The organism is Pseudoduganella danionis (assembly GCF_009720775.1).
GTDB lineage: Bacteria > Pseudomonadota > Gammaproteobacteria > Burkholderiales > Burkholderiaceae_D > Rugamonas > Rugamonas danionis.
Window position 1 is genome coordinate 1 of sequence record NZ_WNKW01000007.1, and the last position, 57,671, is coordinate 57,671.

At 62.9% G+C, this 57,671-nt stretch carries 28 protein-coding genes (1 of these 28 running past the window's edge); 9 read left to right on the top strand and 19 right to left on the bottom strand.

From position 1 onward, the window contains the following. The 6 genes from GM655_RS22795 to GM655_RS19930 all read left to right on the top strand — a co-directional run. A partial coding sequence (locus tag GM655_RS22795; RefSeq protein ID WP_371866903.1) for a beta strand repeat-containing protein occupies positions 1-3,596 on the top strand: 3,596 nt, incomplete at its 5' end. A gap of 304 nt (positions 3,597-3,900) precedes the next feature. Continuing rightward, positions 3,901-13,134, top strand: a complete 9,234-nt coding sequence (locus GM655_RS19910) for an SPM autocatalytic domain-containing protein (protein WP_155436423.1) — start codon at positions 3,901-3,903, stop codon at positions 13,132-13,134. A gap of 198 nt (positions 13,135-13,332) precedes the next feature. Then, complete coding sequence (locus tag GM655_RS19915) at positions 13,333-15,483, top strand: peptidase domain-containing ABC transporter (RefSeq protein WP_155436424.1); 2,151 nt, start codon at positions 13,333-13,335, stop codon at positions 15,481-15,483. Beyond that, entirely contained in the window at positions 15,456-16,823 is a 1,368-nt protein-coding gene (locus GM655_RS19920; RefSeq protein WP_155436425.1) for an HlyD family type I secretion periplasmic adaptor subunit, read from the top strand. Before GM655_RS19915 ends, GM655_RS19920 begins: the two co-directional genes overlap by 28 nt. Before the next feature lie 11 nt (positions 16,824-16,834). Further along, the gene (locus tag GM655_RS19925; protein WP_371866904.1) at positions 16,835-17,617 is read left to right on the top strand and encodes a glycosyltransferase family 2 protein; all 783 of its coding nucleotides are present in this window, start codon (positions 16,835-16,837) and stop codon (positions 17,615-17,617) included. 34 nt (positions 17,618-17,651) lie between these two features. Further along, positions 17,652-18,701 (top strand): putative sugar O-methyltransferase, encoded by a 1,050-nt coding sequence (locus GM655_RS19930; protein WP_155436427.1) that lies wholly within the window; start codon positions 17,652-17,654, stop codon positions 18,699-18,701. A gap of 78 nt (positions 18,702-18,779) precedes the next feature. On the opposite strand, the gene GM655_RS19935 is transcribed toward GM655_RS19930, so the two are convergent. From GM655_RS19935 to GM655_RS20005, 15 genes are all read right to left on the bottom strand, one after another. Further along, positions 18,780-20,342, bottom strand: a complete 1,563-nt coding sequence (locus GM655_RS19935; RefSeq protein ID WP_229632661.1) for a glycosyltransferase — start codon at positions 20,340-20,342, stop codon at positions 18,780-18,782. Positions 20,343-20,354: 12 nt separating this feature from the next. Beyond that, on the bottom strand, positions 20,355-21,410 hold the full coding sequence (locus GM655_RS19940) for an NAD-dependent epimerase/dehydratase family protein (protein WP_155436428.1): 1,056 nt from the start codon (positions 21,408-21,410) through the stop codon (positions 20,355-20,357). A gap of 2 nt (positions 21,411-21,412) precedes the next feature. Further along, a complete protein-coding gene (dmpG, locus tag GM655_RS19945) occupies positions 21,413-22,423 on the bottom strand; it encodes a 4-hydroxy-2-oxovalerate aldolase (protein ID WP_155436429.1) in 1,011 nt (336 codons plus the stop codon). Next, entirely contained in the window at positions 22,416-23,327 is a 912-nt protein-coding gene (locus GM655_RS19950; protein WP_155436430.1) for an acetaldehyde dehydrogenase (acetylating), read from the bottom strand. The genes dmpG and GM655_RS19950 overlap by 8 nt, the downstream gene beginning before the upstream one ends. Before the next feature lie 21 nt (positions 23,328-23,348). Beyond that, a complete protein-coding gene (locus tag GM655_RS19955; RefSeq protein WP_155436431.1) occupies positions 23,349-24,281 on the bottom strand; it encodes an NAD-dependent epimerase/dehydratase family protein in 933 nt (310 codons plus the stop codon). Position 24,282: 1 nt separating this feature from the next. Continuing rightward, the gene (locus GM655_RS19960; RefSeq protein ID WP_155436432.1) at positions 24,283-26,115 is read right to left on the bottom strand and encodes a thiamine pyrophosphate-binding protein; all 1,833 of its coding nucleotides are present in this window, start codon (positions 26,113-26,115) and stop codon (positions 24,283-24,285) included. Then, the gene (gene rfbH / locus GM655_RS19965) at positions 26,115-27,440 is read right to left on the bottom strand and encodes a lipopolysaccharide biosynthesis protein RfbH (RefSeq protein ID WP_155436433.1); all 1,326 of its coding nucleotides are present in this window, start codon (positions 27,438-27,440) and stop codon (positions 26,115-26,117) included. Before rfbH ends, GM655_RS19960 begins: the two co-directional genes overlap by 1 nt. A gap of 52 nt (positions 27,441-27,492) precedes the next feature. After that, positions 27,493-28,584 carry a CDP-glucose 4,6-dehydratase gene (gene rfbG / locus GM655_RS19970; protein WP_229632664.1) on the bottom strand — a complete coding sequence of 364 codons (1,092 nt, stop codon included), beginning with the start codon at positions 28,582-28,584 and terminating at the stop codon, positions 27,493-27,495. Next, the gene (gene rfbF, locus GM655_RS19975; RefSeq protein ID WP_155436434.1) at positions 28,566-29,339 is read right to left on the bottom strand and encodes a glucose-1-phosphate cytidylyltransferase; all 774 of its coding nucleotides are present in this window, start codon (positions 29,337-29,339) and stop codon (positions 28,566-28,568) included. The genes rfbG and rfbF overlap by 19 nt, the downstream gene beginning before the upstream one ends. A 121-nt stretch (positions 29,340-29,460) precedes the next feature. Further along, complete coding sequence (locus tag GM655_RS19980) at positions 29,461-30,222, bottom strand: acetyltransferase (protein WP_155436435.1); 762 nt, start codon at positions 30,220-30,222, stop codon at positions 29,461-29,463. 15 nt (positions 30,223-30,237) lie between these two features. Further along, positions 30,238-31,359: a DegT/DnrJ/EryC1/StrS family aminotransferase gene (locus GM655_RS19985; RefSeq protein WP_155436436.1), complete on the bottom strand. Its 1,122-nt coding sequence runs from the start codon at positions 31,357-31,359 to the stop codon at positions 30,238-30,240. Next, positions 31,356-31,778, bottom strand: a complete 423-nt coding sequence (locus tag GM655_RS19990) for a sugar 3,4-ketoisomerase (RefSeq protein WP_155436437.1) — start codon at positions 31,776-31,778, stop codon at positions 31,356-31,358. Before GM655_RS19990 ends, GM655_RS19985 begins: the two co-directional genes overlap by 4 nt. Beyond that, positions 31,775-32,671, bottom strand: coding sequence for a glycosyltransferase (locus GM655_RS19995; protein ID WP_155436438.1), 897 nt, complete (start codon positions 32,669-32,671; stop codon positions 31,775-31,777). Before GM655_RS19995 ends, GM655_RS19990 begins: the two co-directional genes overlap by 4 nt. A gap of 18 nt (positions 32,672-32,689) precedes the next feature. Further along, complete coding sequence (locus GM655_RS20000) at positions 32,690-35,884, bottom strand: O-linked N-acetylglucosamine transferase family protein (RefSeq protein ID WP_229632662.1); 3,195 nt, start codon at positions 35,882-35,884, stop codon at positions 32,690-32,692. Between the two features lie 130 nt (positions 35,885-36,014). Next, positions 36,015-45,962: a beta strand repeat-containing protein gene (locus tag GM655_RS20005; protein WP_155436439.1), complete on the bottom strand. Its 9,948-nt coding sequence runs from the start codon at positions 45,960-45,962 to the stop codon at positions 36,015-36,017. Between the two features lie 196 nt (positions 45,963-46,158). Here GM655_RS20005 and nudC point away from each other — a divergent pair, with 196 nt between their 5' ends. The 3 genes from nudC to GM655_RS20020 all read left to right on the top strand — a co-directional run bounded on the left by nudC (position 46,159) and on the right by GM655_RS20020 (position 48,998). Beyond that, entirely contained in the window at positions 46,159-46,977 is an 819-nt protein-coding gene (nudC, locus tag GM655_RS20010) for an NAD(+) diphosphatase (protein ID WP_155436440.1), read from the top strand. An 83-nt stretch (positions 46,978-47,060) separates the two neighbouring features. After that, positions 47,061-47,627, top strand: a complete 567-nt coding sequence (gene folE, locus GM655_RS20015) for a GTP cyclohydrolase I FolE (protein WP_155436441.1) — start codon at positions 47,061-47,063, stop codon at positions 47,625-47,627. A gap of 60 nt (positions 47,628-47,687) precedes the next feature. Further along, positions 47,688-48,998 carry a thioredoxin family protein gene (locus tag GM655_RS20020; RefSeq protein WP_155436442.1) on the top strand — a complete coding sequence of 437 codons (1,311 nt, stop codon included), beginning with the start codon at positions 47,688-47,690 and terminating at the stop codon, positions 48,996-48,998. An 18-nt stretch (positions 48,999-49,016) separates the two neighbouring features. On the opposite strand, the gene GM655_RS20025 is transcribed toward GM655_RS20020, so the two are convergent. From GM655_RS20025 to GM655_RS20040, 4 genes are all read right to left on the bottom strand, one after another. Further along, the gene (locus GM655_RS20025; protein ID WP_155436443.1) at positions 49,017-49,451 is read right to left on the bottom strand and encodes a hypothetical protein; all 435 of its coding nucleotides are present in this window, start codon (positions 49,449-49,451) and stop codon (positions 49,017-49,019) included. 163 nt (positions 49,452-49,614) lie between these two features. After that, the gene (locus GM655_RS20030; RefSeq protein ID WP_155436444.1) at positions 49,615-50,229 is read right to left on the bottom strand and encodes an OmpW/AlkL family protein; all 615 of its coding nucleotides are present in this window, start codon (positions 50,227-50,229) and stop codon (positions 49,615-49,617) included. Between the two features lie 237 nt (positions 50,230-50,466). Then, positions 50,467-51,198 (bottom strand): substrate-binding periplasmic protein, encoded by a 732-nt coding sequence (locus GM655_RS20035; RefSeq protein WP_155436445.1) that lies wholly within the window; start codon positions 51,196-51,198, stop codon positions 50,467-50,469. A gap of 102 nt (positions 51,199-51,300) precedes the next feature. Then, on the bottom strand, positions 51,301-57,671 hold the 3' portion of the coding sequence (locus GM655_RS20040) for a hypothetical protein (RefSeq protein WP_155436446.1). It continues 676 nt past the right edge of the window; 6,371 of the gene's 7,047 nt are visible here — the last part of the coding sequence; the start codon falls outside the window, past its right edge — the gene reads right to left on this strand; it ends in the stop codon at positions 51,301-51,303.

Here is a 57,671-nt window from a genome sequence, read left to right on the forward strand (position 1 = left end):
TGACCCCGGCCAGCATCGCAGCACTGGAAACGGCCGATCTGGCAGAAATCCGCACGGCGGCCATCGCGGCGCTGACGACGGCCCAGGTGGCCGGCATGAGCACCAACCAGATCAACACGCTGAGCACGGCCTTGCTGAGCACGCTGAGCAATGCTGCCGTGGGCGCCTTGACCACGGCCCAGATCGTTGCACTGACCACCGCGCAACTGAGCGCACTGACCACGGGCCAGGTCTCGGCTCTGACGGCCGCCAGCGTCGGCGCGATTGAAGTGGCTGACCTGTCCGGTCTGACCACGGCCAGTGTGGCGCTGTTGCGCAGCGCCCAGTTGTCGGCCCTGAGCACGGATCAACTGGCAGCACTGTCGACCGATCAGGTCACGGCATTGACGGCCGGTGCGGTTGGCGGTCTGAATACGCGCCAGGTACAGGCGCTGACGACGGCCCAGGCCAGCGTACTCAGCACTGCGCAGATCGCCGCCATGAACAGCGTCGCCATCGCTGCGCTGGAAACGGCGGACTTTGCCGCGCTGCGTACGGATGCCTTTGCTGCCTTCAGCGTGAGCCAGGTGAAAGCGCTGAACAGCGCCCAACTGGTAGCGCTGAGCACGGCACAAGCGGCCGCCATGACGACGGCCCAGTTGGCAGCGATAGCCGCCAGTGCGGTGAGTGGTCTGGAAACGGCCGATCTGTCGGCCATCAAGACGGCCACCATCGCCGTGCTGTCGAGCGCCCAGCTAGCCGCCATGAGCACGGCACAGTTGAGTACGCTGGCTACCGCCAGTTTCGGTGCGCTGAGTGCGTCTGCCATAGGCGCGCTGAGTACCGATCAAGTGGTGGCGCTGGGCTCCGACCAGTTCGCCGCAATGAGCACGGCGCAAACCGTGGCGCTTAGCAGCAATGCGCTGGGCGCACTCGAAGTGGCCGATCTGGGCGGTTTGACCACGGCCAATGTGGCGGTATTGCGTAGCGCTCAGCTCACGGGCTTGACTACGGCCCAGATTGCCGCACTGAGCACGGGCCAGACGGCCGCCTTCAGCTCGTCCCAGTTGGCTGCATTGAACAGCAAACAGCTTGCGGCATTGACGACGGCACAAGCTAGCCTGCTGAGTGTCGGCCAGGTGGCTGGTCTGAGCAGCATGGCCATCGCTGCGCTCGAAACGGCCGATGTGGCCGTGCTGGCGACGGCCACGCTGGCCGCCTTCAGTGCCAGCCAGATCAAGGGCCTGACGACGGATCAGATCGTGGCGCTGACCACGACCCAGGCCGGTGCACTGGGCAGCGCCCAGGTGCTGGCGCTGACGCCGGCCAGCATCGGTGCACTCGAAACGGCCGATCTGGCCGAGCTCAAAACGGCAGCGATTGCCGCACTGAGCACGGCCCAGGTGGCAGCGCTCAGCACCAACCAGATTAATACTCTGAGCACGGAACTGTTGAGCATATTGAGCAATGCCAGCATAGGCGCGCTGACCACGGCGCAAGTGGTGGCCCTGACCACGGCGCAGCTCAGCGTGCTGTCGACGGGGCAGGTGGCGGCCTTGACGGCGGCCAGCGTGGGCGCGATCGAAGTGGCCGACCTGTCCGGCCTGACCACGGCCAGTGTGGCCGTGCTGCGCAGCGCCCAGTTGAGCGCACTGAGTACGGCCCAGGTGGCTGCGCTGTCGACCAATCAGACGATGGCACTGACGGCGGCTGCATTTGGCGGGCTGAACTCGAACCAGTTGGCGGCACTGACCACCGACCAGGCCGGTGTACTGAGCACGGCACAGGTGGCTGCACTCAGCAGCAATAATCTGGCGACGCTGGAGACGGCCGACTTCGGCGCCCTGTCCACCAATGCCGTGGCCAGCCTGAGTGTGGCCCAGATCAAGGCCGTGAACACGGCCCAGGTCGTGGCGCTGAGCACGGGTGGCGCGGCCGCACTGGGCAGCGCTCAGGTGGCAGCGCTGAGCACCAACCAGATCACGGCGCTCGAAACTGCTGACCTGGCGGCGATCCGTACGGCGTCGCTGGCGGCACTGAGCAGCGTCCAGGCTGCGGCGCTGAGCACGGCGCAACTGAGTGCACTGCCGACGGCATCGCTGGCTGCCTTGAGTGCCGCAGCGGTTGGCGCGCTGGGCACGGCCGGCATAGTAGCGCTGAGTTCGGAACAATTCAGCAGCATGACGACGGCACAGATCGCGGTGCTCAGCACCAATAGTGTGGCAGCGATCGAGACGGCTGATATCGCCGGTTTGACCACCAGTGCCGTGGCAGCGCTGCGGACGGCCCAGATGGCCGGCCTCAGCACCAGCCAGATCGGCGCCCTGTCGACTGCGCAAATTGCTGCGCTGGCCAATGCTGCGTTCAGCGTGGGCCTGAACAGCGACCAGATCGGCGCGCTGACGACGGCCCAGACGGTGGCCTTGAGCACGGGCCAGGTTGCGGCGCTGTCCAGCCGCAGCATGGCGGCCCTGTCCACGGCCAGCATCGAGGTACTGGGCACGGCCACCGTGGCCCAGTTGACGACCAGCCAGATCAACGCACTGGGTGCTGCCCAGGCGGTGGCCTTGACGACGGCCCAGGTCAGCATCCTGACCACGGCCCAGGCTGCAGGTCTGTCGACCACTGCGCTGGCCGCGATGGAAACGGCGGATCTGATACAACTGAGCACGGCGGCGATTGCCGCGCTCAGCACCAAACAGGTGGCCAGCCTGCGTACGGCGGAAATCACCTCGCTGACTACGGCCCAGATCCATGCCATGACGTCGGCCCAGCTGCATGCTTTGAGCAATGACCAGATTCATGCGCTGACCACGGCCCAGACCGCAGCACTGAACTTCATGACGCCGCTGGTACTGGACTTGAATGGCGACGGCATCCAGACCGTGGCGCTGGCCCAGGGCGTGCAGTTCGATCTGGCGGCCAATGGCCAGACCGTACGCACGGGCTGGATCAGCGGCGGTGATGGCTTGCTGGTGCTCGATCGCAACCAGGATGGCGTGATCAACGATGGCGGCGAACTGTTCGGCACGGGCACCACGCTGGCCAACGGCCAGAAAGCCAGCAATGGTTATGCCGCACTGGCTGAACTCGATAGCAACGGCGATGGCGTGGTCGATAGCAAAGACAAGGCCTACGCAGCGCTGGGCGTGTGGGTCGACAGCAATGGCGATGGCGTGAGCCAGAGTACTGAGCTGAAGTCGCTGGGCGCGCTCGGCATCACCAAGCTGAATCTGGATGTGAGCGTAAATGGCAGCCTCAACAACGGCAACATCGTTGGCCTCAGTTCCAGCTACGAAACGGCCGATGGCGTCAGCCATGCAGCGGCGGACGTGTGGTTTGCCACCGCTAGCCCGGCCAGCTTGAGCAGCAGTGTCAGCGGTGTGGCGCATGCGCTGGCGGAATTTGCCGGTGATCTGGCAGCCGCCCATGCAGGCAAGCTGACCATGCCGGCTGGCCAGCATGAGGTAGGCCAGCAGGTGGCCCAGCTGGCCAGTGCCTTGCAACACTATAGTGAAAAACCGCTGGGTGGCGCAGGCCAGGCTTCCAGCGACAGTGATACCCGCTGGAAAACGGCACCGGCCCACCATGGTGTGCTGGCCCTGCCGAACAAATAAGTGGTATGGGCAGCAGGCTAGAGCCATGGCTCTGGCCTGCCGCTGGTTTGCAGCGTAGTAGAGTAATAGTTACAAATGGAGCTCACTGAAAGTTGCCGCGAGTAAACCGCGGACGGCACTAAAGTTGGCTCAGTTATTGACGTTAAGAACTAAAATACTGCCCCTTTTCAAGCGATTGAATCCGGCTTTTCAGCAATAAAATCAGTTTTAATACCCAATTTGACGTTGGAGCCCCGGGCAAAAGTCCCCGCCGGCTCCAATATTTGTCTCGATAGAATTGTGCAGTGCCCCTAGGAGAATGGAAATGAGCATCGTCCCAAGCATGAGTACCGACCAGATCGCTGAGCTGGCCACCCAAACAATTGCTGCGCTCGCGACCTCGGAACTGGTAATTCTCAGTTCGGCTCAAACACGGGCGCTGACCACCGATCAGATCGGCGCCCTGACTACTAGCCAGATCAGCGCGTTGACCACGCGCCAACTGACAGTAGGCCTGACGACTGACCAGGTGGTGGCACTGTCCTCGACCCAGGTGGGGGTACTCAATTCTGCCCAGTTCAATGCGCTAGCGACGGCATCCGTTGCGGCGCTCGAAGCGGGCGACTTCGCCGTGCTACGCAGTGCGACCATTGCCGGCATGGCGACTGCGCAAATGCTGGCACTGACCAGTGACCAGGTGATGGCGCTGACCACGACCCAGGCCGCGGCACTGACTTCAGCCCAGATGTCGGGCTTGACGACGGCCAATCTGGCGGCCATGGAAAGCCAGGATGTGGGCGCGCTGAAAACCGCGTTTATTGCCGGCCTGAGCACGGCGCAGATGGCGGCCCTGACTACTGACCAGATCGGTGCACTGAGCACGGGCCAGGTCGCGGCACTGAGCACGTCCGACCTCGCGAACGGCCTGAGCACCAATCAAGTGGTCGCGCTGAGCTCGAGCCAACTGGCCACGCTGAGCACCACCCAGTTCAATGCGCTGGGCACGAGCGCGATTGCCGCCATCGAGACGGCCGACCTGATCGCGCTGAAGACCACGATTATTGCCAACCTGCGCACGGCGCAGCTAGTGGCCCTGAGCACCGACCAATTCTCCAATCTGACTTCGAGCCAGATCGCCGCGCTGACCACCAGCAGCGTGCAGGCGCTGACCTCGGACCAGGTGGTAAGCCTGAACTCGACCCAAGTGGGCAATCTGAGTGCTACCCAGGTGGCGGCACTGAGCACGCTGAACCTTGCTGCCATCGAAACTGCGGATATCTCCTCGCTGAAATCGGCGGCGATTGCCGCGCTGACCACAGCCCAGGCCAAAGCCCTGACCACCGACCAGATCGCCGCCATGACTACTCAACAGATCGCTTCGCTCAATAGTGCTCAGGTAGCGGCCATGACCACCGCAGAAATTGCCGCCATCGAAGCGGCTGATTTCAGCTACCTGAAAACCAGCGCGATCGCCAATCTGAGCACGGCCCAGAGTGCCGCCCTGACCACCGATCAGGTAGCGCAGATGAGCACCAGCCAGATCACGGCGCTGACCACGGCCAATCTGGCTGCTGGCCTGACCACGGAACAGGTGGTGGCACTGTCGTCGAGTCAACTGGGCGCACTCAATACCGCCCAGTTCGCTGCCATCTCGACCGCCAATGTGGCGGCTATCGAAGTGGTCGATATCGCCGGTCTGAAAACGGTGAATATCGCTAACCTGAAAACTTCGCAGCTGGCTGCGCTGACCACCGACCAACTGGCCGCTCTGAGCACGGGCCAGATCAGTGCCATCACCACGGCCACCATGCAAGCCCTGACTTCGGACCAGGCCGTTGCCCTGACTTCGACCCAGATCGCTGCCCTGAGCGCCGGCCAGGTCAGCGCTCTGAGTACGCTCGACATCGCTTCCATCGTGGCTGCCAACATCGGCAGCCTGAAGACCGCCGCCATTGCCGCGCTCAGCACGGCCCAGACCAAGGCCCTGACCACCGACCAGGTGGTAGCTTTGAGCTCGCTGCAAGTGGGCGCGCTGACCAGCAGCCAGATCGGCGCGCTGGGCACGGCGGCCATCGCGGCCATCGAAACCAATGACATCGGCGCACTGAAGACCGTGGCCATCGCCAACCTGACCACGGCCCAGAGCGCAGCGCTGACCACCGACCAGTTCACCCAGATGGGCACGGCCCAGTTCGCGGCCATGACCACGGCCAATCTGGCGGCCGGCCTGACCACCGACCAGGTGGTGGCCATGAATTCGGCCCAGTTCGGTGCGCTCAATTCGGCCCAGTTCGGCGCGCTGTCGACGGCCGATATCGCCGCGATAGAAACGGCGGACGTTGCCACGTTGAAAACCTCCACCATCGCTGTGCTGGCCAGTAAGCAGTTGGCGGCGCTGACCACGGACCAGTTGTCCAGCCTGAATAGCGCGCAGATTGCTGCGATCACCACCGCCAATATGCAGGCGTTGACGTCGGATCAGGCCGTAGCGCTGACCTCGAGCCAGATCGCCGCACTCAGCGCGGCCCAGGTTGCGGCACTCAGCACGCTCGATATCGCGTCCATCGTAGCGGCCAACATCGGCTCGATGAAGACGGCCGCGATTGCCGGCCTCAGCACGAGCCAGATCAAGGCGCTGACCACCGACCAGATCGTTGCACTGAGCTCGCTGCAAATCGGCGCGCTGACCAGCAGCCAGATCGGCACGCTGGGCACGGCCGCGATTGCCGCGATCGAAACCAATGATATCGCTGCACTCAAAACCGTCGCGATCGCCAACCTGACGACGGCCCAGAGCGCGGCGCTGACCACGGATCAGTTCACGCAGATGAGCACGGCGCAGTTTGCCGCGATGACGACGGCCAATCTGGCCGCCGGCCTGACCACCGACCAGATCGTGGCGATGAATTCGGCCCAGTTCGGCGCCTTCAATTCGACCCAGTTTGGCGCGCTGTCGACGGCCGATATTGCTGCGATTGAAACGGCCGACATCGTCGGTCTCAAAACGGCCACCATCGCCAGCCTGACCACCAAGCAACTGGCAGCCCTGACCACGGATCAGTTCAGCAACCTGAGCAGTGGCCAGATTGCCGCGATTACCACGGCCAATATGCAGGCACTGACCTCGGATCAGGCCGTTGCGCTGACCTCGAGCCAGGTCGCCGCACTGAGCGCCGCCCAGGTCGCGGCGCTGAGCACGCTCGACATCGCATCGATTGATGCGGGCGACGTCGGCTCGATCAAGTCGGCCGCGATTGCCGGCCTCAGCACCAGCCAGGTCAAGGCACTGACCACCGATCAGGTGGTGGCCTTGAATTCGCAGCAGATTGGTGCGCTGACCAGCAGCCAGATCACGGCACTGGGCACGGCCGCGATTGCCGCCATCGAGACCAATGATATCGGCGCGCTGAAAACCGCTGCGATCGCCAACCTCAGTACGGCCCAGAGCGCTGCGCTGACGACCGACCAGATCACCCAGATCACGACGGCGCAGTTCGCGGCCATGACGACGGCCAATCTGGCAGCCGGTCTGAGCACGGATCAAGTCGTGGCCATGAATTCGGCCCAGTTCGGTGCGCTCAACTCGGCCCAGTTCGGCGCCCTGAGCACCAGCGATATCGCTGCCATCGAAACGGCCGACATCATCGGTCTGAAAACGGCCACCATCGCCACCCTGACCACCAAGCAACTGGCCGCGCTGACCACGGATCAGTTCAGCAGCCTGAGCAGCGCGCAGATCAGCGCGATCACCACCGCCAATATGCAGGCGCTGACGTCGGATCAGGCCGTAGCGCTGACCTCGACCCAGATCGCTGCACTCAGCGCGGCCCAGGTGTCGGCACTGAGCACGCTCGATATCGCGTCCATCGTAGCGGCCAACATCGGCTCGATGAAGACGGCCGCGATTGCCGGCCTCAGCACCAGCCAGATCAAGGCGCTGACCACCGACCAGATCGTTGCACTGAGCTCGCTGCAAATCGGCGCGCTGACCAGCAGCCAGATCGGCACGCTGGGCACGGCCGCGATTGCCGCGATCGAAACCAATGACATCGCTGCACTCAAAACCGTCGCGATCGCCAACCTGACGACGGCCCAGAGCGCGGCGCTGACCACGGATCAGTTCACGCAGATGAGCACGGCGCAGTTTGCCGCGATGACGACGGCCAATCTGGCTGCCGGCCTGACCACCGACCAGATCGTGGCGATGAATTCGGCCCAGTTCGGCGCCTTCAATTCGACCCAGTTCGGCGCGCTGTCGACGGCCGATATTGCTGCGATTGAAACGGCCGACATCGTCGGTCTCAAAACGGCCACCATCGCCGCGCTGACCACCAAGCAACTGGCAGCCTTGACCACGGACCAGTTCAGCAACCTGAGCAGCGCCCAGATTGCCGCGATTACCACGGCCAATATACAGGCACTGACCTCGGATCAGGCCGTTGCGCTGACCTCGAGCCAGGTCGCCGCACTGAGCGCCGCCCAGGTCGCGGCACTGAGCACGCTCGACATCGCATCGATTGATGCGGGCGACGTCGGCTCGATCAAGTCGGCCGCGATTGCCGGCCTCAGCACCAGCCAGGTCAAGGCACTGACCACCGATCAGGTGGTGGCCTTGAATTCGCAGCAAATCGGCGCGCTGACCAGCAGCCAGATCACGGCACTGGGCACGGCCGCGATTGCTGCCATCGAGACCAACGATATTGCCGCGCTGAAAACCGCTGCGATCGCCAATCTGAGCACGGCCCAGACGGCAGCACTGACGACTGACCAGTTCACCCAGATGAGCACGGCGCAGTTCGCTGCGATGACGACGGCCAATCTGGCGGCCGGTCTGAGCACGGATCAAGTCGTGGCCATGAATTCGGCCCAGTTCGGTGCGCTCAACTCGGCCCAGTTCGGCGCCCTGAGCACCAGCGATATCGCTGCCATCGAAACGGCCGACATCATCGGTCTGAAAACGGCCACCATCGCCACCCTGACCACCAAGCAACTGGCCGCGCTGACCACGGATCAGTTCAGCAGCCTGAGCAGCGCTCAGATCAGCGCGATCACCACCGCCAATATGCAGGCGCTGACGTCGGATCAGGCCGTAGCGCTGACCTCGACCCAGATCGCCGCACTCAGCGCGGCCCAGGTGTCGGCACTGAGCACACTCGATATCGCGTCCATCGTAGCGGCCAACATCGGCTCGATGAAGACGGCCGCGATTGCCGGCCTCAGCACCAGCCAGATCAAGGCGCTGACCACCGACCAGATCGTTGCGCTGAGCTCGCTGCAAATCGGCGCGCTGACCAGCAGCCAGATCGGCACGCTGGGCACGGCCGCGATTGCCGCGATCGAAACCAATGACATCGCTGCACTCAAAACCGTCGCGATCGCCAACCTGACGACGGCCCAGAGCGCGGCGCTGACCACGGATCAGTTCACGCAGATGACGACGGCGCAGTTTGCCGCGATGACGACGGCCAATCTGGCCGCCGGCCTGACCACCGACCAGATCGTGGCCATGAACTCGGCCCAGTTTGGCGCCTTTAGCTCGGTCCAGTTCGGCGCGCTGTCGACCACCGATATCGCTGCCATCGAAACGGCTGATATCGTCGGTCTCAAAACGGCCACCATCGCCAGCCTGACCACCAAGCAACTGGCGGCACTGACCACGGATCAGTTGTCCAATCTGAGCAGTGGCCAGATTGCTGCGATTACCACGGCGAATATGCAAGCGCTGACCTCGGATCAGGCCGTTGCCCTGACCTCGAGCCAGATCGCTGCACTGAGCGCCAACCAGGTCGCGGCACTGAGCACGCTGGACATCGCGTCTATCGATGCGGGCGACATCGGCTCGATCAAGACCGCTGCCATTGCTGCACTCAGCAGCAGCCAGGTGAAAGCCTTGACCACCGATCAGGTTGTGGCGCTGAGCTCGCTGCAAGTGGGCGCGCTGACCAGCAGCCAGATCACGGCACTGGGCACGGCTGCGATTGCCGCCATCGAGACCAACGATATTGCCGCGCTGAAAACCGCTGCGATCGCCAATCTGAGCACGGCCCAGACGGCAGCACTGACCACCGACCAGTTCACTCAGATGAGCACGGCGCAGTTCGCTGCGATGACCACCGCCAATCTGGCGGCCGGTCTGAGCACGGCGCAAGTGGTCGCGATGAATTCGGCCCAGTTCGGTGCGCTCAACTCGGCCCAGTTCGGCGCGCTGACCACCAGCGATATCGCCGCGATCGAAACGGCTGACATCGTCGGTCTGAAAACGGCCGCCATCGCCACGCTGACCAGCAAACAGCTGGCCGCGCTGACGACTGACCAGTTCAGCAGCCTGAGCAGCGCACAGATCAGTGCGATCACCACGGCCAATATGCAGGCGCTGACTTCGGATCAGGCCGTAGCGCTGACCTCGACCCAGATTGCCGCACTGAGCGCCGCCCAGGTCTCGGCACTGAGCACGCTGGATATCGCGTCCATCGTGGCGGCCAACATCGGTTCGATGAAGACGGCCGCGATTGCCGGCCTCAGCACGAGCCAGATCAAGGCGCTGACCACGGATCAGGTGGTGGCCTTCAGCTCGCTGCAGATCGGCGCGCTGACCAGCAGCCAGATCGGCACGCTGGGTACGGCTGCCATTGCGGCGATCGAGACCAACGATATTGCTGCCCTGAAAACGGCTGCCATCGCTGCCTTGACCACGGCCCAGAGCGCTGCGCTGACCACGGATCAGTTCACCCAGATGAGCACGGCGCAGTTCTCGGCCATGACCACCGCCAATCTGGCGGCCGGCCTGACCACCGACCAAGTGGTGGCCATGTCGTCGAGCCAGTTCGGTGCGCTGAACTCGGCCCAGTTCGCTGCGCTGACCACCAGCGATATCGCCGCCATCGAAACGGCGGATATCGTCGGCCTGAAAACCGCCATCATCTCGGCCCTGAGCACCAAGCAACTGGCCGCGCTGACGACGGATCAGCTGAGCAGCCTGAATACGGCCCAGATCGCCGCCATCACCACGGCCAATGTGCAGGTGCTGACCTCGGATCAAGCCGTAGCGCTGAGCTCCAGCCAGGTGGCTGCACTGAGCGCCGCCCAGGTTGCCGCACTGAGCACGCTGGACATCGCATCCATCGTGGCCGCGAATATGGCTGCCATGAAGACGGCTGCCATTGCCGGCCTGAGCACGAGCCAGGTCAAAGCCTTGACCACCGACCAGATCGTCGCGCTGACTTCGGTGCAGATCGGTGCGCTGACCAGCACCCAGGTCGGTACGCTGAGCACGGGGGCCATCGCCGCGATCGAGACCAACGATATTGCTGCCCTGAAAACGGCTGCCATCGCTGGCCTGACCACCGCGCAAAGCTCGGTGCTGAGCACGGATCAGATCACCCAGATGACGACGGCGCAGTTTGCCGCCATGACCACGGCCAACCTGGCTGCCGGTCTGACCACCGACCAGGTGGTGGCGATGAACTCGGCCCAGTTCGGTGCACTCAATTCGGCCCAGTTCGGCGTGCTGACCACGGCCGACATCGCCGCGATTGAAACGGCTGATGTGGTGGGTCTGAAAACGGCTACCATCGCTGCGCTGAGCACCAAGCAACTGGCCGCGCTGACCACCGACCAACTGGCCAGCCTGACCAGTGGCCAGATCAGTGCGATCACCACGGCCAGCATCCAGGCCCTGACCACGGATCAGATGGTGGCCATGAGCTCCAGCCAGGTGGGTACGCTGAGCTCGGCACAACTGGCGGCCTTGAGCACCCAGGCGATAGCCGCCATCGACGTGGCCGATGTCAGCGCCATCAAGACGGCTGCGATCGGTGCACTCAACACGGCGCAGACCAATGCCTTGACCACCGACCAGATCGCAGCACTGAGCTCGCTCCAGATCGGCGCGCTGACCAGCACCCAGGTGGGTGCGCTGGGTACGGCGGCAACGGTGGCGATCGAGACCAACGATATCGGCGCGCTGAAAACTGCGGCCATCGCTAATCTGCGTACGGCGCAGGTGGCAGCGCTCACGACGGACCAGATCGGCAGCCTGAATACGGCCCAGATCACCGCGCTGAGCACGGCCAACCTGGCTGCCGGCCTGACCACGGACCAGGTGGTGGCAATGAACACCAGCCAGCTCGCTGCGCTGAGCACCAGCCAAGTGTTCGCCATGACCACCAGTGCCATCGCCGCGATCGAAACCAACGATATCGGCGCGCTGAAAACGGCGATCATCAACAATCTGCGCACTGCCCAGGTGGCTGCGCTGACGACGGATCAGATCACCGCGCTGTCCAGCGCCCAGATTTCGGCGCTGAGCACGGCCAGCCTGCAGGCAGCACTGAGCACCAGCCAGGCGGCTGCGCTGACCACGCTGCAAGCTTCGGTACTGAGCTCGGCCCAACTGAGCGCCTTCAGCACCGGCGCGATTGCCGCACTCAGCACGTCCGACCTGACGGTACTGAAAACGGCGGCGCTGGCGGCGCTGGCGACGGCTCAGGTCGCGGCGCTGACGACGGACCAGATCGTGGCCATGTCGAGCGTGCAGGTAGGCGTGCTGAGCTCGACGCAGATCAAGGCACTCTCTACCAGCCAGCTGGTGGCGATCGAAACGGCCGATCTGGTGGGTCTGAAAACGGCAGCGCTGGCGGCCCTGAGCACCGCGCAACTGGCCAGCCTGACCACCGACCAGATCCACTCGCTGACCAGCGCGCAGATCTGCTCGATCACCAGCGCCCAGGTACCTGGCCTGACGACCGATCAGATTGCGGCACTGCCTTCGCCGCTGGGTACGCCACTGGTGCTCGATCTGAACAACGACGGCATCAATACGCTGAACCTGAGCGCCGGTGTGAACTTCGATCTGTTGGCAAATGGCAACAAGGTCAACACTGGCTGGGTAGGCGGCGGCGATGGTCTGCTGGCACTGGATCGCAACCATGATGGCGTGATCAACGATGGTGGCGAGCTGTTCGGTTCGGGTACCACGCTGGCCACCGGTCAGAAAGCCAGCAACGGCTATGCTGCCCTGGCCGAGCTCGATACCAATAGCGACGGTGTGGTGGATGCGAAAGATGCTGCGTTTGCCGATCTGCGTGTCTGGGTCGATGGCAATGCGGATGGCATCAGCGATGCGGCTGAACTGAAGACGCTGGCAGATCTGGGCATTACCAAGCTCAATCTGGATGCCAAGCAGAACGCGTCTCTCAACAACGGCAACATCGTCGGTATCACCTCGACCTACGAGACCAGCGATGGCAGCAGCCATGCGGCAGCCGACGTCTGGTTCCAGATGGGTGCGGCGGCAGCGGGCAGCAGCCTGAGCGCCTCGGTGAGCGGTCTGGCGGCGGCGCTGTCGAGCTTCGATGCAGCGGCCAGTGCCCCGGCATCGGCCAAGCTGGATCTGCCGGGCAGCAGCACGGCCGGCAGCACGGCGGCCGCGCTGGCCGATGCGATCAGCCGTTACGAGCAGCCGCTCAGCGGCAGCAGTGCGGCGGCCGATAGTGCCGAGTCGCTGCGCCTGAAAGCGCTGCAGAACGGCCAGCACAGCGGTATCCTGGCTGCCAAGTAAGTCGCGCGCAATGCGCTGAAACGGCAGGGCCTGTGGCCCTGCCGTTTTTTTTTCTAGGCCGTGAACAGGGCGGTAAACCGTGCTGTGTTCCAAGGACACAAAGTGTTCCTAGAGCAAGGGGGCTGGGTTAGAATCGACAGGCTGGCAAAGTAGTGCACCAATGCAAGCTGCGACCCGCAATTACTCTAGATCAGGCTTATGCAAGATAAATTTCCCCATACCGCGATTCAGTGTCTGAGCGCTATAGCGCAGCACCATGGCTTGCAAATCAATCCGGAACGGCTGATCGACGACTATGCTTTGCGGGCCGAAGAGCCGGGCAATGGCGTGCTGTTGCGCATCGCTGCCGAGATCGGGCTCAAAGCCAAGGCCGATACGCTGGACTGGGCGCGCCTGATGGCGCAGGGCGGCGTGTTCCCGCTGATGGCCCGTCTGATCGATGGCAATATGGTCATCGTGGTGGGCGTCAAGGCCGGTGCCGACGGTGCGGCCGACCAGGTCGCCGTCCTCAATCCGGCCCATCCGAACGCGAGCGTGATGCTGGTGGCACGTAGCGATTTCGAGCAGCGCTGGCATGGCGAGGTGCTGTTCATCAAACGCCAGCATAGTTTGAGCGACCCCAACCAGCCATTTGGCCTGCGCTGGTTCATCCCCGAAATTCTCAAGCAGAAATCGGCCTTCCGCGATATTTTCATCGCCGCCATCGCCATGCAGTTGCTGGCACTGGCGTCGCCTATCTTCTTCCAGCTGGTGATCGATAAGGTGCTCACCCACCAGAGCGTGACCACCTTGCAGGTACTGGCCGTGGGCATCGTGGCGGCGCTGCTGTTCGATGCCACCTTTGGCTTCCTGCGCCAGACGCTCACGCTGGCCGCTTCCAACAAGATCGATATGCGGTTGACGCGGCGCGTGTTCGGCCATTTGCTGTCGCTGCCGATCGATTTCTTTGAAACCACCAGCGCCGGGGTGGTAACGCGCCACATGCAGCAGCTCGAGAAAATCCGCAGCTTCCTGACCGGGCGGCTGTTCTTCACGGCGCTTGATCTGCTGGCTCTGCTGGTGTTCGTGCCCATCCTGTTCAGCTATTCGTTCAAGCTGGCGCTGATCGTGCTGCTGTTTGCCGGCATGATTGCACTGGTGGTGATGGCCATGGTGCCGACTTTCCAGCGCCGCCTGAATGCCTTGTATGCGGCCGAGGGCCAGCGTCAGGGCATGCTGGTGGAAACCATCCATGGCATGCGCACCGTCAAGGCGCTGGCCATCGAGCCTTCGCAGCGGCGCATCTGGGACCAGCGTTCGGCCGAAGCGATTACCATGCATTTCCGCGTCGGCCAGATTTCCATTGCCGGCAATGCCGTCACCGACTTCCTCGGCAAGCTGCTGCCCGTGATGCTGATCGTGGTCGGTGCGGCCGATGTGTTCGACAGCACCTTGTCGGTGGGCGCACTGATCGCGTTCCAGATGCTGTCGGGTCGCGTGACCCAGCCGCTGATTTCGATCGTGGGCCTGGTCAATGAATACCAGGAAACGGCGCTGTCGGTGCGCATGCTGGGTGAAGTGATGAACCGCGCACCCGAAGGGCGTGCCGGTGCGAATGGTTTGCGCCCCGTGCTGCAGGGCGAAATCCGCTTCGACGATGTGACGTTCCGCTACCCGGGCGCGCAGGCGCTGGCGTTGGACAAGGCCCGCTTTACCATCGAGCCGGGTACGGTAGTGGGCATCGTTGGCCGTAGCGGTTCCGGCAAGACCACCTTGACCAAGCTGATTCAGGGCCTGTATCCAGTGCAGGAAGGCATCGTGCGTTTCGATGGCATCGATGCGCGCGAAATCGAACTGTCGCACCTGCGCCGCCAGATCGGCGTAGTCCTGCAGGAAAACTTCCTGTTCCGTGGCACGGTGCGCGAAAACCTGTCCGTCACCAAGCCCGACGCTACCTTTGAAGAACTGGTGGAAGCGGCCGTGGCGGCCGGGGCGGATGAATTCATCGAGCGCCTGCCGATGGGCTATGACACCGTGCTGGAAGAAAATGCCTCGAATCTGTCCGGCGGCCAGAAACAGCGCCTGTCGATCGCCCGTACGCTGGTGGCGCGTCCGCGCATCCTGATTCTGGACGAAGCGGCGTCGGCGCTGGATCCGGAGTCGGAAGCCATCTTTATCAACAATCTGTCGCGCATCGCCGTGGGCCGTACGGTGGTGATGATTTCGCACCGCCTGTCCACGCTGGTGAATGCCGACAAGATCATGGTGATGCAACAGGGCCGGCTGATGGATGCCGGACGTCATGAAGAACTGCTTACCCGTAGCGAAACTTACCAGCACTTATGGAACCAGCAAACAAGTCACCTCTAAGCTTCAAGCGCCGCGCCAAGGATGAAACGGAAATCGAGTTTCTGCCGGACGCGGATGCAATCGAGCGCGGTCCCCTGCCCAAGTCGGTACGCCTGACGCTGCATGTGCTGCTGGCGGCGTTTGCCTTCTTCATCATCTGGGCTTGCGTCTCGCCGGTCGAAAAAATCGTCGTGGCGCACGGCCGGCTGGTCAATCCGCTGCCGAATATCGTGGTGCAGCCGCTCGATACCTCCATCATCCAGAGCATCGATGTGCGGGTCGGTCAGGTGGTCAAGAAAGGCCAGGTGCTGGCCACGCTGGATCCGACGTTTACCGCAGCCGACGAACAGCAACTGCGCATCCGCCGCGACAGTCTGGATAACCAGACGGCCGGCTTGCGCGCCGAACTGGCGGGCCAGGCCGGTCCGCGCAGCGGCGCCACGGCCAGTGCCGACGCCCAGTTGCAGGCACAACTGGCCAGCGAGCGCAAAGCCAATTACGAGGCGCAGAAAACCAAGATGGAGCAGAACATCGCCCGTCTCGAGCATGGGCTGGAAACCAACCGGCATGACCAGTCGATACTGGCGCAGCGGGTCAAGTCGCTGCGCGAAGTGGAAGCCATGCAGGAACAGCTGATGGCGGAACAGTTCGGCGCCAAGATGCATTTGCTGGAAGCGCGCGACCGCCGTCTCGAAGTCGAGCGCGACATGGATATGCAGCGTAACAAGGCCGTCGAAATGGCCAGCGAGCTGGCCGCCGCCAAAGCCGAGCGTGCTGCGTTCGAGCGTAGCTGGCGGCAGAAAGCCATGGAAGACCTGCTGAGCGCCACGCGTGACCGCGACGGCATCAATGAACAACTGGCCAAGGCCGACAAGCGCCACCGCGCGATCCGGCTGGTGGCACCGGCCGACGGGGTGGTGCTGGAAATCGCCAAGCTGTCGGTCGGTTCCATCGTGCGCGAAGCCGAGCCGCTGTTTACGCTGGTGCCGCTGGGCGCGCCGCTGGAAGCGGAAGTGCAGATCGATTCGCTCGATGTCGGCTATATCAAGCTCGGCGCGCAGGCCCACATCAAGGTCGATGCGTTCTCGTTCCAGCAGCACGGCATGTTGGAAGGCAAGGTCCGCACGCTGAGCCAGGACGCCTTCAAGCGCGACACGGCCGACAAGAATGGCGGCGGCCTCGATGCGTATTACCTGAGCCGCATACCCTACACGGGCAGCTTGCGCAAAATGCCCGAGGGCACGCGTTTGCTGCCGGGCATGACGCTGACGGCGGAAGTGGTGGTGGGCCACCGCACGGTGATGTCCTACCTGCTGTACCCGCTCACACGCGCGCTTGACGAATCGATACGTGAACCTTGACCGGAGCGCCCGTGTTTTCCATTATCATCGCCACCCATGACCGGCCCCTGCTGCTCAAGCGCACGCTGGAATCGCTGATCGCCCAGACCTGCCAAGATTTCAAGGTCATCATCGTGTCCGATACGGCCAGCTATCTGCCGCCGTATCTGGAACTGACCCAGCTCGATGGCCGCTTCGACTATGTGATACGGCGCAGCGGCGCGCCGGGTCCGGCGGCCAGCCGCAATCTGGGCCTGGCGCTGGCCGATGGCGAATACCTGCTATTCCTCGATGATGACGATACGTTCCGGCCCGGCCATCTGGCCGCGCTCAAGGCGCGTTTGCTGCAGGACCGGCCGGCGCTGCTGTTCTGCGATTTTCAGGTGCTCAATGAAGATCGCACGGTGATGCCGCCCACGCCGCTGTCGGGCCAGAGTATTTCGATCGCCGATGTCAGCAGCGACAGCGTGTATGTGCGCAACCGCATCCCGAATAGCTGTGTGGCCTACCGGCGCGATGTGCTGGCCGGGGTACGCAATGATGCCGAGCTGATTCTGTATGAAGACTGGGATTTCCTGCTGGCCGCCATGCAGGGCCGGCAACTGGTGCACTTTGCTAGCGATGGCGTAGTGATCCACAAGAGCCAGGCGACGGCACCGGAAAATATGCGGCGCGGCAATTCGCGCGACGACCAGATCGTCAACGTCATGCTGCAGCTGTACCGCAAACATCCGGCGCCCAATCTGGCTACCCGGCAAGCCCGTCAGGCTTTGCTGGCCAGCGCCGGCATCGTGCTCGATCTGAGCCATTTTTAAACCCTAGCGACAATAACCTCCGAGAAGGAATGCCATGTTTTTGACCGTAGAGAATGGTTTTATCGAGCGTCCGGCCGCGGTTGACCGCGCCATCGTCGAACGTGTGATGGCCTCGTATAACAAGGCGAAAGCAGTGCAGAAAGATGCGCCGGAAGAGTATCAGGTCAGCCATATGTGGCTGCCCATCTATCAGGGCTTTATGGGCGACTTGATGCAGACGATGGCGAATCGCGACGTCGACAAGCTCATGAAGATTTACGGTAATTTCTTCCGCGACCAGAGCACGATCGGCATCCATGGCATGCCCGTTGATATGCAGAGCACCTATTTCTCCGGCAATATCACGGAAGAAGCCAAGAGCAATTATCTGGCCGACGTGATGCACCGCATGCAGATCTGGCTCGCTTCCATGGGCAAGACGCACAAACTGGAAGCTCTGCAGACGCCGCTGGTGGGCAATCCTTACGGCTTCTATATCGATGGCCAGTTCTTCCGTGCCGGGGTGGATTACCAGCACTACTATGCCACCATCATCAGCCGCCTGATCCGCAGCAAGCAGCACAAGACGGTGCTGGAACTGGGCGGCGGCTTCGGTGGCCTGGGCCACTTCCTGATGCGCGACAATCCCGACCTGACCTATATCGATGTGGATCTGCCCGAGAATATGGCGTTGAGCGCCTACTACCTGCTGGCCGGTTGCCCCGACAAGAAGGTGGCGCTGTATGGTGAAATCGATCTGGCCACGGCCGATTTGAGCCAGTACGATGCGGTGGTGTTGCCGAATTTTGCCATGGCGGAACTGAAGGACGATAGCGTTGACATGGCGTTCAATTCCTACAGTCTGGCGGAAATGTCGCTCAATAATGTGGCCAACTATGTGCGCCAGTTCAGCCGGCTGTCACGCAAATTCATCTACCACATCAACCACACGGCGATTCCGCCCGTGCGTTCGGATGACTTCGCGTTTGACTTCGAGAAGTTCGAACTGATTTCGCGCGCACCGGCGCTGTGGAATCTGGCACGCAATAAAGACATGGACGAGTTCGAGTACCTGTACAAGTCCAAGCACCTGAGCTTCGAGTAAGCGGAGTGGCTGCGCACCGGCCGGTGCGCAGCGTAAGGGCAACTAGCCAGCATACGGCAGGCGCGCGCGCGCTGCCGTTCAGTCCTGCAGCGCAGCCAGTATGGCGTCGACGTTTTCTTCCGTCAAACCCTGATACAGCAGTTCGCGGTTTGCCAGCAGGCGCGCATCGCTGACTTTGTTGAAGTCGAAGGCCAGCATTTTTTCCACGATGGCTGGCGCATAGCGGTGCTTGATATAGCGCGCCGGATTGCCGCCCACGATGGTGTAGGGTGCCACATCCTTGGTGATCACGCTGCCGGCCGCAATGATGGCGCCCTGGCCGATCGTGACGCCGGACATGATCAGCACGTCATAGCCTATCCACACATCGTCGCCCACCACGATAGGGCCTTTGGTGGACGATTCCAGCGTTTCGCCGAAATATTTGACGAGGAAGGGGAAGGTGGAAAAGCCGGCATACGGGTGATTCCCGCCCAGCATGAATTTGACTTCGCTGGCGATCGAGACAAAGCTGCCTATGGTCAGCCGTTCGGCATCGCGGCCATAGGCCATGATGTTGAGTTCGCCGTAAGTGCGCCGCCCGACGCTGATCTTGCTGAAGTCGAACGGGCCGGCCGACATGGTCAGCACGGTGTGGTTGTGCGGATTGAGCGCACGCCAGTAATCGGCTTTCTGTTCTTCGAAGCTCTTTTCGACGGGCGCCGGTGCGGGGGCTGGAGCGGGCGCGGCAGCCGCTGCGGCGGGTGCTGTGCCGATCAGATGCTCGACGGCCTGATAGAAATAGTCGTCATGCAGATAGTCCTGCATGTATTCGAAGAAGCCGGTCTTGGAAAAATCATTGTCCTTGCCGAAGTAGTAGGGAATGATGTGATTGATCAGCAGTGACTTCTTTTCCGCCTGAAATACTTCGTTGCTCAGTTGCCCGCTGGCCAGATAGGGCTTGAGCAGCGATAGATAGTTCTGGCCAAACACCTGCGCCACGTTATAGCCGCTCTTGCGACCCGCATTCACGCCGGCGAAGTAATTCCCGTATAGCACGATGGCGCGCTTGCCTATGCCCATCAGGCGCAGCATCACGTCGGTCTGCACCAGCTTCAGGTGGGCATTGCGGCTGAAATCGGGCATGGCGTAGAACTCTTCGCGCCACATGCCGAAGCCGCCTATCCAGGTGGCGAAATACGAAACGCGTGCCACGAAAGCATCGAGATTGGGCAGGATCTCGAGCGGCTGGCCCGCGTACATATTACCGTTGGTGAAAAACACCACGGGCTTTTCCGTTTGCACGGCGCTATACACCTTGACCAGTTCGGCCAGGCTGCCATCGAGTATCACCAAATTATCGTTGTGCAGTTTCAGATAGGCGCCGCTGCCCATGCGCAGCGCCGCTTCAAAATTCTTGTCCGGGAAAATAGGTTCCGGATGGCGCTGGTATTGGATTTTGTCCGGATAGGCGGCGGCAAAGGCCTGGCCCACGGCGGCCGTACTATCGTCCGAGCAGTTATCGGAGATGCACACTTCGATATCGTGGGTCGCATGGAAAGCCGGCTGGGCGACGATGCTTTCCAGCGTCTGTTTCAGAAACGGCCCGCGATTGAAGGTCGGGATGCAGATCGAGAGTATAAAGCCGGGAGTTGCCATCATCAGTCCGGTAAGTTAAGCACGCGGCTGGGCAAACCAGCGGTAAGTCTTGCTAATCGTCTGTTCCAGATTGCAGGTCTGGCGCACGCCGAGGCGGCGCTGGGTGGCACTCACATCGGGATAGAGATCGTCCTGGGCCGGCTGTTTGCCGGGCGCCGTATTCAGCGCCACGCGTGGCGCCGGGGCGGCATGTGCACTGATCAGCTTGACCAGTTCCAGATGGCTGACCGCTTCGTCGCTGCCCAGATTGTAGACTTCGCCATCAACGCCTTTGACCAGCGCGGCCAGCGTCCACCACGCGGCATCGCTGCCGTACAGATAGCTGCGGCGCGCGCTGCCATCACCATGGATGCGGATTTCGCTGCCGGTCAGGATGTCGCGCAGGAAGTTGTTGATGGCCCAGGGACGGTCCAGTTGCTGGTAGGCGCCCGTCAGTGTGAACGGCCGCACGGTCGACAGCGGCAAACGGTACTGGCTGCGGTAGATCGAGGCCAGCATTTCGGCCGAGCGCTTGGCGTCCACATACACTTTATGCAACTGGCCGACGGGCACGGGGAACACATCGTTTTCGCTGAGCGGACCGGGGCGCTGCGGTGTGCCGGCCACCAGACAGGAGCTGACGTTGAGGAAGCGCAGCAGGCCATCGAGCTGGCTGGCAGCATCGAGCGTATTGCTGATGCCGGCCACAGTGGTCTGGTGCACGCGCAGCGGGTCGGAAGCGTGCACGCGGTTATTCGGGATGCCGGCCGCATGGATCACATAGCTGGTGCTTTTGGCCAGTTCGAACGGCGAGCGCACATCCTGCGAACGCAGGCGGATGTCGTCGCGCTGGGCCAGATGGGGATATTGCTGCGGCCATTCGCTGATATTGCGCGCATACAGGTCGAGGCGGATGCCGAGCTGGTAGTGGTCGTTCAGGGCGGCCACCATTTCGGCGATCCAGCTACCGAGGAAGCCCGTGCCCCCCGTGACGGCGATGTGCTGGCGTGCCAGCGCGGCCCGCACTTCGGGCTGCGCGGCGCAGGCGTTCAGGCAGTCCTGACGCATTTCGGCAAAGCGGGAGTGACTCATGATTATCCTTTCGCAGCGGCCAGTTCGCGTGCCACTTCTATGATCAGGCTTTCCTGGCCGGCCACGGCATTGCGTTTGCCCAGCCCGAAGAAGATATCGCGCGCGTCGACCTGGTAGTCGGCGGCGGCGCGCGCCACCGGCTTGGCAAAGCCGGAGAAGACGCCGGCCAGACCGGACACGATGGACAGCGGCGAAATCGACGGTGCCACCGGATTGAAGGTCTTCTCGGCCACATCGGCCGCGTCGAGAATTTTGTACAGGTCGATGCCGGTCTCGAAACCGAGGCGCTCGAACACGGCCACCAGCACTTCCAGTTGGGTATTGCCCGCACCGGCGCCAAAGCCGCGGATGGTGCCGTCGATGATGCTGGCACCCGCTTCGACGGCGGTCACCGAGTTGATGATGGCCATGCCCAGATTGTTGTGGCCGTGGAAGCCGACAGGGATGTTCAGCCCCTGCACGAGCGTGCTGATGCGCTCATGTACATCGGCCGGGAAATACGCGCCGGCCGAATCCATGATGACGATGGCTTCCGCACCATAGGATTCCATCTTTTTGGCTTCTTCGAGCAGCACGGCCGGGCTGGCCATATGGCTCATCATCAGCACGCCCCAGGCTTGCTTGCCCGCTTCGCGTGCGTAAGCGATGTGGCGGTCGGTGATGTCGGCTTCGGTGCAGTGGGCGGCGATGCGGAACAGGTCGACACCGAGCTCCACTGCGCGCGACAGGTCCTTGCGAATGGTGCAGAAACCGGGAATCACATGGATGCCCAGCAGGCTGCGCTGCAAATGCTGGCGCGCCGTGCTGAGGATGTCTTCGTCGCTGAGGCTGCATTCGCCGACCAGTAGCGAGGAGGCGCCCAGGCCGTTGCCATGGCCGACTTCCACGATGGGGACGCCGGCCGCTTCGGCCGCCTGGCAGTAAGCGATGAAACTGTCGCGGCTTAGCTGATGGCGTACCGCATGGTTGCCATCACGCAGGGTGGGGTCGCTGATCAGGATTTTCTTAGCCATGTTGCTGCTCCTGGTGAGAGGTAGGGATACGCGCCCGGGCCAGCATTTCCGCCATGGCGATGGCCGCACAGTTGATGATATCGAGGTTGCCCGCATACTGGGGCAGGTAGTCGCCTGCGCCCACCACCTTGATGGTGGTGATGATGCGGTCGCCTTCTATGGTGGGCGGCACGATCAGCGCATAGCCGGGTACATAGGTTTTGAGCTGGGCCACCATGGCATCGACCGAGGCGCGGATGGCGGCCAGATCGGGGTTGGCGATCTTGGCGTAGATGGTGGTCTGCATATCGATAGGCGGGCTGGCCGGATTCAGAATCAGGATGGCCTTGGCACGCTGCGCGCCGGAAAAGCGCTGCAGCGCTTCCTCGGTGGTGTCGATGTATTCGTCGAGATTGGCGCGGGTGGCCGGACCGGCGCTACGCGAGGCGATGCTGGACGCGACTTCGATGTATTCGATGTTCGGGTGCACCATGCCGATGGCTGCGGCGATCGGGATCGAGGATTGGCCGCCGCAGGTAATCATGTTGATGTTGGCGGCGCCGCTGTCGAGGCAGGCCTGGGCATTGATGGCCGGAATGCAGAATTCGCCGAGCTTGGCCGGGGTCATGTCGATCACCGTCTTGCCGAGCTGCTTGAGCGCCGCCCAGTGCGCCACGTGGGCCTGCGCCGAGGTGGCGTCGAACACCAGATCGCAGATGGACGGATCGCTGAGGATGGCTTCGATGCCGCGGTCGGAAATCGGCACGCCCAGCTGGCTGGCCCGCTTCATGCCGGCGGAATTGAAATTGCGGCCGGCGAACAGCGTGCACTGCAAGTGTTGCGAGCGCATGGCCTTGATCATCAGGTCGGTGCCGATATTGCCGGAACCGATGATGGCAATTTTGAGTTTGTCTGAGCTAGTCATCTGGAGTCACCCGTGGTCTTGTTATGTAGCATCTCTAGCGAGGATTATCGCCGATTCCTGCACGATGCCATCGAGAGAAGAATAGCGGGGTTGATAGCCTAATTCGGCGGCTAGCCGCTGGGTCGAGTAGTAATTCGGCTTGCTGCCGGTGGCGTTGACGAGGCCGGCCGGCGCCGGACTGACCTGATAGCGCAAGCCGAAATGTTGTTGCATGGCATCCAATAATGGCTGTTTGGCGATCGGCGCCGCGCTATAGCAGTCCAGTGCCTGATTGAGCGGCGGGCCGTCCAGCACGCAGCGCACGAGCTGGTGCAGGTCGGCCGGATGCAGGTAGTCGCGCACCATGCTGGCGGCCGAGGTGTCGAGCACGCTGCCGGCGCGGATCGCACGCAGGATGTCGGTAATGAAAAAGCGCGCAGCCAGATCCTGGCTGCGGCTGAAATAATTGAACACGCGTAAGTCGGTAATCGCCAGCGGCGCCAGGGCGCGGTGCTTGCACTCGGCATGCAATTTGGCCACCGCATAATAATCCTGCGGCTGCAGCGCATTGATCGGCACGCTGGCCAGCGTGTCCGGGCCGGCCGGCTGTTCGAAGCGGGCACCGTAGGCCGCCCCGCTGGACAGGAAGATATAGCGCCGCTGCGGATGTTGCGCGAGCTGCTGCAGCACCAGATCGTCAAACTGCTGGGTCAGGCTGAAGATGGCGCCGCCCAGTTGCGCGGCGCGCTGCGGATCGCCGACGCCGACGAAATTGAGCACTGCATCGTGCGCCTGCTGGCCGTAGTCGGCATAGTGGTAGACCGGGTAGTTCAAGCCGTGCGCCTGCTGCCATGCCATGATGGCGGCCGTGTCGCGCCCGTATAGCAGTAGCTGGCTGCGGCCTTCCTGTGCCAGCGAGCAGATCAGATCGCGTGCGATCTGGCTGCTGGCACCGAGGATGGCGAGATGTTGCATATCACAGAGATTTGGATTTTTCGTGCATGCCTTCCAGCATGGCCTGTTCCAGTACGTCGCGCGGCAGCAGCGGCGACAGGTCTTCCAGCGGCGGCGACACCAGCGTGCCGTCGGCCTTGGCGACCACGCCGAGTTTGGGCGAGAACAACTGCTGCGGATGCATGAATACTTCGCAGATCACCGGGCCCGTCGCGGCCTGCACGGCGGCCAGCGTGGCGTCGCATTCGTCCCAGCCGCGGATCTGGTAGGACGGGATGTCGAAGGCGGTGGCCAGCTTGGAGAAGTCCGGGCAGGACACGCCGGATTTGCGGTCAGTGCCCACATAGTCCGATTTGAACAGCGACTTCTGGGTGTGCTTGATCATCAGATAGCCGTCATTATTGAAAATGAACAGCTTGATCGGCAGCTGGTGGTGCACCATGGTCTGCAATTCCTGCAGATTCATCATCATGCCGCCATCGCAGTTCAGGCACATCACTTCGCCGCGCTCGGTGGCGAACGAGGCGCCCAGTGCGGCTGGCAGGCCATAGCCCATTTCGCCCAAACCGGTCGACGTCATGAAGCGCTGGCCCTGCTGGAAACGCAGCACCTGATGGCCGCTCAGCAAGGCCGTGCCCATGTCGGTGACGACGATCTGGTCCGGCTTGAAGAACTGGTTCAGGCGTTCCATGAAGCGGTAGGAATTGATAAAGCCTTCCGGATCCGCGTGTTCCTCGCCCACCCACGGGAATTGCTGCTCATACGCGCGGCAGCGCTCGAGCCAGCCCAGCCGCACGGCGCTGTCCGGCTGGGCCGTAGCGGCCGAGCGTGCGAGCAGTGCGGGCAAGAACTGGGCCGCATCGCAAACCAGATTTTCGCTGGTGCGGCTGGCATGTTTGCAGGCTTCGTCGCGGTCGATGTCGACCACGTCGATGCGCGCCATGCGGGCCAGTTCGCGCAAGTCGTAGCCGATCTGCGGAATCGCCAGACGGGTGCCGATGGCCAGTACGTAATCGCTGTTCTGCAGGATGAAGTTGGCGGCACGCTGGCCATACACGCCAGCGCGGCCGAATACCAGCGGGTGGTCGGACGCGATCATGTCGATGCCGGCCCACGATACCAGTGCCGGTACGCCCAGTTGTTCGAGCAGCGGCTGGATCAGGTGTTCGGCGCCGGCCAGGCGGATGCCGTTACCCAGCCACAGCAGCGGACGCTCGGCCTGGGCCAGTGCCGCCACTACGCTGTCGAGCTGGGTACTGAGCGCAGCGTCGAGCTGATTTTGACGGACCGGTGCCTGATAGTGCGCCAGCGTGGCCGGATCGATACGGCTGGACTGGATATCCATCGGAATCTCCACCCAGCATGGGCCGGGGCGGTCGGCCAGCGCCAGATCGACGGCTTTTTCCAGCTCGTACACGGTACGCTCGGCCTGCATCACGCGCACCTGGTATTTGCTGACCCGCTCGACCATCTGGCACGAGTCGTAGCCTTGCACGCCCCACATGCGCAGCGGGTTATCGCTGCGGGTAAATTTGGAATTTTCGTTACCGGCGATGACCAGACAGGGGATAGAGTCAGCCCAGGCCGACACCACGCCCGTGACGCCATTGGTGGAACCGGCGCCCGTGGTCAGCAGCGCGGCAGCAATGCGGCCGCTGGTACGGTAATAGGTCTGCACCGCCATGCAGGCGGCCTGCTCGTGGTGAACGCAGACGATTTCAGTAAAACCACGGCGCGTAATGGCTTCGAACAGGTGCACATTGCCGGCGCCGATGATGCCGAACGCGTGGCGGATATCGAGTTGTTCCAGCGCGGCGGCGACCAGCTCGGCCACCTTGATTTGTTGTTGTTGCATCAGAAATTCACACCAAAGAAAGCTTCGATTTTCTCGACCGCGTAATCCAGCATTGCGCGGCTCAGGCCCGGATAGACGCCGATCCAGAAGGTATCGTTCATCACGCGGTCAGTGTTGGTCAGCTCGCCGGAGACGCGGTAATTGCGCCCCACCATATACGGCTGGCGTGTCAGATTGCCGGCGAACAGCAGACGCGTGCCTATCTTGTGCTGGTCCAGATAGGTCAGCAGGTCGACCCGGTCGACATTCGCTTCCGGCTTGATGGTCATGGGGAAGCCGAACCATGACGGGTCGGAATGTTCGGTGGCCTGCGGCAGGATCAGGAACTCGGCACAGGACTGCAGGCGTTCGGTCAAATAGGCGAAGTTGTCCTTGCGGGCCTGGATGAAGCCGGGCGCGCGGTCGATCTGGGCCAGGCCGCAGGCCGCCTGCATGTCGGTGATCTTCAGGTTGTAGCCCAGGTGGCTGTAGGTGTACTTGTGGTCGTAGCCGACCGGCAGTGTGCCCAGGCACTGGCAGAAGCGTTTGCCGCAGGTATTGTCCTTGCCCGGTGCGCAGTAGCAATCGCGGCCCCAGTCGCGGAACGATTCGGCGATCATCTTCAGCTCGGCATTGTTGGTGAATACCGCGCCGCCTTCGCCCATCGTGATGTGGTGGGCCGGGTAGAACGACATGGTGCCGATGTCGCCGAACGTCCCGACCATCTTGCCGCGGTAGGTGGAACCCAGCGCATCGCAGCAGTCTTCGATCAGCCACAGCTTATATTTTTTGCACAGCGCCGTGATCACATCGAGGTTGTACGGGTTGCCCAGCGTGTGGGCCAGCATGATGGCCTTGGTCTTGGGCGAGATGGCCGCTTCCAGCTTGCTCACATCGATGTTGTAGGTGCCCAGCTCGACATCGACGAACACGGGAATCGCGCCGAACTGGATGATGGGGTTGACGGTGGTCGGGAAGCCGGCAGCTACGCCGATCACTTCGTCGCCGGGCTGGATCGCGCGCGCGCCCAGCTTCGGCGAGGTCAGCGTGTTGAACGCCACCAGATTGGCCGAGGAGCCCGAGTTCACGGTGATCAGGAAGTCCACGCCGATCAGCTTGGCCAGCTTGGCTTCGAACTGGTCGTTGAAGCGGCCCGTGGTCAGCCACGCGTCGAGCGACGCTTCCACCATCAGTTCCATTTCGGGCGCGCCCACCACCTTGCCGGCCGGCGGAATCACCGTCACGCCCGGCTCGAAGGCTGGCGGCACGCTGGCCAGCGCGCCGTATTCGCCCACCAGCTTGATGATCTGTTCGCGGAGTTGCTGTTTGCTTTGTGCTTCACTCATGATTGCTGCCTTGTTTATGTGCGCTTAGTTGTGTGCGCTTAGTTATGTCCACTTAAAGATGTGCAGTGTTGTGATAGGTATCGATCTGCGCCAGCGTCACGGCGCGCATGTCCTCGCCGCGCGCATGCGCCTGATGCCAGGCCACGATCATGTCTATGGTCTGGCCTAGCTGCCAGCGCGCCTGCCAGTGCAGCCGCGCGCGCGCTTTGGCGCAATCGAGTTTCAGGTAGTGGGCTTCGTGCGGCTGCGGCGCGCTATCGAGTTCCCAGCGCGCTTGCGGGCCCCAGCTCGCGCACAGCCGTTTGATGATCCACTGGACCGGACGGGCATCCTGTTCGTGCGGGCCGAAGTTGAAGCCTTCCGCATAGGCCGCGCCGTGCTGGTAGAGCTGCTCGGCCAGCGTCAGATAGCCCGACAGCGGTTCCAGCACGTGCTGCCACGGGCGGATCGCATGCGGACTGCGGATGCGTACAGGCTGGCCGGCGCTGATGGCGCGCAGCATGTCGGGAATCAGCCGGTCGGCAGCCCAGTCGCCGCCGCCGATCACATTGCCCGCGCGCGCCGAGGCCAGCGCCACACCGTGGCTGGCGTACTGATCGGGATGGAAATACGAGTTGCGGTAGGCTGACGTGACCAGTTCGGCGCAGGCCTTGCTGTTGCTGTACGGGTCGTAGCCGCCGAATGCTTCATTTTCGCGGTAGCCCCAGTCCCATTCCTTGTTTTCGTAGCATTTGTCGCTGGTGACGTTGAGCACGGCGCGGATGCCAGGCGTCTGGCGCACGGCTTCGAACAGGTTCACCAGCCCCATCACGTTGGTGGCATAGGTTTCCACCGGATGGCTGTAGGAATAGCGCACCAGTGCCTGGGCCGCCATGTGGATGACGATGTCCGGCCGGGCCGCGGCCATGGCGGCACGCAACGCCGCGCCGTCGCAGATGTCGCCGATCACGGACGTCATGCCGTCGGCCACCCGGGCCGCTTCGAACAGGCTGGGCTGGCTAGGCGGCGCCAGCGCGTAGCCCGTCACGTGGGCGCCCATTTGCTGCAGCCAAAGGCTCAGCCAGCTACCCTTGAAACCCGTATGTCCCGTCAGGAATACCCGTTTGCCTTGCCAGAATGCCGCGTTCATGGCCAGCGTTTCCATGGCGCTTTGCCGCTCTGCCACAGGTCTTCCAGCAGCACTTTATCGCGCAGCGTATCCATCGGCTGCCAGAAGCCGTGGTGGTGGAAGGCGTCCAACTGGCCGTCGCTGGCCAGCCGTTCCATCGGTTCCTTTTCCCAGGTGGTGCTGTCGTCGCTGATGTAGTCGATCACTTTGGGCGACAGTACGAAATAGCCGCCATTGATCCAGGCGCCGTCGCCCTGCGGTTTTTCCTTGAAGCTTACGATGCGCTGGCCGTCGATGTCGATCGCGCCGAAGCGGCCCGGTGGCTGCACGGCCGTCATGGTGGCCAGCTTGCCGTGGCGGCGGTGGAACGCGATCGACGCGCTGATGTCGATGTCGGCCACGCCGTCGCCATAGGTGAAGCAGAACGCTTCATCATGTTCGACATACTGGCGCACGCGTTTCAGGCGGCCACCCGTGAGCGTGTCGGCGCCGGTATCGATCAGCGTGACTTTCCACGGTTCGGCATGGCGCTCGTGCACTTCCATGCTGTTTTTCTGCAAGTCGAAGGTGACGTCGGAGGTGTGCAGGAAGTAGTTGGCGAAGAATTCCTTGATCACGTAGCCGCGGTAGCCGCAGCAGATCACGAAGTCGTTGATGCCATGGGCGGAATAGCTTTTCAGGATATGCCACAAGATGGGCTTGCCGCCGACTTCCACCATGGGTTTCGGCTTGACAGTGGTTTCTTCGCTGAGCCGCGTGCCCAGGCCACCTGCCAATATGACTGCTTTCATACTATCCCCGGATCTTTATGAGTGGACGCAGACCACATTATCTCTTGCGTCGCGGCTATTCTAAACGAAAAGCAGAGCGCAATAGCAGCGGCAAACCCGGCGATGGGGGGATTTACGACAGTCAGGGCGCGTCGCCGCCCAGTGCGGGCTCGCCGGCATCCCAGCCGGCCGTGATGTGGTCGGGATAGCCGCGGCGGAAATGGCGGGTCCACGGGTAGGCTGGTGCATGGCTGCCGTCTTTGAGCTTGACCTCGGCCGTGTCGTACAGGTAGCGCGCCGGATTGCCGGCCACTACGGTATGCGGCGCGACGTCGCGGTGGACTTTGCTATGGGCCGCCACCAGCGCACCCTGGCCGACCTTGACCCCGGGCAGGATCACCGACATGGCGGCGATCGCCGCATAATCGCCGATTTCGCAGCCGAGCAGCAGATTGCTGGGTGGATGCGGGTCATTGGTCAGCACCGTATACGGCAGCAGCCAGACGAAATTGCCGACTTTCGAGGCCTTGCCGATGAAGACGTTCGACTGGCAGCGTACATAATCGCCGATGCTGCAATCGCCCTGGATATCGTTCATGGTGCCGATCTGCATGGCCAGTCCGGCGCGGGTGTGTTCCCTGACCACGACGCGGTGTCCGGTGACCAGGCCGGCGCCGAATTGCGAGCCCTGGTAGAACACCGAGTGCGAGCGGATGCGCGCGCCGGCACCGATTACCAGCGGCGCGCCGTGCGCGAGCGGGGTAGGGTAGCCAAGTTCGCAAAAGCCATCGACCACGCTGTTGGCGCCCAGTTCAACATCGGCGTGGATCACCGTGAACGGGCCGATACTGACGTTCTCGCCCAGCTTGGCCAGTGGCGAAACGATCGCGCTAGGATGGATCATGGCAGGCTCCGTGGCTCAGTTCGGCTGGGCCAGTTGGGCCAGGCAGGCGCGCAGCGTGGCTGCCACGTGGCGCGCTTGATCGAGCGACATGGTCGGCCCCATAGGCAGGCTCAGCACTTCGCGATGGATGGCTTCGGCCAGCGGCAACTGGCCGGGCTGGTAGCCCAGCTCGGCATAGGCGGGCTGCAGATGGGGCGGCACCGGATAGTGCACGATGGTGCCTATGCCGGCCTGGGCCAGCGCCTGTGCCAGCGCGTCGCGCTGCGCATGGCGGATCACGTACAGGTGCCAGACCGGCTCGGCCCAGTCGGGCACTTGCGGCAGCGTCAGGCCGGCAATGCCGGCCAGTTCCTGCTGGTACACGGCGGCAATTGCGCGGCGCTGGGCATTGTCCTGATCCAGCGTTTGCAGCTTGACGTCGAGCAGGGCGGCCTGCAGCTCGTCGAGACGCGAGTTGTAGCCGGCCACATCGTTGTAATACTTGACCTTGGAACCATAGTTGCGCAGCGTGCGGATCTGTTCGGCCAGTGCCGCATCGTTGGTGGTGACGGCACCGCCGTCGCCGAGTGCGCCCAGGTTTTTACCGGGATAGAAGCTGAATGCGGCGGCATCGCCGAGCTGGCCTGCCACGCCGCCATGGCAACGTGCACCATGGGCCTGGGCCGCATCTTCGATCACTTTCAGGCCATGCTGGCGCGCGATCGGCAGGATGGCCGCCATGTCGGCCGTCTGGCCATACAGGTGTACCGCAATGATGGCTTTGGTGCGCGGCGTAATGGCGGCGGCAAGGCGGGCCGGATCGAGGTTGTAGCTCGCTTCCAGCGGTTCGACCGGCACCGGCACGGCGCCGCAGTGGCTGACGGCCAGCCAGGTGGCGATAAAGGTATTGGACGGTACGATGACTTCATCGCCGGGACCGATGCCATAGGCGCGCAGGATCAGGAAAATCGCGTCGAGGCCGTTGGCCACACCGATCGCGTGCTGGCTATCGCAATAGCGCGCGAAATGGGCTTCGAAATTGGCCACTTCCTGTCCCAGCACATACCAGCCCGACTGCAGCACGCGCTGGAACGCGGCCTCCAGCTCGGCAGCGTGGGCCAGATTGATGGCTTTCAGATCGAGAAACGGGACGTTCATGGGCTGACTCGCTTGTGTTGGTGCGCCGCGGCGACGAATTCTTGGTAGTTGTGGAAATAATCGTTCTTGTCATACAGCGTGGAGGCCAGCACCACGCACACGGCGCCGGAGGAAAAATTCTCCACTTCGCGCCACATCATGCCGGGCACGTACAGACCGTAGTAAGAACGGTTGAGCTGGAATTTCTTGCGTTCATAGCCATCGTCGACGATCACGTCGAAACTGCCGGACATGGCGACAAACAGTTGCTGCAGTTCGATGTGGCCATGGCCGGCGCGTGCCGAACCGCCCGGCACATCGTACAGGTAATACACCCGCTTGATGTCGAACGGAATATGGATGCCCCCTTCAATCACGGACAGATTGCCGCGCACATCATGGTGGGGCGGCAGGTCGATCAGCCGGCACTGGTCCATCATACGCTGGCTCCTGCGGCTTGCTGCTGGCTGGCCAGCACGCTGTGGAAGCGCTGCTGCGAACGGCCGACCATGGGGAATACCCCACTCAGGCGGGCCGCAACATCGTCCACCGTGGGCTGCATGACTTGCAGCTCGGCCGGGGTGACGATGCCCACGTCGCAGGATTCGATCAGCAGGTCGATGTAGTCGGAGAAGCAGTAGCCGAAGTTGGGGTTGCTGTTCGGATTGCTGTTCGATTGCAGCCGCTGGTCATGGCGGAAATACGACAGTTCTTCGTCGATGTAGAACACTTTGCCGTCGGCAGCCAGATTGAAATAGGCCGCCACATCAGCCAGACCCAGCGTGCAGTCATGGTTGTGGTAGCGGAACAGATGGCGTCCGATCTGCCACAGGCGCTCGCGGCGGAACATGATGGAACTGAATTCGCCGACGAAATTGCGCATGCCCAGCACCATGCTGCGCTGCATATCGCGTGCGCTCATGCTGCCGCTGGCCTCGTAGGGACGGCGGGTTTCGGTGCGCTCGTTATCGACATTGATCACTTGCGAGGCGGAGAAGACCAGCTGGATCTCCGGGTCCATATTCATGCTGGCCACCATGCGCTCGATGCAGAACGGATGCAGGATGTCGTCATCGAACAGCGGCTTGATGAATGCGCCTTTGGCGGCAAACATGGCGGTCAGCACATTCTGTTCGCGCAGCGCGCTATTGCGCTGGTAGATCAGGTGCTGACTATAGCGCTGGCAAATTTCCTGGATGGCCGAGCTGGGGCAGTTATCGCTGACCAGAATTTCGATATTCGGATAGCTCTGGCCTAGTGCCGAACGCAGGCAGGCTTCGAAATGCGCCGTCTTATAGGACGGAATGACGATGCTGACTAAGGGGTAGCTCATGAACGCTATGCTCCTGATTTACGCGGCCACGGCCGTGACGATGTATTGCCATGGCAGCGCGTCTTCCACCGCCACTACCGGGTCGATGCCGCTGGCACCGGCCATCAGGCGGATTGCCGGCAGGTATTTCTCGCGCGCCGGTTCATCGATGATGCGGGCGCTGCCGCCGCTGATCTGGAAGCCTGCCTGCTGCAGCATTTCCAGCATGGCGCCGCGCGTGAAGATGCGTTTGCGCGATTTTTCCAGACCGTTCGGGCCGTAGCGCAAGTCGCCCGCATTCAGCCTGGCCTGTATGCTCCAGTGTTGGAAGTTGCGGATAGTGGCAATCAGTTTGCCGCCCGGCGCAATGCTGGTGCGGATCTTGGCCAGCACGCTCCATGGATCATCGAGCATTTCCAGCGCTTCGTCGAGCACCCAGGTGTCGGCCCCGCGCACATGGTCCCACAGCTCGGCGCCGGCCTGTTCTATGTCGGCATGGAACACGAAATCGCAATGTGGCCGGGCCGCCTGGGCCAGCGCCGGATCGTGTTCGATGCCGGTATAGTCGACTACCGCATTGCGGGCCTTGTACGCTTTGGTGAAAGCGCCGTCGCGGCAATGCAGTTCGACGATCTTGCGCGCGTCGAGCGGCACAAATTGCAGCAGGTCGGTATTGACGCTGGTGCTCGCGCTGGGCAGATTGTAGTGGTAGCCGCCGGTACGGATCACCGTGCCTTGCCAGTCGTGCTTGATGTAGTTGCGCTGGGTAGGCTGAGGCGCGAAGTCTTGCTTGACCCAGTCGATATTGCCGATCAGCTCATGCGCGCCAGCATTATGCAGGGCCAGCATGGTGGCGATCAGCGGCGCGCCATGCTTGATCGGCAGCGGCCATAGCCGCACGACTTCGATATTCGTCAGCATGCAGGCCGGATGCAGATAGCGGATCGGGCCGTCCGGACGGTCGTAGCCCTGATCCGTCACGGGCTGGATGCTGCCCACGCCATACATGCCGGGGCGCAAATGGCTGTGCATGGATTCAATGAAGCCGCCCTTGATGATTTCCACATCGGAATCGAGGAACAGCACTTCACCCGACAGGCCCAGGTGGCGGATGGCCCAGGCCAGACCCGGACCATGGTGGATGTTGTAGCCGAAGGGAATGAACTCGACATTGCTGAACTCGGCCGTGATCGCGCGGATTTTTTCCGCCACATCGGGATTCGAGCCGTCGATCACATAGACCCGGTTGCTGTAGTACTTGCGCAGGCTGGCCAGCAGCGCCGCGATCAGGTCCGGCGAATTGTAGGACACCGTGATGATGGGGATCTGCTCGATCTGCACCGGTTCGCTGGCCTGGCTGGTCTCCTGCGGATGCACGGCATGGGCCGGCGCAGCCAGTCGCGGTGCGGCCGGCTTGGCCACGCTTTGCAGTGCCGTTTCGAGGTTGCGGACGAAACGCGGGCTGTCGAACAGTGCGCAGCTCAGGCGGTTGGCATGCAGCTGGCGCTTCATGGCGGCAATCTGCTGCGGCGCATGGGCCAGCGCCACGGCTTTTTCTTCGTAATCGGCGAAGTTATAGGTGATCAGCTGCGGCAGGTCGACCGCGCGCAGCAGGCTGCCGGCCATGCGCGAGGAGAAGGTCTGGCCAGCACAGGTCAGCAGCGGCAAACCGGCCCACAGTGCGTCGCTGGCGGTGGTGCCCGCATTGAACGGGTAGGTGTCGAGGAACAGGTCGGCCAGTTGGTAGCGCGCCAGATATTCGGCCGGGACGGCGCGGGTATTGAAAATCAGGCGCTTGCGGTCGATGCCGGCCTGCTCGGCATGGCGGTACAGGTTTTCGCGCACTTCCGGATAGTCGGCCACCAGCCACAGCACGCTGTTGGGCACGCGCCGCAGGATGTTCATCCACACCGAGAACAGCTCCGGCGTGAACTTGAAATTATTGTTGAACGAGCAGAACACGAACGCGTCTTCCGGCAAATGCACGCTGGCGCGGCTGGGCTTGGCCGCGATCTGGCGCTGGCGGTCATTGATCTGGAAGGTGTCAGGCAGGTAGAGCGGCTGTTCGGTGAAATGCTGCTGCATTTCCTTGGTGATCAGGAATTCGTCGGCGATCACGTAATCCACGCCGGGCAGGCCGGTGCTGCCGGGGAAGCCCAGATAGGTGAGCTGCACGGGGGCCGGCCGGTACGCCAGAATATTTGGCCGCGCGCCCAGCGTCAGGCCGTGCAGATCGACCAGCAGATCGATCTCATGGGCGCGGATGGTGCGTGCAGCCTGCTCGTCGCTCATGCCATCGATGCGGATGTAGTGGTCCATGGCTTTGACCACGCGGGCGCGAATCGGCGAACCATCTTCGCGGCTCCAGCTAAACGCATACACCTCGAATTTATTGCGGTCGTGCAGCTCGTAGAGCTCGGCCGTCAGGATCGATACCGCATGCGAACAGAAGTCCGAGGACAGATAGCCGATGCGCAGGCGCGTGTGGCCATAGCCATAGGCACCCGTCAGTGGCGCCACCGCGGCATTGACTTTCTCGGCCACGAAGCGGCGTGCGGCGGCCAGTTGCTGGGCCGGATCGTCGGAGGCGCTGAGCATGGCCAGCGCCGATGTGCCTTCCATCATGGTGGCCATGGAAATGTGTTCGAGACCGCTGTAAACCGGCCATTTGCACTGTTTCTGGCGCAGGTGGACCCAGTGCGTCATCACATGATTCTGCTGCGGGTCGACGCGCAAGCTTTGCGCCAGCATGGCTTCCGCTTCCGGATAGCGTTTGCGGATTTCCAACAGTCGGCCCAGATTGTTGAGGGTTTGCACATGTAGCGCGGGCGTGCTCTTGATGTCGGGCTGGACTTCGGTGAGGATGCTGTTCCAGGTGGCCAGCGCTTCTTCCGGCCGGCCCACGCGTTCCAGCAGCGTGCCCAGGTTCAGACGGCCTTCGACGAAATTGGGATTCTGGCTGATGGCCAGACGCAGCTCGACTTCGGCGCCGGCATCGTCGCCGCTGGTGGACAGCACCACGGCCAGATTGAAGCGCGCCGCATAGGCTAGCGGGGTATCGGTATGCGCGATCCAGGCGCGGTAGAGCGCAATTGCGGCGGGCATCTGTCCGCTCTCCTGCAGCACGGCGGCGGCGCCGAACAGGTCACTGATGGAGAGCGCGCCTTTGACCGCCAGGGCCATGACGGTGCCCAGCGGGCTGTTATCGGTGGGAGCAGGAGCGAGAGCGTTCATAGCTGGATAGATTAGGATGAGCCAGAATAGTGTGCCCTAATGATACCGTCTTGTTGCATGTTGAGGGGCAACTTTTGGCCGTCGAGCAAGAGCGTAAAACACGCTCTGCTCGACCGATGGCGCGCGTGCGCTAGCGTGGCGGCACGGCGAACCAGCTAGTTGCGGCGGGCGCCAGGCCATGCTCGGAGCGCTGTAGCGGGCTGGCCTGGTGGCTGGCGGCCAGCGCCGGCGCTGCCCAGTCGCGCGTGAGCGCAGCGCACCAGGCCGGGCTGGCCGGCGCCGTGACTGCTGCCGGCGCTACGGCCGGGCTGGCAGGCGGCTGCAGCGCATAGCTGCTGATGGCCTGGCTCAGGGCGCTGGTCTGCTGTGCCAGCGAGGCCGCTGGCGCCGGGCTGCGGAACCACACGTCGGCGCTGGCATGGCTGCTGCCGTCATTACTCTGGTAGCTCGCGCTGAGCCCGATGATGTTGCCATTCTGCTCGTCGCGGACGGCCGTGGCGCGGGTGGACAGGCTGGCAATGCCGAGCTGCTGCAGGCTGAACAGTTCGCCGCTCTGGCTGCGGCCATCGCTATTGCTGTCGACCCAGACGCGCAAGGCCTGATAGATCTGGTCGCTGCGGCTGATCTGGCCGTCGCCATCGCTGTCGTAGGCGGCCAGCGCAGCATAGCCGTCGGCGGCCAGGCTGCCGTCGGCCAGCCGGCTGGCGCTGCCGAACAGTTCGCTGCCGTCATTGATCTGGCCATCGCCGTTGCGGTCCAGCGCGAGCAAGCCGTCGTGGCGCTCGACCCAGCCGGTGGCCACGGCCTGGCCTTGCGCGCGCAAGTCGAACTGCACGCCCGCCTGCAGGCTCAGGGTCTGGACGCCGTTGCCGTCGAGGTCGAGCACCAGCGGGGTAGCGTAATTGCTCGAGCTGGTGTTCAGTGCCATGGTCTGGGTGACGGTCATGGCGCTGACCTGGCTGGCGCTGAAGGCATTGGCCTGAGTCAGGCTCAGGCCGCTCAAGGCGGCTGCGCTCAGCGAGGGAATCTGGCTCAGGGTGAACGCGCCGATCTGGTCGGTGCTGAGTATCGTGACCTGGCTCGCCTTGAGTACGGCCACTTGCGGTCCGCCCAGTGCGGCCAGTTGGTCGTTGCTGAAGATGGCTAGCTGGGTGGTTTTCAGGCTGCCTATCAGTACCGGGTTCAGGCCCGCGATCTGGCCGGTGGACAGATAGCTGATCTGCTGCGCTGTGAGCGCAGTGAACTGGGTAGTGTTCCAGGCATTGAGCTGGTCCACCGCCAGTCCGCTCAGTTGGTCCAGCGTGAGCGCTGCCACCTGGGCGTTCTTGAATGCGGCCAGTTGGGTGACCGTGAGCGCGCCCGCCTGGCTGCTGCTGAGTGCCGCCAACTGGGTGGTCGTGAGCGCCTGGATTTGCAGCGTGCCCAGTGCCTGCAACTGGTCGCTGCCGAACAGCGCGATCTGGTCGATGCTGAAGGCGGGCACTTGCGCCAGTTTCAGGCTGGCGACCTGGGCCGTCGTGAGAGCCATCACCTGGCTGTCCGTGAGTGCGCCGAGCTGGCTGTTGTTCAGATAGCCGATCTGGGTGGTGCGCAAGGCCTGGATCTGGCTGTCGCTCAGATACAGCAGTTGATCGTTGCTGATTGCACCGAGCTGGGCGCTGCTGAGTGCCTGCACTTGCTGGGTATTGAGCTGGCCCAGACGCGCCGGGTCCAGACTAGCGATCTGCAGCGTGCCCAGCACGGCAAAGCCGGCCGTGCTGAGCGCATTCAGTTGGTCGCTCGACATGCCTTGCACGGCACTCACGCTGAGTGCCACGGCCTGAGCGGTGCTGAAGGCCGCAAACTGGTCGGTGCTGAGCACATTCACCTGGCTGAGATCCAGTGCCGCGATCTGGGCCGTTTTCAAGGCACGGATCTGGCTGGTGTTCAGGGCCATGGTCTGGCTGGTGCTGAGAATGGCGAACTGGCTGGCACTCAGTGCGGCCACATCCTGGGTATCGAGCGCGGCTACCTGGGCCGTGCTGAAGGCGGCGAGCTGCTCGTCCGTCAGATTCGGCATCTGGCTGGTGCTCAAGCCCGTGATCTGCTCGCTGGCCAGTGCGGCGATCTGGCTGGTGCCGAGCGCGCTGATCTGGCTGCTCAAGAGCGCGGCCAGTTGGACAGTACGCAGCGCGCGGATCTGGTCGCTGCCGAGCGCTTGCAGATTGGTCACGCTGAAGCCATAGCTGAGCTGAGCTGTACTGAGTGCCGTAATATGGGCCGTATCGAGCGCAGCCGCCTGTTCTGCCTGCAAGCCGTAAGCGAGCACGCGCGTGCTCAGGGCGGCTAGCTGGCTCGTGCTCAGCGCATTGAGCTGATCGCTGTGCAGCGCACCGAGCTGGTCGGACGTAATCGCGTTGATCTGGCGCGTGCTGAGCACGGCCAGTTCGGCCGTCGCCAGCCAGGCCAGTTGCTCGGCCGCCAAGGCGGCGATCTGCTGGGTACTGAAGCTGGCAGCCTGGGCCGTGCTGAGCGCGCCGATCTGGTCGCTGTTGAGGGCCAGTAGCTGGCTGCTGGTCAGAACTGCCGTCTGGGCCGTGCGCAAGGCGCTGAACTGGCCCACGCTGAGGACGCTGATGGCGTCACTGCTGAGGCCATACGCGAGCTGGGCTGTCCCTAGCGCGCTGATGTGGGCGGTATCGAGGCCGGCGATCTGGCTGGTGCTCAAGCCCAGACTGAGCTGGCTGGTGCCGAGCGCGGCCAGGGCGGCCGTGCTCAGGGCGTTCAACTGGTCGCTGCCGAGCGCGCCGAGCTGATCGCTGTTCAAGGCCTGGGCCTGGCGCGACGATAGCACGGCCAGATCGGTCAGCTCGAGTGCGGCGACCTGATCCGTCTCCAGCGCGGCCAGTTGACGTGTGGCCAGCGTGCTGGCCTGGGCCGTGGTCAGCGCGGCGATGCTGGCTGTGCTGAGGCCGCTGCGGATCTGGCTGCTGCCCAGCGCCGCCAGTTGCTGGGTGCCTAGCGCAGCAAACTGGTCGGTGCTCAGGGCTTGTAGTTGGTCGCTGCCCAGCGCGCTCAATTGCGCCGTCCCCAGGGCTTGCAAGTCAGGAATTTCCAGTGCGGTGACCTGGTCGCTGAGCAGCGCATTGAGCTGGGCGCTGGTGAGCGCGCGCGCCTGGGCCGTGCTGAGCGCGACGATCTGGTCGGTGCTGAGTACGCTGATCTGGTCTGATGGCAGCCGGCTCAGCGCATTGGTGGCCAGCACGGCGAACTGTTCTGGCGTGAGCGCGAGCAATTGGCCAGTGCTCAGCGATGGCAGTTGCACCGTGTTCAAGGCTGCAACCTGGCTGGTGCTGAGCTGTGCTACTTGCTGGCTGGTCAGAGCGGCCAGCATCTGCGTGCTCAGCGTGGTGAACACGCTGGTGGCCAGCGCATTCAGTTGATCGCTGGTCAGGGCGGCGAACTGGCTGCCATTGAGGGCGGCCAACTGGCCGCTGCGCAGCGCGACAAAGTCGGCCGTGCCCAGCGCCGCCAACTGAGCGGTGCCGAGTGCGCTGATTTGCAGCGTGCTCAGAGCGGCGACCTGGGCCGTGCCCAGCACGGCCATGTGGACGGTTTGCAAGGCGGCGATCTGGTCGCTGCTGAGGCCGATAATCTGTGCCGTGCTCAGAGTGGACGCCAGATCCGTGCTGAGTGCGGCGATATTGGCCGTGCTGATGGCTGCGATCTGCTGCGAGCGCAGGATGGCGAAATCGACGGTTTCAAGCGCATCGAGCTGGTCGCTGCTGAGGGCAGCCACCTGTGCCGTGCCCAGTCCGCTGATCTGCAGGGTGCTGAACGCGATCATCTGGTCGCTGGTCAGCGCACCGAACTGGCTGGCATTGAGGGCGGCAATCTGGCTGCTCGACAGCGTGGCGAAGGCATCCGTGTTGATCACGGCGATCTGGTCGCTGCGCAAGGCATTGAGCTGACGCGTGGCCAGATTATCCATTTGCAGCGTGGTCAGGGCGGCGATCAGGCTGGTGTACAGCGCGCCCACCTGCGCCGAACTTAGCGCATCGATCTGGGCTGTGGTCAGGTTTTGCCACTGGTCCAGCGTCAGCGCATTGAGCTGGTCGCTGCGCAGCGCTTGCACCTGGCTGCTGCCCAGTGCTTGCAGTGATTGCGTGCTCAGCGACGGCACCTGAGCGCTGGACAGCGCGCGCAACTGGCTGCTGCTGAGCACGCCGAGCTGCTGGCTGGCCAGTGCGGCCAGATGGTCGCTATCCAGACTGGCAAGCTGGCCCGTACTCAGTGCCAGTATGTGCTGGCTTTGCAGTGCTTGCAGATCATCGGTTTCGAGCACCGCCAGTTGGTAGGTACTGAGGGAGGCCAACTGGGCGGTCGTGAGCTGGCTGTATTGCCAGCTAGTGAGGGCGATGATCTGGTCGCTGCCCAGGGTGCTGAACTGGCTGGTGCTGAACGCGGCCAGTTGGGCGCTGCCCAGGCTGGCCAGTTGATCGAGCAGCAGCGCATTGAGCTGGTCGCTGCTGAAAGCGCCTAGCTGGGCCGTGCGCAGCAGGTTGAGATTGTCTGTACTGAGTGCCTGTAGCTGCTGCGATTGCAGCGCGCGCAACTGGTCGCTGCCCAGCGCCTGCAATTGGGCCGAAGTGAGACTGCTGATACGATCGCCATCGAGCGCTTGTAGCTGTGCCGTGCCGAGCGCGGCAATGTGCTGGGTTTTGAGTACCGCCAGATCGTCCGTTTCGATCACGCTCAGTTGTGCCGTGCTGAGCGCGGCTAACTGGGCCGTACCCCATAGCTGGAACTGGCGCGTACTGAGCGCAATGATCTGGTCACTGCCTATGGCTTGCACCTGGGCGCTGTTCAAGGCCAGCATCTGGGCTGTGCCCAGGCTCTGGATTTGTTCGTCGCGCAGTGCAGCGATCTGAGCCGTGCTGAGCACAGGGATCTGGGCCGCTTTCAGGGCGGCCACTTCATCGCTGCTCAGGGCCTGGACCTGGGCCGTGTTCAAGGCGGCCAGTTGGACGCTGTTCAAGGCCGCAATCTGCTGGCTGCTGAGCGAGGCGATCTGGTCGGTGCTGAGCTGGCGTATCTGTTGCGAACCGAGTGCATTGAACTGCACGGTTTTGAGAGCGGCCAGATCTTCCGTTTCGATCGCACGCAACTGGTCGCTGCTCAGCATGGCAATGCTGGCGCTACTGAGGCCACCGATCTGGCGCGTGGTGAACGCGACCATCTGGTCGGTGCTGATGGCGCTGATCTGGTCCGTGCTCAGGTTACCGAGCTGGGCTGGCGTGAGCGCGCGCACCTGGTCGGTGGTCAGGCGGCTGAAGCTGCCCAGAGCGCTGAGCTGGGCCGCGCTCAGAATGGCAAAGTCGGCCGCGGCCAGCGCCGCCACCTGGTCCGATGACAGTGCGCCGAGCTGGCTGGTGGACAGCGCCCCCACTTGTACGCTGCTGAGCGCGTTGATCTGGTCGGTGCTGAGTACGGCCAACTGGGGATTGCGCAAAGCCGCCATCTGGCTCAGCTTGAGCGCGGCAATTTCGTCCGTGCTCAGCGCCAGCAATTGCGCGCTGCTCAGGCTGCTTATCTGGGCCGTGACGAGGGCGGCGATCTGCTGGGTGCTCAGATTGGCGATCTGGTCCGTGAGCAAGCCTTGCAATTGCGCCGTGCTCAGGGTGGCCAGCAGTGCCGGGGTGAACGCGCGCAACTGGTCGGTACCGAGGGCATCGAGCTGGAGCGTACTCAGATATTGCAGTTGGGCGCTGCGCAGCGCGGCCAGGTCCTGGGTTTCGATGGCCTGCAACTGCTGGCTGCTCAGGGTCTGCAAGTGCTGGCTGCTCAGGCCGGCCACCTGCGTGGCGCTGAGGCCGGCGATGTGGTCGGTGCTCAGCAGGCTGAACTGGGTGGTGCTGAAGCTGCCCAGTTGCACGGTATTCAACGCGGCCAGATCCTGGGTTTCCAGTGCAGCCAACTGGCTGGTGCTGAACGCGCGTATCTGGCCTGTGCTCAGGTTGGCAGCCTGCAAGGTACTGAGCGCCACGATCTGGTCCGTCGTCAGGCTCTGGAACTGGCTGCTGCTGATCACGCCGAGCTGGCTGATGCCGAAGGCGCGGAACTGGTCGGTGCTCAGGCTGCTTAGCTGGTCGGTGCTCAAGCTGGCGACCACATGGGTACGCAAAGCGCCGATGTCTGCACTCGACAGCACTTGCAACTGGGCTGTGCCGAGCGCGGCGAACTGGCGCGTACTGAGGCTGGCCACCTGGGCCGTGCTCATGGCGCTGAGCTGGTTGGTATTCAGGCTGCCTATCAGTGCGCTGCCGATGTAGCTGAGCTGGGCCGTTTTGAGCGCAGCAAAGTCCTGGCTTTCCAGCGCATTGAGCTGGTCGCTGCTGAGCGCGGCAATCTGCTGGCTGGCCAGATTGCTGACTTGCAGTGTGCTGAGGGCGGCCAGTTGGTCGCTATTCAGTGCGGCGATCTGAGCCGTCTTGATCGCAGCAAGCTGGCTGGTCTTGAGTACGGCCAGCATCTGCGTGCCCAGCGCGAGCAATTGTGCGCTGTCGAGCACGCTGATCTGGCTGCTTTGCAGACTCGTCAGTTGCTGCGAGCTCAGCGCTACCAGTTGATCCGTATTGAGTTTCTGTAGCTGGCTGCTATCGAGGGCATTGAGCTGGGCCGTGCTCAGGGCCAGCATTTGCTGGCTGTTCAGGGCATTTAGCTGGTCGCTGCGCAGGCTGGCGATCTGGGCCGTTTTGAGCGCTGCCAGATCGCGCGTTTCCAGTACCGCCACCTGGTCGCTGCCCAGCGCTTGCACCTGGCGCGTGGCCAGATTGGCGACCTGCATGGTGGTCAGGGCAATGATCTGGTCGCTGCCCAGACTTTGTAGCTGGCTATTCGACAAGGCCGCCAGTTGTGCGGTTTTCAGTGCGGCCAGATCGTCCGTTTCCAGTGCCGCCAGTTGCGCGCTACTGAGGCTGGTCATTTGCAGGCTGGTCAGATTGCTGGCCTGCGCCGTACTCAGCGCGACGATGTGCTGGCTACCGAAGGCGGCTAGCTGGCGCGTGGTCAGCGCGCTGAGCTGGGCAGTCTTCAAGGCTTGCAGTTGGTCGGTGCTCAGCGCAGCCACTACGCTGGTGGTGAGCGCCTGCACTTGTTGCGATTTGAGCGCCTGCAAGTCCTGCGTGCTCAAGGCACCGAACTGGTCGGTGGACAGCCAGGCCAGTTGCTGGGTGCCCAGCGCGCCTGCTTGCACGGTGCTCAAGGCGGCGATCTGGTCGGTGCTGATGGCGGCCGTCTGCTGCGAGTTCAGCACATTGAGCTGGCTGGACTTGAGCACGCTCCAGTTGGCCGTCGCCAGTGCTGCCACTTGCTGGCTCAGCAGAGCGCTGATCTGGTTGCTGCTGAGGGCTAGTACCTGCTGGCTGCTCAGGGCACCGATCTGGTCGCTACTGAGTGCCTGAAGCTGGGCGGTATTGAGCTGGAGAATCTGGCCCGTTTTGAGTGCGCTGATCTGGCTGGTACTGAGCGTCGCGATGAAGCGCGTGCCCAGTCCCGCCAACTGTCCCGTTTGCAGCGCGGCGAGGTCCTGCGATTCCATCGCGCTGAGCTGATCGCTGCTGAGTGCATTCAACTGGCCTGGTGTGAGCGCATACGCTTGCGCCGTGCTGAGCGCGACGATCAGATCCGTATTCAGCGCGGCCACCTGTTGCGTACCGAGCGCGACAATCTGGCTGGTCTTGAGTGCAGCGAAGTCGCGCGTTTCGAAAGCATTCAGTTGCAATGTGGACAGGCTGGCCATGCTGCGGGTGCTGAGTACACTGGCCTGGCTGCTGCTGAGCGCCACGATCTGGTCGGTGGTGAAAGCCAGCGTTTGTGCACTATTGAAATTGGCTAGCTGGACGCTGGTGAGCGCGCTGAACTGGTCGGTCGTCAGGGCCGCCACCGCGTTGCTGCTGAGTGCAGCAGCCTGTTGCGAGCGCAGGCTGGCCAGATTAGCCGTGGCCAGCGCCGTAATCTGGTCGGTACTGAAGCTGGCCAGTTGTGCGGTCGATAAGCTGATCAGTTGCTGACTCTTCAGGGCGGCAATCTGGTCGCTGCCGAGCGCCGACCATTGCTGGGTGCTGAGTGCGGCCAGTTGCTGGGTTTTGAGCAAGCTCCAGTTGCTGGTGGCGAGCGCCGCTATTTGCTGGCTGCTCAGGCTGGCCACTTGCTGGCTGGCCAGGGCATAGCTCTGGGCGGTGGTCAGCAGCGCGATCTGGTCGCTGCTGAGCGCGCGCAACTGGTTGGTGCTGAGTGCCAGCAACTGGGCTGTCGCCAGCGCCTGTAACTGGTCGGAACCCAGACTTTGCAGATTGGCCGTGCTCAGGCCGGCCAGTTGCTGGGTGCGCAGCGCAGCCAGCGCTGTGGTGGCCATGGCGCCCAACTGGTCGCTCGACAGGGCGGCCAACTGGCCGGAACCGAGTGCGGCTGCCTGGGCCGTCTTCAGTGCGGCCATCTGGCTGGTGCCGAGCGCGGCGATCTGCTGGCTGGCCAGCACATTGATCTGTACGGTGCGCAGCGCGGCTAGCTGGTCGCTGCTCAGTACACTGAGCTGCAGCGTGGATAGCGCGCCAATCTGCGCGGTATTCATGGCACTGACTTGGGCCGTACTGAGTGCATTGATCTGGTCGCTACTGAGTGCCGGTAGCTGGGTGGTTTTCAAGGCAACAAACTGCTGCGTGCTCAGCGCGAGCAACTGATCGCTGCTGAGCGTGGCAATTGCATTGCTGCTGAGCGCGGTCAGTTGTAGCGTACGCAGCGCGGCCAGATCCTGGGTGCTCAGCGCCTGCAGCAGGCTGGTGCTGAGACCGGCCAACTGGGCCGTGCTGAGCGCGGCGGCCTGAGCGGTGCTCAGTATGCTGAACTGGCTGCTGTCGAGGGCATTTAACTGGGCGCTGCCCAGGCTAGCGAGCTGGCTCGTGCGCAAGGCAGCCAGGTCACGGGTTTCCAGTGCGGCTAGCTGGTTACTGCTGAGCACCGCCAACTGGCTGCTCAGCAGAGCGCTCACTTGCTGGGTGGTCAGAGCGATGATTTGATCGCTGCCGAGTGCGCGTAACTGGGCGCTGCGCAAGCTGACGATCTGGCCGGTCGTGAGCGCGGCAATCTGGTCGGTACTGAGCAGGGCTGTGCTGCTGGCGTCGAGGGCGGCCAGTTGCTGGCTCTTTAGGGCGGCAAAGTCCTGGGTTTCCATGGCCAGCAACTGGGCGCTCGATAGCTGGTTTAGCTGCAGGGTGCTGAGGGCGCCGACCTGGGTGGTCGTCAAAGCCTGGACCTGATCGGTGCTCAGGCTGCTGATCTGGGCCGTGTTCAGGCTGGCAATCTGTGCGGTGCGCAAGGTGCTGAAGCCAGCGGTGCCCAGTGCCGCCAACTGGTCGCTGCTCAGGCTGCTGGTCTGAGCGGTGCTCAGATTGCTGCTCTGTTGCGTGGTCAAGGCCGCGAACTGCAGCGCGGACAAGCCGCTCAGCACATTGGTGGCCAGCACGCTGAGCTGGGCTGTGCCCAGCGCTGCCAGATCTTCCGTATCGAAGCTGGCCAACTGGCTGCTGCTCAGACCGGCCATCTGGCGGGTTTGCAGCGCGCCGCACTGGGCGCTGCCCAGCGCCGCAATCTGGCTGGTGGACAGGGCGCGCAACTGGCTGCTGCTGAAACCGCCTATTTGCTGGGTTTGCAGGGCCGCATAGTCGGCCGTACCGAGCAGGCTGAGCTGGGTGGTGCTGAGCCCGGCCAACTGGGCCGAACCGATGGCGGCAAACTGCGCGGTGGTCAGACCATATACGAGCTGGCTCGTGCTGAGGCTGACCAACTGGGCGCTGCTGAGAGCAGCAATCTGCTGGGTGCTCAGGCCATAGGCTAGCTGTTCCGTGTTTAGCACGGCCAGATTTTTAGTCGATAAAGCCCGTACCTGGTTGGTGCCCAGATAGCCGAGTTGCTCCGTGCGCCAGGCCGTCATTTGCAAGGTGGTAAACAGCAGCATATCGGCCGGGGTCAGGGCGGCGATCTGTGCGGCGGGCAGGTTGGCAACTTGGTCTGTGGTTAAACCGGGTACGAGTGATGGCATGTTTAGATTCTCCTTGCGCCAATATATAGTACTGCCGCGCCTGCCCAAGGCTGGAGCAAGATGGGAAAAACCGTTTAAATCTTGGTCTGAAAACAAGCACTTAGCGGCATATTCTGGCGTCTAGGCTACGGTGAAAAGTGGGCAGGAAGGAAAGACTGTAAGATCCTGTTTTTGTCCATAATCCGAGGTCCCTCTGATGCTGCAGACGCCAGACACATTTGAGCCGCTGATCCGGCCGCATGAGCATGCCATTCCGATAACCTTGCTGGTTTGTCGAGGTCAGTTGCTATTGCGCAACAACGATCACGCTGTGCCAGAGGCAGAAGTGATTGAAAAACTGAAAGTTCCGTCCGGGCGGCTGCATCCGCTGGGCCTGTGGCAGGGCCGTTATTACCAGATGGGCTGGGTGGACGAGCCTGATGCACCGGAGCCCGGCTATGGCTTTGTCGGCCTGCGCACGCTGTTCGGTGTGATCGATGACGGGCTGGCCGCGCTGGCCGCGCGCGCCGTGCAACTGGCCGAATGGGCGCGCACCCACCAGTATTGCGGGGTGTGCGCCACGCCCATGCAGCGCCTCGAAGGCGAGCGCTGCTATGCATGTCCGGCCTGCGATATGCGTGCTTATCCGCGCATCTCGCCGGCCATGATGGTGCTGGTGCGCAAGGGCGATGCCGTGCTGCTGGCCCAGCACGCCCGCCCGGGTGCGCCTCGCTACACGGCGTTGGCCGGTTTTCTCGAGGCCGGCGAATCGATAGAGGACGCGGTGCACCGCGAAGTCTACGAAGAGGTGGGCTTGCGCGTGCACAATCTGCGCTATTTCGGCAGCCAGTCCTGGCCCTTCCCCCATTCGCTGATGATCGCCTATACGGCCGAATATCTGAGTGGCGAGATCCGCATCGATGCGAGCGAAATCACTGATGCGCGCTGGTTCGGCCCGGACGACGCGTGGCCCGAGCCGCCCACCACCACCTCGATCGCGGCCGAATTGCTGCAGGCGAACCGGCCGCGGCGCTAGGCGGTAAGACCGGCGTGAAACCGGTATACTGTCGCCCATTCGTTCAGCTTAGTTAAGCTTAGTTAAGGTAAGGTAGTACACAGATGTCGCAAAACACATTCAATGAAGACGACTGGCGTCGTCTGATCGCCAGCTTCGGCGAAGACCCCAACCGTCCGGGCCTGCTGGAAACCCCGGCCCGCGTGAGCAAGGCCTGGCAGCACTGGACCTCCGGCTATGCGCAGGATCCGATGGAATTGCTGAAGGCTTTCGAAGATGGCGCCGAGCAGTACAACGAACTGATCGTGGTGCGCAACATCCCCGTGTACAGCCATTGCGAGCACCATCTGGCACCGTTCTTCGGCAAGGCCACGGTGGGCTATGTCCCGAACGGCAAGATCGTTGGCCTGTCCAAGCTGACCCGTCTGGTGGACTGTTTCGCCAAGCGTCTGCAGGTGCAGGAACGCATGACCATGCAGATCGCCAATGCGCTGATGGAAGTGCTGGAACCGAAAGCCGTCGGCGTGGTCGTGCGCTGCCGCCACCTGTGCATGGAAAGCCGCGGCATCCGCACGCCGGGTGAAGAAACCGTGACCTCGGCCATGCTGGGCGAGCTGCAGCCGAATCTGGCCATGCGCACGGAATTCCTGGCACTGGCGCGCGAAGACTAACGCGGGCCAGCAGCAACCTGCGAGTTCAACACACAGACTGACAGTAGCAAAGGTAGATCGATGACGGCAATCACATGGTGGCAAGGCACGCCGGCGGCAGCGCTGGCTCAGGCGGCAGCGCAACAGCAGCCTTTGTTTCTGTACTGGGGCGCGCAGTGGTGCCCGCCGTGCAACCGGGTGAAATCGGAAATCTTTGCGCACAGCGCAGTGCAGGCGCTCAGCCGCCAGCTACTATGCTGCCAGCTCGACGGCGATAGCGCAGGCGCACAGGCGCTGGCCGGACAGTTACGCTTGCGCAGCTATCCCACGCTGGTGCTGTTTGCGCCCGACGGCACGGAAATCACCCGCCTGCCCTGCGAGTTCGATGGTGAACGGTTTGCCGCAGCGCTGGCGCAGGCACTGGCCGTGCACGCGGCCGGTTCCAGTGCGGCCACGGCACTGCAGGCGGCATTGACTGCCAGCCGTGCACTCAGCGCCGCCGAGTGGAACTTGCTGGCCGATTATTCCTGGGATACGGATGAAGGCGCATTACTCGGCGAGCGGGCGCTGGCGCCCACCTTGCTGGCGCTGCTGAACGCTGGCACCGCGGCGGCCACGGCGGCCACGGCGTTGCCACGGCTGAAGCTGCACGCACTGCTGGCGCAGGCCAGTTCGCCGGAAGCCGGCGCAGCCCTGCTGCTGGCCGTTTGTGCAGACGAGGCGGTGGCCCGTGCCAATATGGACTTGCTCAACAACTACGGCATTGAATTGATCAAGCTGTGTGCCCAGCGCGAAAGCGTGGCGGCCGCGCTGCGCGATCGTGCCGCCCTGTGGGCTGATGATTTCTGGCTGGCGCCGCCCGATAAACTGGCGGCGGCCCGTCTGCAGTTGCGCATGGCGCGTCTGCTGGCACCGAGTGCGGCCATGCATGAGGTGGCGCACCAGCAGGTGGCGGCGGCACTCGATGCGGCCAGCGATGCCTACCAGTTGCACACGCTGGTCAATACGGCCGTAAGCCTGTTCAATGAAGCGGGGTTGGGCGCGGATGCCGAGCATTTGCTGCAATCCCATTTGCCCGCATCGCATACGCCGTTCTACTTCATGCTCAGTCTGGCGGGCATCGCCAAACGGCGCGGCGATATCGCCGCTGTGCTGGACTGGTACCAGCATGCTTACGAAACCGCCGTCGGTCCGGCTACCCGCATCCAGTGGGGCGTGACTTATCTGAGTAATCTGATGGAGCTGGCAGCGGCCGACAGTGCCCGTATCGAGCAGGCGCGGCTGGCGTTGCTGGAGGATGTGGCGATTGCTGGCGAGGATGCACGGCATCAGCGCAATGCCGCCCAGTTGCAGAAACTGGTGCGCTGGCCACAACTGGCGCTGCCAGCCTGAGGCGGCCGGCAGCCGCGCTTATTTGTTGGCGGGCGCCGTGTCGGGCACGCTTTCGAGCACGGCTGCTTCGAACACCAGTTTTTTCTCGTCGACGCGGAACACGCCTATCAGTTCGCCGCCATCGCCTTTGACATCGGGATACTGGCTGCAGGTTTGCGATTCCACCTGCCACACTTCTTCCCCGGCGCGCAGGGTCCAGACGTTGTCGCCGCCGGACAGCAGTTCCACTTCCACCTCATCGGCCGGCATATCGGTCAGCGGGATGCGGCGCAGGCAATCGGGCAGATGCTGGATGATGATTTCCACGTCACTGTCCTTGCTCCAGAAATGCTTCTGCACGCGATGCAGGGTCAGCACATGGCTGCCGTTCTCGCCATCCACATGGTAGGAGGCGCTATCGTCGACGCAGGCAGTGAGCAGCAGGGAAGTCAGAATAATCAGCAACTTGCGCATGGGGCGGGTTTCCGTTCAGGTTACGCTTAATGTAGCAACATTATAGCGATCTTGCAGCAGTGCTCTATAAAACAACAATGCCCGTGCAAGCACGGGCATCAGATCAGTTCGCGGTGCAGCAATCTGTCCTCATTGAAGGACAGATCATTGCCTGCAGACTTGCTTAGAAGCGGTAGCCTACGCCTACGCCAACCAGCAGTGGGTCTACTTTAACAGCGCTAGCTTTGGCGCCGCCGATGAACACATCGCTACGGATCTGTACTTTTTTCACGTCCACGTTCAGCGACCATTTCTTGTCGATGGCGTAGTCCACACCAGCTTGCAGAGCGAAGCCGAAGCTGTCGTGTTCCAGACCGGCTTTACCAGCCAGCAGGTCAACTTTCGACAGGGTGGTGTAGTTCACACCAGCGCCGATGTATGGCTTGATCGGTGCGTCCAGTACGAAGTGGTACTGAGCCAGCAGGGTTGGTGGCAGATGTTTGAAGGTACCGATTTTGCCGCCGTCCAGGAACACGTCGTGTTTCTGTGGGTAGGTCAGGATCAGTTCAGCAGCCAGGTTCGGCGTGAAGAAATACGATACGTCGAGTTCTGGAATGGTTTTGCTGCTAACGGTCAGACGGTCCGATGCACCGGCGCCGCCAACTGGATCCGACTTGTCAGCTGGGTCGATATGCACTGCGCGAACGCGCACCAGCCATGGGGTTTCTTGTGCCACTGCGGCGGTCGATGCTGCCAGGCTCAGGGTTGCCAACACTGCTGCTGCTAAAGACTTGTTCATTTTACTTCCTCTTCTGTCGTCGTTAAGTAACGGATAGAAGTGTATTGATGCGAAGCACAAAAAACTTTGATCCAAGTCAAAATACAAACTCTTTTTTCGGTGCGCCTAAATTTTGGCTCAAATTCGCGCTGTAAGCCCTCAGGGGCGTTTTTTTACGACTGGTGGCGGAGGGGGTAGCCATTTATGGTGGCGCCTATGCCAGGGGTGTCAGGGGCGGCGCAAGCGGTGGCTACGATGTTAGCGGTAACGTGCGAGGATCTGGTCCACGATGCCATCGTGCAGCAGCCCATCGATGGCGCGGCTGGCTTCGGCAAACGGCAACGATGCTTTGCGCGAGAACGCACACTGGGCTTTGTAGGAGAAAAACACCAGGTCGGCGCGCAACTTGAGCTGCGGGTGCATGCGCTGCATGTAGTTGAGGATGTTTTCGCTGGCCATGGTGTAGGGCGTTTTCGCCGCCAGCATGTTTTGCAGATTGGCCTGCATATTCGGCGCATCGACGCGCGCGAAGCGCCGGCCCAGCACTTGTTCGATGCGCGGATAGCGGTAGCCGGCAACGGTGCCGGTCGGTTTGTCGCGCAAATCCTTGAGCGAATTCAGATGCGGCGCATCGGCTTGTGCCACCACCATTTCAGCGTCGGGCAGCATCGGCACGCTCCAGTCGTACTCGCCATCGATCCAGCTCGGCGAGACATAGCACATGGCATCGGCTTTGCCGCTGGTGAGTGCGGGCGTAACGCCGTACACATCCACGCTCAGGTAGACCGCGCGCCGGCCCAGCCGCTGCGCCAGTGCGTCGCCCAGGTCTTTGACGATGCCGCCCGCCAGCACGCCATTCTGGAAGCGCACCACGGGCATGGTCTGGTCCAGCGGTGCCAGCATCACCAGTTCGCCGGGCGCAGCCTGCACGGCCTGCAAAGGCAGGGTAGCGAACAGAGCCAGCAGCAGGGACGGGAGGCGACGTTGCATGAGCGTGTTGTGGGGTGGCGACCGGAACATTATAGACCGAGTGGCGCGGCCGTGCCGATCCGGCCAGGCACAGTGCTGTGCCTGGCGCAGCAAGGGCTGGCTTTATACGCTGGCTGCGGCGTCCAGCATTTGCTGTATGTCGTCGGCCGCCCAGCCCGTCGTTAGCAACATCTCGCGGATGTGTTCGGCATCGATGGCGCTGTCGGCCGCCAGACCGGCGCTTAACTGGTCCAGTGCGCTATGGGCCTGCTGCTGTATGCTGGCCCATTCATCATCGCTCAGTTCGCCGGCAGTGCCGACCGCCAGCGGGCTGGCAGCCAGCGTGGGCAGGGCGGCCGTGACTGGACTGGAGATGGTCGCCGGCGGCAGCGTGTGCGCTTGCTCTGCCGGCAGGAAGTGCTGGGCCGCGCTGCGTCCTGATTCCAGCATGGTGCGCCGGTAAGCCGGGTCCATCAGGAAACGTAACAGGGCGCCGGCTGCGGCGGCAAGACTGCTGAAGCCGCGCCGTATCATGCTGGCAGCATTGCTCAGTATGGCGCTCTGCACCAGCTGGGGTATGCTGGCCATGACGTCGCGTCCGGCCAGTGCTTGCAGATCGGCTTGCTCGAACAGCAGGTCGAGCTGGAAACGTATGCCGAACAGCCATACCGAGGCCTGCACCTTCAGACTGAACGAGGTCTTGCCTGTGGCTGGCGGCGCGGGCAGGGGATGGACGGTATCGTCCGCTGCCAGCGGCAACTGCCATTGCGTGGCTTCGCGCAGTCGCAGCAGTTCGGCTTCTACTGCCCAGCGCTGCTCGGCGCTGGCGCTGAGCGGCTGTCCGGTGGCGCTGCGATCTGCGCGCGCCTGTTGTTCTTCTTGCTGGGCCTGCATGTATGCATTGCGTAGCTCGGCCTCGGGACGACGCGTCAGCAGATCGCGGATTTGTATCACGGCCCGGGTGATCAGTTGTTCTTCGCGCCGCAGCTTGCCTACTGTATCGCGTAGCTGGCGCGCCTGCACACGGTCGCCGCCCGCTTCGCACCGGTCCCAATCGAGTTCGGCGGTCTCGATGGCCATGCGTATCAGGGTCCGGTCGTGCAGCAGCGCGTCGGCTTCGTTCTGCAGCAATGCGTAATGGGCTTCCACTTCCACGCCCAGGCGGCGGGCGGCGGCAGCATAGGCTGCTACTTGCGCGGCCCTTTCCACGGCCGTTGCAGGCGCCCGCTGTTCCAGCACCTGACGTAATCCCAGTAATTGTTTTTCCGTCGAAACGATTTCCTGGCGCAGTGCATCGACCGCATCGTGACAGGTATTGAGCCTGGCCTCGGCACGCAGCCGCGCTGCAGCGGTGCGCAACAAGGCTTGCTCGAGTACCGAGGCCAGTTGCTGGGCATGCTCGGCCAGTTGCTGGCGCGTTGCTGCGGCCTGCTGACGCCGGACGATTTCCTGTCGCTGCAGTTCTTCCGGATCGATCGCGCGTTCGGTGGCGAGGACGATGGAGCTATCGATGATAAAGCCGGTGCGCAAGGAGAATACCGGGCAAGGCAGGCCGGTCAGGGCTTTGACGGCGGCCGCCAGTGCCGCGCCGATATCGAGTACCAGTGCAAAGTGGGCATGGGCGGCGATATCTGCCGGCGACGACATATGCGCCTGCAAGCTCAGTGCGTGGTGCAGTCCGGCAAAGTCGATCTGATGCTGCAGGGCGAAGGACAGGGTTTGCTGCTCGGCCTGATAATCGATATCTATGCTGCTATTGGCGATGCCCAGCAAGGCGATGGCGCCGTGCAGGGAGAAGCGCCGTAGCTGGCCCTGCTCGATCTGCAGCAGCGCCGCCGGTTCGCCGGCCGGCCGGGCGCCGGCCTCGATACGCACCAGCCCACCACCTAGCGAGATCGGGGTGAAGTCGCCACGCATCAGCAGACTGTTATCACGCCGTATCACCTCCAGCGCCAGTGTGGCGGCCATGAAGGCGAGCTGTAGCCTGAATTCGTCGACGTTTTCGCTACGGCCATCGAGCTGGCGCGTGCCGCTAAACAGGGCAAGCCGGGCGGCAAAACGGAAGCCGCTACCCAGGCTGAACAGCAGGTCGCCGTGCAGTTCGAAGGAGACGCCGGTCAACCGGCCCGACAAGCAGCCTTTGAGCTGCAGCGGGCAGCCCTCCGGCAGCAGGTTGAATCTGCCGCCCAGTGCTATCTCCTGGCGGTTCAGTTCCCAGTTCGCCTCAAGCACGGGTTCGCTACGCCCCAGCAGAGCGGGATCCATACTGGCGCTGGCCCGGCCGAATACGCGGAAGCCGCGTGGTTCTTGCCCCGCTGCCACCCAGGCTGCACCGGCCAGTTCGATATCGAGCAGGCCGGCTAGCCGGCCTTTGAAGCGCAGGCCGGCGCTCATGCCGTCGCCACTGACGGCGCCCAGTGCGACCAGGGTGTCGAGCTCTATCACGCCGGCCAGATCGGCCTTGCCCCGCAACAGCGCCACCACGCCGCGCGTCGCGGCCGTGACCCGCGGGCGGGCACGCAGATGGATGCCGAGCTGGCCGGCCGCTGCCGCGTCCGTACACGGATCTATCCAGCCGGGCAAGGTTGCGTAGCCTAGCGAACTGTCGGCGGGCAGATAGGCCAGTATCTCCTGCACGTCTTCGTCGCGGTTCAGCTGCAGGGTGGGAATGGCGGTGCTGACGAATTCTTCCGGCGTGGTGAGGGCCCAGTCCAGCCGGGTGTTGAGGAAGCCGAATAGCGCCGCCTGTTTGCTGCCGACCCGGTACTTCAAGGGTATCGCCTGTATCAGATCATGTGGCGAAGCGCGCTTGATGGTGTTGAGCAAAGACCAGATCAGCTTGAGGGTGTTGACGGGTTCCAGCGCTTGCTGCGTGCCCAGCACCGTGCCGCCCGTGACGGCGCCCTGGGGCCAGGCCGCATCGTCATAGGCATCGAGGAATTTCGGCAGGCGCAGGTAGTTGGGTCCCACGGTGAAGACGATGTTCATATGCTGGGGCAGCTGGTCTAGCGGGAAGTAGAAATCCGGCGTCCTGAAATATTTCAGGGTATTGGAAAGGATGGCCAGCATTTCCTGCGCATCGAATTCCGGTCTCGGCAGGGAGAAACTCGAAACGATTTCCGTGCCCTCGACAGAGACGATTTCCAGCCCCAGCTTGTCAAAGAATAGCGGCACCGGTATGGGGACGGGACCGGCCGGAATGATCAGCATGGTGAAGTCGTCGAGGATGGCGGTGCGGCGCAGGCGCGCCGCCTTAGGCAGCACATTCTGCATCTGCTCGAATGGCAGCAGCAGTGTGGCCGCCAGGGTCGGCACGTCGAACAGATCGAGGCGCAAGCTGCCGGCCAGCAGTAGCAACTGGCCACCAGCGACGGCGCCGAAACTGAGCTTGCGTAGCTCGACGCCGATCAGCATGGGGAAGCCGGGCAGCAGCAGGCGGATGGGATCGCCCTCGGTGGAGACGGCGAATTCCACGCCGCCCGCTGCCTGCAGCGTCAGGCTAAAGCGGGCTGCCTGCGGAATCGAGATTTCCAGATAGTCCTTGAAGCGTTCGGGCAACCGTTCCAGTTGGTCGCCCAGCGCATTGAGGGGCATGCGGATGGCGTCGGGCAGGCGGCCGCCATCCAGCGTGCCGCCATTCTCGGCGATCATCTGCTCCAGCATCTCTATGCTGAAGTCTTTCAAGCCTGTTTGCGGATTTTGCTGGAACAGCGAGAAAGTCTTGATCGGTATGCCGCGCGGAATCGCTGCGCCTATCTTGCTGAGGATGTCGGCAGTCTGGCTGTCGTGGGGGCGCACGGCCTGGGCCAGCACGGAGAACAGCGCGCGCAGCGGGGTGAGCGGTAAGCGCAGGCCGCGTTCGCGGTCGATGGCGAAACCGCCGCTGGCGGAAAAACCGCCCTTGCCGCCCAGCGACAGGGTAGGCAAGTCGATCACCACCAGGCCGAATTCGCCCAGATCGAGCCGGATCTTACCGTTCTGCACATCGAAGCCGGCGAACGGCGAGTTGAGCATGGCCAGTGTGATGCCGTCCTGATGGATGCTGAGGCGGGCGCGGATCAGGCCACGATCGGCCGCTGCCGGATCGTAGGTGCGAAATACGCGGCAGGCGGCTTCCTGGCTACCGGTGCGGTCACCAAAGATGCGGTTGAGTTTGGACGGCAGACCAACGCAGAGTTCGGCCGACAGGGCCGGCGCCTTGCCCAGCGTGATAGCGATATTTTCCACGTCGAGTATGCCTGTACCCACATCGAGTGCATCGGCGCCTTCGCCCAGTACCGGAATGCGTAGCACCACGGGCTGGGTCAGCCGGCTCGCCTCCAGTTTGACCCCGTCGCGATTGACCCGGCAGCGCGCCTGCAGTTGCTGGGTCAGGAAGCGATCCAGCGGTCCCGGCATGGCACTAAAGCTCAGGCCTACATCGGCCAGGAAATTCCAGCCCGGTAGCAGCCCGTCCGCCGCCTGGGTATTGCTGGTGCTGTCGGCCAGACGCAATAGACGGATTTCCTGGAAGGCTAGTTTGAGGCCAGGCGCAGCGCCGTTCGTGGCGGGCAGGTCCAGCGTAATTTCGGCTGCTGTCGCCGTGAAACTGAGCCCAGTTTGGCCGGCGGCAGAAAACAGGCTCAGATTACCGTTGCGTATGCGTATGACATCGACCAACTGGAAGTCGCAAGCGTTGGCACTGACACGCCAGGTCTGCTGCTGGCCGTCTGTTGCCAGCGAAAGCGCCAGCTGGCCCAGCGATAGGCTGACCACACCCGGGATGTCGGCCAGTGTCCATGGCTGCGGGAAGTCGGCGCGCAGTTCGAGACTACGTTGGCCGGCATGCTGGCGATAGCCGGCTTGCAGGCTGACGGGCTGGCCCATCAGGCGGGCATCGACTTGTCCGCTCAGGACCAGCGCCTGCTGCTGCTCGTTATAGTCCAGGGCAAAGTGGAAGGCATCGAGGCCGGCAATGTCCAGCAGGGTGGCGCTGCCGTCCAGGCTCAGCTTGCATTGCAGCTGGCCGCTGGTGTTGCGGTCAAACTCGAAAACCAGTTGTTTGATGCACAGCTGGCCTGCCCCCAGCGGCAATGCCAGCTGCAAATTCTGCATGGTGCCAGCGATGCGGAAGGCGCCGCTGGCCGGCGTGACGCTCAGGCTTAGATCAACGAATTCGACAGCGCCCAGCCCTTCCAGTTCGGGCGGTAGGCTGGCGCTGGCCGGCAGCAGCCGGGCCAGCAAGATGGCGATGCGGATTTTCGGTATGGTGCCGAGGAAGGTCAGCGGCGCCCATTCCGTCTGGTTGGCGGCATGGCTGGCGGCGGGTCCGAGCGCGGCACGCACGTCCAGCGAAATATCATCAAGCAGGTTGAAACGTGCGGCCAGCTGGCCGCGCACGCGCCGTTGTGGCGCATCCTTGAGATGCTCCAGCTGCAGGTCTATGGTAACAGCATCGATGCTGAACCATTGTTCGATGATGGTAAACCGGCCGTAAGCCTCGGCTTGCAGACTAAAGGCCTGGCCTGCCAGATCGAAGGCGATGCTGGCACGGGGGAAGCGGATATCGGGTAGCACATCGGCGAGGCCGTTGGCGTCGCCAAGGAAGTGGGTAGCCAGGCTGTGCAGGCATAGCGGCGTCTGGCCCGGATAGAGTTCGGCACGGAATTTTTTTTCCGGCAGTTGCACCACAAAGCGCAGCGGCACGCCAGCAATGCTGAAGCGGGCATCGAGCTGGCATTCGAAACTGCGAACAGCGCGCTGATTGAGCGGATCGGTGACGGTCCAGCTGAGATAGGCATCCTGCGCGCTGAACCAGCCGGGGATGATGTCCCACTGGTGCTGCCAGTTTACGCTGAAACTGAGCGCATCAATGGTGGGCAGGCGGGCCGCTGCTCCGCCGGCACCGGGATCGATCACGACTTCCAGGTCGGACAAGCTGAGTCTGCCTACAGCAGCGTTGAAGCCGCTCGGCAGGGCGGCCGCGATATCGTTGCCGCCTGCCATGCGCAGCAAGTCATCGAGACCGGGGAGTACTATCGGTCCTGTGCCACCATTGGTTGCGCTGCTGTCGGCCAGGACCAGATGCCAGAGCGTACTCGCGACAGGTTTGTTGAGGCGCACGGCGATATCTTGCTCTCCCAGTTGCAAGATACCCCCCAGTGTGCCGCCGACCGACCAGCCTTGCCCGCGCTGCTCCGCTTCCAGTTCGAACGACAAGCTGTGTATGCCGAGCAGGGTTTCCGTGCCCTGCTCGGTCGTGCGTTCGGCGATGTTCCAGCGGTGCGCCGACGTAACGCCCAGCGCTAGCCTTTCGACGCGCTGGTTCCTGGGGATGTAGTGCAGCTCGGCCCGGGATAGCGAGAATCCGCTGGATAACTCGGCGATGCGCTGCGGGATCACCGAGGCTAGCGCCGTACCGCCCAGTAGTGCGGCCAGCTGACGCACATCGGGAAGTGGTGTAACGCTGTCAGCGGCTTGGGCCAGACGGATAGCGCCGCCCAGTGTTGGCAGCG

What these genes read in the sequence shown, in the direction of transcription:
- GM655_RS20020 (WP_155436442.1), top strand. Translation starts at nt 47,688, where the DNA reads ATGACGGCAATCACATGGTGGCAAGGCACGCCGGCGGCAGCGCTGGCT.
- GM655_RS19910 (WP_155436423.1), top strand. Translation starts at nt 3,901, where the DNA reads ATGAGCATCGTCCCAAGCATGAGTACCGACCAGATCGCTGAGCTGGCC.
- GM655_RS20030 (WP_155436444.1), bottom strand. Translation starts at nt 50,229, where the DNA reads ATGAACAAGTCTTTAGCAGCAGCAGTGTTGGCAACCCTGAGCCTGGCA.
- GM655_RS19940 (WP_155436428.1), bottom strand. Translation starts at nt 21,410, where the DNA reads ATGAGTCACTCCCGCTTTGCCGAAATGCGTCAGGACTGCCTGAACGCC.
- GM655_RS19960 (WP_155436432.1), bottom strand. Translation starts at nt 26,115, where the DNA reads ATGCAACAACAACAAATCAAGGTGGCCGAGCTGGTCGCCGCCGCGCTG.
- GM655_RS19990 (WP_155436437.1), bottom strand. Translation starts at nt 31,778, where the DNA reads ATGATGGACCAGTGCCGGCTGATCGACCTGCCGCCCCACCATGATGTG.
- GM655_RS19995 (WP_155436438.1), bottom strand. Translation starts at nt 32,671, where the DNA reads ATGAGCTACCCCTTAGTCAGCATCGTCATTCCGTCCTATAAGACGGCG.
- GM655_RS19920 (WP_155436425.1), top strand. Translation starts at nt 15,456, where the DNA reads ATGGAACCAGCAAACAAGTCACCTCTAAGCTTCAAGCGCCGCGCCAAG.
- rfbF (WP_155436434.1), bottom strand. Translation starts at nt 29,339, where the DNA reads ATGAAAGCAGTCATATTGGCAGGTGGCCTGGGCACGCGGCTCAGCGAA.
- nudC (WP_155436440.1), top strand. Translation starts at nt 46,159, where the DNA reads ATGCTGCAGACGCCAGACACATTTGAGCCGCTGATCCGGCCGCATGAG.
- rfbH (WP_155436433.1), bottom strand. Translation starts at nt 27,440, where the DNA reads ATGAGTGAAGCACAAAGCAAACAGCAACTCCGCGAACAGATCATCAAG.
- GM655_RS19980 (WP_155436435.1), bottom strand. Translation starts at nt 30,222, where the DNA reads ATGATCCATCCTAGCGCGATCGTTTCGCCACTGGCCAAGCTGGGCGAG.
- GM655_RS19930 (WP_155436427.1), top strand. Translation starts at nt 17,652, where the DNA reads ATGTTTTTGACCGTAGAGAATGGTTTTATCGAGCGTCCGGCCGCGGTT.
- GM655_RS19950 (WP_155436430.1), bottom strand. Translation starts at nt 23,327, where the DNA reads ATGACTAGCTCAGACAAACTCAAAATTGCCATCATCGGTTCCGGCAAT.
- GM655_RS19985 (WP_155436436.1), bottom strand. Translation starts at nt 31,359, where the DNA reads ATGAACGTCCCGTTTCTCGATCTGAAAGCCATCAATCTGGCCCACGCT.
- folE (WP_155436441.1), top strand. Translation starts at nt 47,061, where the DNA reads ATGTCGCAAAACACATTCAATGAAGACGACTGGCGTCGTCTGATCGCC.
- dmpG (WP_155436429.1), bottom strand. Translation starts at nt 22,423, where the DNA reads ATGGCTAAGAAAATCCTGATCAGCGACCCCACCCTGCGTGATGGCAAC.
- GM655_RS19915 (WP_155436424.1), top strand. Translation starts at nt 13,333, where the DNA reads ATGCAAGATAAATTTCCCCATACCGCGATTCAGTGTCTGAGCGCTATA.
- GM655_RS20025 (WP_155436443.1), bottom strand. Translation starts at nt 49,451, where the DNA reads ATGCGCAAGTTGCTGATTATTCTGACTTCCCTGCTGCTCACTGCCTGC.
- GM655_RS19955 (WP_155436431.1), bottom strand. Translation starts at nt 24,281, where the DNA reads ATGCAACATCTCGCCATCCTCGGTGCCAGCAGCCAGATCGCACGCGAT.
- GM655_RS20005 (WP_155436439.1), bottom strand. Translation starts at nt 45,962, where the DNA reads ATGCCATCACTCGTACCCGGTTTAACCACAGACCAAGTTGCCAACCTG.
- GM655_RS20000 (WP_229632662.1), bottom strand. Translation starts at nt 35,884, where the DNA reads ATGAACGCTCTCGCTCCTGCTCCCACCGATAACAGCCCGCTGGGCACC.
- GM655_RS19935 (WP_229632661.1), bottom strand. Translation starts at nt 20,342, where the DNA reads ATGATGGCAACTCCCGGCTTTATACTCTCGATCTGCATCCCGACCTTC.
- rfbG (WP_229632664.1), bottom strand. Translation starts at nt 28,584, where the DNA reads ATGGAAACGCTGGCCATGAACGCGGCATTCTGGCAAGGCAAACGGGTA.
- GM655_RS20035 (WP_155436445.1), bottom strand. Translation starts at nt 51,198, where the DNA reads ATGCAACGTCGCCTCCCGTCCCTGCTGCTGGCTCTGTTCGCTACCCTG.